This window comes from Stenotrophomonas sp. 86156_Sma (assembly GCF_056481625.1).
This window is the reverse complement of the sequence record NZ_CM151157.1, coordinates 1348531-1403600: the sequence shown is the minus strand read 5'-3', so window position 1 is coordinate 1403600 and position 55070 is coordinate 1348531. Positions and strand designations below refer to the sequence as shown.

The 55070-nt window shown below is 64.8% G+C and carries 59 protein-coding genes and 1 pseudogene (2 of these 60 only partly in view); 39 read left to right on the top strand and 21 right to left on the bottom strand.

The genetic code is table 11. The features are described 5' to 3' along the window. The 8 genes from ACZK33_RS06575 to ACZK33_RS06540 all read left to right on the top strand — a co-directional run. Window positions 1–684, top strand: partial view of a DUF2285 domain-containing protein gene (locus ACZK33_RS06575; RefSeq protein ID WP_003092318.1) — the 3' portion only. The gene continues 87 nt to the left of window position 1, outside the view; the window shows 684 of its 771 coding nt (coding positions 88–771); its start codon lies off the left edge, out of view; its stop codon occupies window positions 682–684. 111 nt (window positions 685–795) lie between these two features. Then, window positions 796–1080: a helix-turn-helix transcriptional regulator gene (locus ACZK33_RS06570; protein WP_001247107.1), complete on the top strand. Its 285-nt coding sequence runs from the start codon at window positions 796–798 to the stop codon at window positions 1078–1080. Window positions 1081–1094: 14 nt separating this feature from the next. Continuing rightward, window positions 1095–1952, top strand: coding sequence for a replication initiator protein A (locus tag ACZK33_RS06565; protein WP_003092315.1), 858 nt, complete (start codon window positions 1095–1097; stop codon window positions 1950–1952). A gap of 241 nt (window positions 1953–2193) precedes the next feature. After that, window positions 2194–2832 (top strand): ParA family partition ATPase, encoded by a 639-nt coding sequence (gene parA, locus ACZK33_RS06560; protein WP_003092312.1) that lies wholly within the window; start codon window positions 2194–2196, stop codon window positions 2830–2832. Further along, window positions 2829–3092, top strand: a complete 264-nt coding sequence (locus tag ACZK33_RS06555; protein WP_000147048.1) for a hypothetical protein — start codon at window positions 2829–2831, stop codon at window positions 3090–3092. Before parA ends, ACZK33_RS06555 begins: the two co-directional genes overlap by 4 nt. After that, window positions 3089–3646: a DUF2840 domain-containing protein gene (locus tag ACZK33_RS06550; RefSeq protein WP_023093372.1), complete on the top strand. Its 558-nt coding sequence runs from the start codon at window positions 3089–3091 to the stop codon at window positions 3644–3646. Before ACZK33_RS06555 ends, ACZK33_RS06550 begins: the two co-directional genes overlap by 4 nt. After that, window positions 3643–4230, top strand: coding sequence for a S26 family signal peptidase (locus ACZK33_RS06545; RefSeq protein ID WP_003092304.1), 588 nt, complete (start codon window positions 3643–3645; stop codon window positions 4228–4230). Before ACZK33_RS06550 ends, ACZK33_RS06545 begins: the two co-directional genes overlap by 4 nt. 448 nt (window positions 4231–4678) lie before the next feature. Then, window positions 4679–6682 carry a relaxase/mobilization nuclease domain-containing protein gene (locus tag ACZK33_RS06540; protein WP_000132148.1) on the top strand — a complete coding sequence of 668 codons (2004 nt, stop codon included), beginning with the start codon at window positions 4679–4681 and terminating at the stop codon, window positions 6680–6682. A 66-nt stretch (window positions 6683–6748) separates the two neighbouring features. Here ACZK33_RS06540 and ACZK33_RS06535 read toward each other — a convergent pair whose 3' ends face one another. From ACZK33_RS06535 to ACZK33_RS06495, 9 genes are all read right to left on the bottom strand, one after another. Then, window positions 6749–7348, bottom strand: a complete 600-nt coding sequence (locus ACZK33_RS06535; protein ID WP_003124411.1) for an ABC-type transport auxiliary lipoprotein family protein — start codon at window positions 7346–7348, stop codon at window positions 6749–6751. A gap of 92 nt (window positions 7349–7440) precedes the next feature. Further along, window positions 7441–8370, bottom strand: a complete 930-nt coding sequence (locus tag ACZK33_RS06530) for an MlaD family protein (RefSeq protein ID WP_000433686.1) — start codon at window positions 8368–8370, stop codon at window positions 7441–7443. 91 nt (window positions 8371–8461) lie between these two features. Further along, window positions 8462–9286 (bottom strand): ABC transporter ATP-binding protein, encoded by an 825-nt coding sequence (locus ACZK33_RS06525; protein ID WP_155936418.1) that lies wholly within the window; start codon window positions 9284–9286, stop codon window positions 8462–8464. Continuing rightward, the gene (locus ACZK33_RS06520; protein WP_000063629.1) at window positions 9280–10437 is read right to left on the bottom strand and encodes an MlaE family ABC transporter permease; all 1158 of its coding nucleotides are present in this window, start codon (window positions 10435–10437) and stop codon (window positions 9280–9282) included. The genes ACZK33_RS06525 and ACZK33_RS06520 overlap by 7 nt, the downstream gene beginning before the upstream one ends. Next, window positions 10434–11054 (bottom strand): DUF3313 family protein, encoded by a 621-nt coding sequence (locus tag ACZK33_RS06515; RefSeq protein WP_000837791.1) that lies wholly within the window; start codon window positions 11052–11054, stop codon window positions 10434–10436. The genes ACZK33_RS06520 and ACZK33_RS06515 overlap by 4 nt, the downstream gene beginning before the upstream one ends. Window positions 11055–11069: 15 nt before the next feature. Further along, complete coding sequence (locus ACZK33_RS06510) at window positions 11070–11417, bottom strand: DMT family transporter (RefSeq protein ID WP_038421338.1); 348 nt, start codon at window positions 11415–11417, stop codon at window positions 11070–11072. Between the two features lie 80 nt (window positions 11418–11497). Next, window positions 11498–14602: an efflux RND transporter permease subunit gene (locus ACZK33_RS06505; protein ID WP_478454276.1), complete on the bottom strand. Its 3105-nt coding sequence runs from the start codon at window positions 14600–14602 to the stop codon at window positions 11498–11500. Between the two features lie 24 nt (window positions 14603–14626). After that, entirely contained in the window at window positions 14627–15658 is a 1032-nt protein-coding gene (locus ACZK33_RS06500) for an efflux RND transporter periplasmic adaptor subunit (protein WP_225984323.1), read from the bottom strand. Between the two features lie 131 nt (window positions 15659–15789). After that, a complete protein-coding gene (locus ACZK33_RS06495; RefSeq protein WP_014603541.1) occupies window positions 15790–16278 on the bottom strand; it encodes a TetR/AcrR family transcriptional regulator in 489 nt (162 codons plus the stop codon). A gap of 254 nt (window positions 16279–16532) precedes the next feature. Between ACZK33_RS06495 and ACZK33_RS06490 the strand changes: the two genes are divergently transcribed. The 4 genes from ACZK33_RS06490 to ACZK33_RS06475 all read left to right on the top strand — a co-directional run bounded on the left by ACZK33_RS06490 (window position 16533) and on the right by ACZK33_RS06475 (window position 19607). Continuing rightward, the gene (locus ACZK33_RS06490) at window positions 16533–17936 is read left to right on the top strand and encodes an efflux transporter outer membrane subunit (protein ID WP_000078291.1); all 1404 of its coding nucleotides are present in this window, start codon (window positions 16533–16535) and stop codon (window positions 17934–17936) included. 93 nt (window positions 17937–18029) lie between these two features. After that, the gene (locus tag ACZK33_RS06485) at window positions 18030–18935 is read left to right on the top strand and encodes a LysR family transcriptional regulator (protein ID WP_000405670.1); all 906 of its coding nucleotides are present in this window, start codon (window positions 18030–18032) and stop codon (window positions 18933–18935) included. A 32-nt stretch (window positions 18936–18967) separates the two neighbouring features. After that, window positions 18968–19231, top strand: coding sequence for an EexN family lipoprotein (locus tag ACZK33_RS06480; protein WP_000717310.1), 264 nt, complete (start codon window positions 18968–18970; stop codon window positions 19229–19231). 58 nt (window positions 19232–19289) lie between these two features. After that, complete coding sequence (locus ACZK33_RS06475) at window positions 19290–19607, top strand: DMT family transporter (RefSeq protein WP_000539741.1); 318 nt, start codon at window positions 19290–19292, stop codon at window positions 19605–19607. Between the two features lie 228 nt (window positions 19608–19835). Here the strand turns inward: ACZK33_RS06475 and ACZK33_RS06470 are convergent. From ACZK33_RS06470 to ACZK33_RS06460, 3 genes and pseudogenes are all read right to left on the bottom strand, one after another. Next, window positions 19836–20015: pseudogene (locus tag ACZK33_RS06470) on the bottom strand (integrase core domain-containing protein); the annotation flags it as partial. A gap of 101 nt (window positions 20016–20116) precedes the next feature. After that, window positions 20117–20647 carry an SRPBCC family protein gene (locus ACZK33_RS06465; RefSeq protein ID WP_000043569.1) on the bottom strand — a complete coding sequence of 177 codons (531 nt, stop codon included), beginning with the start codon at window positions 20645–20647 and terminating at the stop codon, window positions 20117–20119. 281 nt (window positions 20648–20928) lie between these two features. Further along, complete coding sequence (locus ACZK33_RS06460; RefSeq protein WP_023093368.1) at window positions 20929–21834, bottom strand: LysR family transcriptional regulator; 906 nt, start codon at window positions 21832–21834, stop codon at window positions 20929–20931. Window positions 21835–22139: 305 nt separating this feature from the next. Here ACZK33_RS06460 and ACZK33_RS06455 point away from each other — a divergent pair, with 305 nt between their 5' ends. From ACZK33_RS06455 to ACZK33_RS06395, 13 genes are all read left to right on the top strand, one after another. Further along, window positions 22140–24137 (top strand): conjugal transfer protein TraG, encoded by a 1998-nt coding sequence (locus ACZK33_RS06455; RefSeq protein ID WP_001163195.1) that lies wholly within the window; start codon window positions 22140–22142, stop codon window positions 24135–24137. After that, window positions 24134–24610, top strand: coding sequence for a ribbon-helix-helix protein, CopG family (locus ACZK33_RS06450; protein WP_000085131.1), 477 nt, complete (start codon window positions 24134–24136; stop codon window positions 24608–24610). The genes ACZK33_RS06455 and ACZK33_RS06450 overlap by 4 nt, the downstream gene beginning before the upstream one ends. Window positions 24611–24678: 68 nt before the next feature. Continuing rightward, the gene (gene trbB / locus ACZK33_RS06445; RefSeq protein WP_001641478.1) at window positions 24679–25677 is read left to right on the top strand and encodes a P-type conjugative transfer ATPase TrbB; all 999 of its coding nucleotides are present in this window, start codon (window positions 24679–24681) and stop codon (window positions 25675–25677) included. Further along, a complete protein-coding gene (locus tag ACZK33_RS06440; RefSeq protein ID WP_000150010.1) occupies window positions 25674–26060 on the top strand; it encodes a TrbC/VirB2 family type IV secretion system protein in 387 nt (128 codons plus the stop codon). The genes trbB and ACZK33_RS06440 overlap by 4 nt, the downstream gene beginning before the upstream one ends. Further along, the gene (locus tag ACZK33_RS06435) at window positions 26057–26326 is read left to right on the top strand and encodes a VirB3 family type IV secretion system protein (protein WP_003092280.1); all 270 of its coding nucleotides are present in this window, start codon (window positions 26057–26059) and stop codon (window positions 26324–26326) included. The genes ACZK33_RS06440 and ACZK33_RS06435 overlap by 4 nt, the downstream gene beginning before the upstream one ends. Before the next feature lie 12 nt (window positions 26327–26338). Next, a complete protein-coding gene (trbE, locus tag ACZK33_RS06430) occupies window positions 26339–28789 on the top strand; it encodes a conjugal transfer protein TrbE (RefSeq protein ID WP_000933135.1) in 2451 nt (816 codons plus the stop codon). Then, window positions 28786–29529: a P-type conjugative transfer protein TrbJ gene (gene trbJ / locus ACZK33_RS06425; protein ID WP_003092277.1), complete on the top strand. Its 744-nt coding sequence runs from the start codon at window positions 28786–28788 to the stop codon at window positions 29527–29529. The genes trbE and trbJ overlap by 4 nt, the downstream gene beginning before the upstream one ends. Before the next feature lie 33 nt (window positions 29530–29562). After that, complete coding sequence (locus ACZK33_RS06420; RefSeq protein ID WP_425479879.1) at window positions 29563–29868, top strand: hypothetical protein; 306 nt, start codon at window positions 29563–29565, stop codon at window positions 29866–29868. Then, a complete protein-coding gene (gene trbL / locus ACZK33_RS06415) occupies window positions 29865–31232 on the top strand; it encodes a P-type conjugative transfer protein TrbL (protein WP_023093366.1) in 1368 nt (455 codons plus the stop codon). Before ACZK33_RS06420 ends, trbL begins: the two co-directional genes overlap by 4 nt. Before the next feature lie 18 nt (window positions 31233–31250). Continuing rightward, window positions 31251–31955: a conjugal transfer protein TrbF gene (gene trbF / locus ACZK33_RS06410; RefSeq protein ID WP_001211312.1), complete on the top strand. Its 705-nt coding sequence runs from the start codon at window positions 31251–31253 to the stop codon at window positions 31953–31955. Next, entirely contained in the window at window positions 31952–32944 is a 993-nt protein-coding gene (gene trbG, locus ACZK33_RS06405) for a P-type conjugative transfer protein TrbG (protein WP_000776560.1), read from the top strand. Before trbF ends, trbG begins: the two co-directional genes overlap by 4 nt. Window positions 32945–32946: 2 nt before the next feature. Further along, on the top strand, window positions 32947–34227 hold the full coding sequence (locus ACZK33_RS06400; RefSeq protein ID WP_003092274.1) for a TraB/TrbI/VirB10 family type IV secretion system protein: 1281 nt from the start codon (window positions 32947–32949) through the stop codon (window positions 34225–34227). Continuing rightward, entirely contained in the window at window positions 34224–34469 is a 246-nt protein-coding gene (locus ACZK33_RS06395) for a DUF2274 domain-containing protein (RefSeq protein ID WP_000108283.1), read from the top strand. The genes ACZK33_RS06400 and ACZK33_RS06395 overlap by 4 nt, the downstream gene beginning before the upstream one ends. Window positions 34470–34899: 430 nt before the next feature. Here the strand turns inward: ACZK33_RS06395 and cgtA are convergent, their stop codons facing one another. The 3 genes from cgtA to rplU all read right to left on the bottom strand — a co-directional run bounded on the left by cgtA (window position 34900) and on the right by rplU (window position 36720). Beyond that, complete coding sequence (gene cgtA, locus ACZK33_RS06390; protein ID WP_032127584.1) at window positions 34900–35952, bottom strand: Obg family GTPase CgtA; 1053 nt, start codon at window positions 35950–35952, stop codon at window positions 34900–34902. A gap of 177 nt (window positions 35953–36129) precedes the next feature. After that, window positions 36130–36393, bottom strand: coding sequence for a 50S ribosomal protein L27 (gene rpmA, locus ACZK33_RS06385; RefSeq protein ID WP_478454273.1), 264 nt, complete (start codon window positions 36391–36393; stop codon window positions 36130–36132). Between the two features lie 18 nt (window positions 36394–36411). Continuing rightward, window positions 36412–36720, bottom strand: coding sequence for a 50S ribosomal protein L21 (rplU, locus tag ACZK33_RS06380; RefSeq protein ID WP_005408557.1), 309 nt, complete (start codon window positions 36718–36720; stop codon window positions 36412–36414). A gap of 339 nt (window positions 36721–37059) precedes the next feature. On the opposite strand from rplU, the gene uvrA reads away from it, so the two are divergent. The 3 genes from uvrA (at window position 37060) to ACZK33_RS06365 (ending at window position 41293) form a co-directional block, all read left to right on the top strand. Further along, the gene (gene uvrA / locus ACZK33_RS06375; RefSeq protein WP_125895431.1) at window positions 37060–40062 is read left to right on the top strand and encodes an excinuclease ABC subunit UvrA; all 3003 of its coding nucleotides are present in this window, start codon (window positions 37060–37062) and stop codon (window positions 40060–40062) included. Then, on the top strand, window positions 40062–40469 hold the full coding sequence (locus ACZK33_RS06370) for an acyl-CoA thioesterase (RefSeq protein WP_025873855.1): 408 nt from the start codon (window positions 40062–40064) through the stop codon (window positions 40467–40469). The genes uvrA and ACZK33_RS06370 overlap by 1 nt, the downstream gene beginning before the upstream one ends. Window positions 40470–40567: 98 nt before the next feature. Continuing rightward, complete coding sequence (locus tag ACZK33_RS06365; protein ID WP_423175843.1) at window positions 40568–41293, top strand: enolase; 726 nt, start codon at window positions 40568–40570, stop codon at window positions 41291–41293. A 154-nt stretch (window positions 41294–41447) separates the two neighbouring features. Here the strand turns inward: ACZK33_RS06365 and ACZK33_RS06360 are convergent, their stop codons facing one another. Continuing rightward, on the bottom strand, window positions 41448–41894 hold the full coding sequence (locus ACZK33_RS06360; RefSeq protein ID WP_414578642.1) for a copper chaperone PCu(A)C: 447 nt from the start codon (window positions 41892–41894) through the stop codon (window positions 41448–41450). A 34-nt stretch (window positions 41895–41928) separates the two neighbouring features. Here ACZK33_RS06360 and ACZK33_RS06355 point away from each other — a divergent pair, with 34 nt between their 5' ends. From ACZK33_RS06355 to ACZK33_RS06340, 4 genes are all read left to right on the top strand, one after another. Further along, window positions 41929–42705, top strand: coding sequence for an enoyl-CoA hydratase/isomerase family protein (locus tag ACZK33_RS06355; protein ID WP_010483336.1), 777 nt, complete (start codon window positions 41929–41931; stop codon window positions 42703–42705). 127 nt (window positions 42706–42832) lie between these two features. Then, a complete protein-coding gene (tesB, locus tag ACZK33_RS06350) occupies window positions 42833–43753 on the top strand; it encodes an acyl-CoA thioesterase II (protein ID WP_004148214.1) in 921 nt (306 codons plus the stop codon). Between the two features lie 4 nt (window positions 43754–43757). Further along, entirely contained in the window at window positions 43758–44267 is a 510-nt protein-coding gene (locus tag ACZK33_RS06345) for a pathogenicity-like protein (protein ID WP_423175624.1), read from the top strand. Window positions 44268–44474: 207 nt separating this feature from the next. After that, entirely contained in the window at window positions 44475–45692 is a 1218-nt protein-coding gene (locus ACZK33_RS06340; protein ID WP_423175622.1) for an RNA polymerase sigma factor, read from the top strand. 51 nt (window positions 45693–45743) lie between these two features. Here the strand turns inward: ACZK33_RS06340 and ACZK33_RS06335 are convergent, their stop codons facing one another. Further along, a complete protein-coding gene (locus tag ACZK33_RS06335) occupies window positions 45744–46307 on the bottom strand; it encodes an EF-hand domain-containing protein (protein WP_049398907.1) in 564 nt (187 codons plus the stop codon). A gap of 156 nt (window positions 46308–46463) precedes the next feature. Between ACZK33_RS06335 and ACZK33_RS06330 the strand changes: the two genes are divergently transcribed. After that, the gene (locus tag ACZK33_RS06330; protein WP_423175620.1) at window positions 46464–47219 is read left to right on the top strand and encodes an arginyltransferase; all 756 of its coding nucleotides are present in this window, start codon (window positions 46464–46466) and stop codon (window positions 47217–47219) included. 38 nt (window positions 47220–47257) lie between these two features. After that, window positions 47258–48463 carry an endonuclease/exonuclease/phosphatase family protein gene (locus tag ACZK33_RS06325; protein WP_049398906.1) on the top strand — a complete coding sequence of 402 codons (1206 nt, stop codon included), beginning with the start codon at window positions 47258–47260 and terminating at the stop codon, window positions 48461–48463. 71 nt (window positions 48464–48534) lie between these two features. Here ACZK33_RS06325 and purT read toward each other — a convergent pair whose 3' ends face one another. Further along, entirely contained in the window at window positions 48535–49722 is a 1188-nt protein-coding gene (gene purT / locus ACZK33_RS06320; RefSeq protein ID WP_423175619.1) for a formate-dependent phosphoribosylglycinamide formyltransferase, read from the bottom strand. 137 nt (window positions 49723–49859) lie between these two features. Between purT and ACZK33_RS06315 the strand changes: the two genes are divergently transcribed. Genes ACZK33_RS06315 through ACZK33_RS06295 form a run of 5 tightly spaced genes read left to right on the top strand, consistent with a single transcriptional unit; the run spans window position 49860 to window position 52558 of the window. After that, window positions 49860–50741 carry an SPFH domain-containing protein gene (locus ACZK33_RS06315; RefSeq protein WP_100437534.1) on the top strand — a complete coding sequence of 294 codons (882 nt, stop codon included), beginning with the start codon at window positions 49860–49862 and terminating at the stop codon, window positions 50739–50741. A 45-nt stretch (window positions 50742–50786) separates the two neighbouring features. Further along, window positions 50787–50966 carry a type II toxin-antitoxin system antitoxin gene (locus ACZK33_RS06310; RefSeq protein WP_065178114.1) on the top strand — a complete coding sequence of 60 codons (180 nt, stop codon included), beginning with the start codon at window positions 50787–50789 and terminating at the stop codon, window positions 50964–50966. After that, window positions 50963–51142 carry a DUF4177 domain-containing protein gene (locus ACZK33_RS06305; RefSeq protein ID WP_032127598.1) on the top strand — a complete coding sequence of 60 codons (180 nt, stop codon included), beginning with the start codon at window positions 50963–50965 and terminating at the stop codon, window positions 51140–51142. Before ACZK33_RS06310 ends, ACZK33_RS06305 begins: the two co-directional genes overlap by 4 nt. A 3-nt stretch (window positions 51143–51145) precedes the next feature. Then, complete coding sequence (locus ACZK33_RS06300) at window positions 51146–51739, top strand: PH domain-containing protein (protein ID WP_107433610.1); 594 nt, start codon at window positions 51146–51148, stop codon at window positions 51737–51739. A gap of 9 nt (window positions 51740–51748) precedes the next feature. Then, window positions 51749–52558, top strand: a complete 810-nt coding sequence (locus ACZK33_RS06295; protein WP_423175617.1) for a M15 family metallopeptidase — start codon at window positions 51749–51751, stop codon at window positions 52556–52558. A gap of 512 nt (window positions 52559–53070) precedes the next feature. On the opposite strand, the gene ACZK33_RS06290 is transcribed toward ACZK33_RS06295, so the two are convergent. The 3 genes from ACZK33_RS06290 to ACZK33_RS06280 form a co-directional block, all read right to left on the bottom strand. Then, complete coding sequence (locus ACZK33_RS06290; protein WP_019659313.1) at window positions 53071–53442, bottom strand: DUF423 domain-containing protein; 372 nt, start codon at window positions 53440–53442, stop codon at window positions 53071–53073. 103 nt (window positions 53443–53545) lie between these two features. After that, window positions 53546–54619 (bottom strand): polyketide cyclase, encoded by a 1074-nt coding sequence (locus ACZK33_RS06285; RefSeq protein ID WP_032127602.1) that lies wholly within the window; start codon window positions 54617–54619, stop codon window positions 53546–53548. 234 nt (window positions 54620–54853) lie between these two features. Then, window positions 54854–55070 carry the 3' portion of a response regulator gene (locus tag ACZK33_RS06280; RefSeq protein WP_006424175.1) on the bottom strand. The gene runs 425 nt beyond the window's last position, so only the last 217 of its 642 coding nucleotides appear in the window; its start codon lies off the right edge, out of view; its stop codon occupies window positions 54854–54856.

Genomic DNA, 55070 nt, shown 5'->3' with positions numbered 1-55070 from the left:
TATTTGCGCAGGAATCCAAGCTACCGGCGCGACTGGCTACGCCGGCGTCGCAAGCCTGATGCGGCGCAGGCCTGGGGCCTGCGCCTGCTGGAAGATCCCGGCCTGGATGCGCGCGACGCACATCCTGCTTGGTTCCCCGATCACGATGCCGTGGTGCAGCTATACCCCGACGCCGACCCACCACCCGATGCGCATACCTTCGAGTTCTGGCGCATTCCTGGGCGCAAGCAACTGACCCACGACGGCAAGCGCCTGGTGCTCGTATCGCATTGGCCAGGCTGCTGCGTTCGGCTGGCACTCGCACCCGACCTGGAAGATGGTTCGGCCTATCTCTACGCCACACGCGCCTGCGCCACGCCCTGTGCGCGCTACCGCACGCTCGCTGCGAAGCTGGATGCGCTATCTGCCGCAACCGTGGCCACGCCTGTGGCAACAGCCCGCTCCCGCCCCACGCCCGCCGCGCTGCTGGAACTGCATACCTTGCAAGCGCTCGACGCGACCCTCGCGGGAGCCTCCTTGCGCGAGGTGGGCGAAGGTCTGTTCGGCGCGGATGCCGTCGCGGCCGACTGGCACAAAGACAGTGCATTGCGTGCCCGCGTACGGCGGCTGGTACGCCGCGGCGATGAGCTGATGCACGGCGGCTACCGCCGACTAGCGCAGCTTCCAATGTTCCCGTCGCATTAGGGGGGACGTTTCTCGACCCGTGCGAATCGTCCCTTAGCAAGAAGCCTTGCTTTCTTGAGAGTGCCTCTATCCGGCCGCGTGGTGTGGCCGGGCTTGATGGAGGTACATCCCATGCGACCTGCTCCCTCGCGGCCTGCCGCCGCTGCCGTCACTGCGACCTCGCAGCCTCAACGCTACCTGACAAACGACGAAGCCGCCGACTACCTGCGGCTGTCGCCGCGCACGCTGGAGAAGCAGCGGGTGATCGGCGGCGGCCCCAAGTTCCGCAAGTTCGGCCGCCGCGTCATGTACGCGGTGTCCGACCTCGATGCCTGGGCCGACCAGCGCAGCTACGAGGCCACGTCCGATCCCGAATACGCCGAGCGCCACGCGGGCGACTACCGTGATGGCCGCTGATCGTCGGCGCGTGGGTGGCCTTCGCCATGTCCAGCCCGCCAGGGCAAGCCTTGCCGCAGCGCGAACAGCTCGATCTGTTCCGCGCGCTGCCGGGCGACATGGCGCCACGCGATTCCCAGGACTTGATGGCCTTTCCGTTCTTCTCGCTTGCCAAGTCGCGGCGCACGGCGCCGATCGACTTCCGCAGCGGGAACGTCACCATTCGCGTGGAAGGCACGCAGGAGCACGGCATCGCAACGATATGGGATGCCGACGTGCTGATATGGGCCGCCTCGCAGATCGTGGAGGCGCGCGACGCGGGCCTGCGCCCGTCGCGCTGGATACGCGCCACGCCTTACGAGATTTTGCGCTTCATCGGGCGCGGCACGTCCCTCAACGACTACCAGCGCCTGAAGGCCGCCCTCGACCGGCTGCAATCGACCACGGTGGCCACGTCCATCCGCGAAACCACGGGAAGGCGCTTGCATCGCTTCTCGTGGATCAACGAGTGGAAGGAACTCGCCGACGCCAGCGGCACCCCGCTGGGCATCGAGCTGATCTTGCCGGACTGGTTCTATGCCGGCGTGCTCGACGCCGCCCTGGTGCTGACCATCGACCCGGCCTATTTCCGCTTGAAGGGCGGTATCGAACGCTGGCTGTACCGCCTGGTGCGCAAGCATGGCGGGCGGCAGGAGCACGGCTGGCAATTCGACTTCCGACACCTGTACCGCAAATCCGGCAGCGCGGCCCGCTTCTCGGACTTCGCCTACGACGTGCGCGCCCTGGTGGCGCGGCAGTCGTTGCCCGGCTACGTCCTCGGCATCGAGCGGATGCCGGACGACAACACCGAGCTGCTGACCTTCCGGCCCGTGCCGCACGCGGCACGGGGATAACTGCGGGAGAACCTGTGGACGGCCTCGTGCTATCAGGAGTACCGGGTATCGTGCTATCAGGAGTACGACCCTCGTGCTATCAGGAGTACGAAAACGCCGGAAAGCCAACAACGGCGCGGGTTTGCGTTCCCTCTAACTTACCTAACAAGAAATACATAACTTTTAGTAGAAGCGCGCCGTTTCGGTGGACAACCACGAAACGGCACGGCCAGGCCGGCTTTCCAGCTCGGAGGGCCGCGCCATGATCTTCGCGTTTCTCAACCAGAAAGGCGGCGTCGGCAAGACCACGCTCGCCACGCACATCGCCGGCGAACTGGCGATGCGCGGCCTGCATGTCATCCTGCTGGATGCCGACCCGCAGGGGTCATCGCTCGACTGGACGCAGCGGCGTAGCCAGCAGGGCCTGCCCCGTCTGTTCAGCGCCGTGGGCCTTGCCCGCGAAACGCTGCATCAGGAAGCGCCAGAACTCGCCAGGCGGGCCGATCACATCATCATCGACGGCCCGCCGCGCATCGCCGCCCTCGCGCGTTCCGCGCTGCTGGCGGCCGAGCGCGTGCTGATCCCCGTGCAGCCCAGCCCCTACGACGTATGGGCTTCTGCCGAGATGGTCGCACTGATCCGCGAAGCACAGGTGTTCCGGCCAGCGCTGCGCGCGGCCTTCGTCATCAACCGGCGCGTCAGCACCACCATCATCGGCAGGGAGGCACGGCAATCGCTGGCCGAACAGCCGCTGCCCGCGCTGCGCTCGGAGATCCACCAGCGCATCGTCTTTGCCGACAGCGTAGCCGCTGGCCGGCTCGCCCGCGAAACCGCGCCCGACAGCGCCGCTGCCCGCGAGATCGCCGCGCTCACCGACGAACTGCTGCGGTGGCCGACATGACTGGGAAGCCACCACCACGCAGCAAGCGCGTCGGCATCGGTGCGCGTCCCCCAGCGAATCCGCACGCCGAAGCGTGGATTCGCCAGGGCGACGCAGATGCCGTGCAGAAAGGCGACCTCTACACCGCTCGACTGACGCTCGACATCACGCCCGCCATGCGGGCGCGCATCAAGGTGTCGGCCTTCACGCGAGGCGTGACCGTAGCCGAACTGCTGCGCGACCTGCTGGAGCGGGAGTTTCCCCCGGAGGGCACGCCGTGAACGCATCCGCTTCGACCGCCCACACCCCCAAAGCAAGTGCGCCCACGGCTGCGCCGCCGCCGGCGCCTTCGACACTCGCCGGCCAGGCCGGCAACGTGCCGCTGACGCGCGTGGCGCTGGCCTACATCGAACCGCGCTTCAAGCTCTACCTGCGCTTCGGCGAACCGGCGCGCACGCTCCAGCTCGACCGCTGGCGGCGCTGCGCCGTGTTCCTGCCGAACGCGGTTCTGTGCCGCATCCGTTGGCAGGCCAACGACTACGGCACGATCCGCTGGCAGCTCATGGTGATGCAGACCGCCACGCCGCTGGACGCCGTGCAGCGCATCCCCGGCGTGCAGCCGGGCGCGCGTCTGCTGCTGCACGCCGAAGGCGATGCCAACGTGCGCGCCGTGCTGGAACGCATCGACGGCATCGAGGCGCTGGGCATCGCAGCCGCAGACACATCGCCCGCGTACTGGCGCACGCTCGCGAACCGGCTCGCAGCGCGCTCGGCGCTACCCACATACACCGCAGAACGGCACGCCGCCTGGCTGGCCGGGAGGGCATTGCCATGACCACGATTTCCACGACCGGCCCCGTGCCGCATCCTCGCTCGCGCCTGCGCGCTCGCCTCGTGCTGGCAGGCTTCGCCACCGTCGGCCTCGCTGCGCTGGCCTGGGCGGCGTTCGTGCAGCCCCTGCCGCGAATGGCCTACAACCCGTCCGACAGCGTGGCGGTCGGTTGGTATCGCATCGAACCGTTCGACCCGCGCACCGCCTCGCGGCCACGTCCGCTGTCCGTGGACAGCATCGTGCTGATGCCGCTGCCCGACAGGGCCGCCATGCTGGCTGCGCAGCGCGGCTACCTGCCGACCCGCGTTCCGCTGCTCAAACGTGTGGGCGCAGTCGCGCCACAACACGTTTGCATCGTCGCCGGCCAGGTTCGCATCGACGGCGTGCCGGTGGCCGCCGCCCTGCCTGCCGACCGGCTGGGCCGGCCGCTGCCATCCTTGCAGCTTTGCCGCCGTCTCCAACCGGGCGAACTGTTCCTGTTGAGCGCGACCAACCCGGCGTCGTTCGACAGCCGCTATTTCGGGCCGGTCAGCGCGTTCGCCGTGATCGGCGTTGCGCATCCGATCTGGCTGGAGACACGTCCATGATGGCCGCCGATTCGCTGCACTTTGCCGCGCCTCTCATCGTGCCATCGGGCATGTCGTTCTACTGTTCGTCGCCGTGTCGTCGCGCGTGCAGTGCGGGTGCATTCGCACCGCACTTCGCGCTGCCTTCGGCGCAGCCGCCCAACGTGCAGGCGTCTTGCCTCGAACGCGCCTGGCCTGCGGCCATTGGCGTGTTCGCCGGCGGGCTGGCTGCTCGTGCAGCAGCGCCGCCGGGCCGCCGATGCCCGGAGCGGGAGCGAGGGGCAAAGGCGGAAGGCAAGACAAAAGGGTTCGGCACTCTGCCGCCCGCAAAGCCAGTCTGCACGTGGGGGTGGCGCGGCACGGCGCGGCTTCGCCGCCGTGCCGCGTGGGGCGCGAGGCACGCGCCGATGCAGGCATGTCCGCGTGCTTCGCACGCTCGGACACGCCGGAGCTTGCAGGGAGCACAGCCATGACCGACCGCGGCGACCATGATTTCTGGGTGCGCCCTGGCGCGCCGAAGAACCGAGGCAAAGGCCAGGGCCAGAGCTTCGTTTCCAAGGTGCTCAAGCAGGCTGGCAAGGCCAGCGGCGGCAAGTCGGCGGTGCGCCGTCCTACCGCTGGCGGGAGCGGCCAGCACGCCGGCCAGCGGCCCGGCTCACGGCTTGGACGCGGCCATACGGCGGCGCGCTTCGCAGGCGCAAAGCTGACCCCTATGTCACGGCGCGTGACCATCAAGACGCTGCTGGTCAACCAGCGCAACGCCAGTCCGCAGTCGCTCGCCAAGCACCTGCGCTACATCGAGCGCGACGGTGCCGGCCGGAACGGCGAGCCGGGCCGTGCCTACGGGCCGCAGACCGACGAAGCCGACCTCGATGCCTTCAAGGAACGCTGCCAGGACGACCGACATCATTTCCGCTTCATCGTCTCACCTGAAGACAGTGCGGAGCTGGACGACCTGCGCACCTACACCCGGCACCTGATGAACCGGATGGAGGCCGACCTGGGGACGCGGCTGGATTGGGTGGCGGTCGATCACTGGAACACCGACAACCCGCACACGCACCTGATCGTGCGCGGACGCGACGATACCGGCAAAGACCTCATCATCGCGGGCGACTACATCGCCCACGGCTTCCGCCATCGCGCCGCCGAGCTGGCGACGGAATGGCTGGGGCCGCGCACCGAACTGGAGATCCAGCAGACCTTGCAGCGCGAGGTGGAGCAAGAGCGGTGGACGAGCCTCGACCGCACGTTGCAGCGCGAGGCCGGCGAGGATGGCCGGGTGCAGATCGAACGCTTCAACGAACCCCGGCTGCAACGCCAGCGCCTGCTGCTGATCGGCCGCCTGCAACACTTGCAGCGCCTGGGCCTGGCCGACGAGGTGCAGCCCGGCACCTGGGCCGTCCATGCGGACGCGGAGAAGACCTTGCGTGCCCTGGGCGAGCGTGGCGACATCATCCGAACGATGCAGCGGGCCATGAGCGGCAAGCCTCGCGAGCTGGCGGTGTTCGAGCCGGGCGACGACGGCCGCACTATCGTCGGTCGCGTGGCTGCTAAGGGTCTGGCCGACGAGCTGCACGACCGCGGCTATCTGGTCATCGACGGGTTGGACGGCAAAGCCCACTACGTCGCGTTGGACGCCCGCGACGAGCTGGCGAACTATCCCATCGGCGCGGTGGTGGAGGTACGCGGTTCCGCCGAGGTGCGGGCGGCCGACAAGAACATCGCCACGCTGGCGAGCAATGGCCTGTACCGCACCGATCACCACCTGGCGATCGAGCAAGGCCGAGCCAAGCCCGGCCGCGACCCGCAAGAGGCTGTGGCGGCCCATATCCGCCGGCTGGAAGCCCTACGGCGGGCCGGCATCGTGGAGCGCGTGGCCGAGGGGTTATGGAAGGTGCCGGACGACTTGGCCGAGCGTGGCCGCCAGTACGACGCGCAGCGGCTGGGCGGCGTGGCGGTCGAACTGAAATCGCATCTGCCGATTGAACGGCAGGCCCGCGTCATCGGCGCGACCTGGCTGGATCAGCAGTTGATCGGCGGCGGCAAGGGACTGGGCGACCTGGGCTTTGGCGGCGATGCTAGGCAAGCCTTGCAGCAGCGCGCCGACTTCCTCGAAGAACAGGGGCTGGCCCAGCGGCGCGGGCAGCGGCTGATTCTCTCCCGGAATCTGCTGGAAACGCTGCGCAATCGGGAGCTGGCGCAGGCCGCCCAGCACATTGCCGCCGATAGCGGATTGGAGCATCGGCACGTCACAGACGGGCAGCGCGTAGCCGGCATCTACCGGCGCTCGGTCATGCTCGCCAGCGGTCGCTATGCGCTGCTCGATGACGGCATGGGATTCAGTCTGGTGCCTTGGCGGCCGATAATCGAGCCACGACTGGGGCAGCAGATCGCCGCGACTGTACGCGGCGGCGGTGTGTCATGGGAGGTTGGACGGCAAAGAGGTCCTGGGATTGGATCGGGGCCGTAGGCTGTCGTACCGAGTTAAGGTGTCGAGCAGCGTTTTGGCCCTAGCTTCTGTGCTCCGTTAAGACGACTAGTCTGTGCTTATCGACGACGCTGTGGGTGCATGGTTGCTTGCCAATTCCGGTGCAACTCGCAAACGCGCTGCCCCGACCTGAACTGCCCATTCAACGATCTGCCCGGCCAATATATCCGTGGCGACACCGAACGCGCTCACCACATCGGCCTCTCGCTTGCTGCCTGTGGCTTGGATTGCTTCGAAGCGTCTACTGGCAATAGCAGTCCGTTTGGCCGGATCGACCAGTTGCACATCGAGCCGAACCGCGGCGATCGCTTCAGTGCCGCGGTATTCGAGCTGGAACGCCCGCAGCGTACTGCGCAACTCCATATCGGCGCTCATTGGGGTGCTATCGGTAATCACGGAAGTCGACCGCCCATCGCGCATGAAGGCTTCGACGATTCGGTCACGCAGCAGCACCGGTGCGGGGTCGGCCCAACGCACTCCTTGCCAAGCCGACAAGCGACCATCGGGCTGCGCAATGAACAGCCGCTCCGAATCCAGGACGCGACTACTCTCAGGGGCGTAGACGCGCAGCGCCCCGGGTCCCGGAACGGCGCGCGGCGTACTCTCCGCCTGGGCGATGTGATAGTCGGGCAATTTGTAGGTGACCATTGGAGCTGCTTTGGGAAGCACACTGCACGCGGACAAGCCGAGTACTAGCGTCATAGTCACGGCAGCGACGGGAATCATCCTGGCGGAAGTGTTCACGGCTTGGTTTCCTCAATGTTCTCTCCACCGAGCAGGTATTGCGCCGGATTGCGATCCAGTCGGCGCAGCACGGTGTTTAGATTGGCCAGCGCCTGCTGGAGTTCGTGCATGGCAGGACCTGTGGCGGCCAAGCCCTGGTTCAGCGATTCCTGATTGTTTTGCAGTAGCGTCTCAACCCTGAAAGCGGCGCGTTCGAGGGATGCCGTTGCATCACGCGTGTTCACCATGATTTGCTTACCATCGTTATTTAGTAGCAGGTTGGCATCGCGAAGAGTGCTATTTGCTTGGCGCACGGCAGCTGTCGATTCTCTGCTTGCTTCGGTCAGATTGCTGATTAACGTCGCGATCTCGGCCCTCTGGTCAGCGACCGCGCCCGTGGTCTGTTCAAGATTCACCAGACTGCGGTGCACAAGAGCCAAATTCTCCTTCGACAGTAACTCCTGCGTGCGCAGCAAGATGCCGTTGAGTGTCGTCATGCTGTTCCCCTCACCGGAGACCAGGGATGCCATCGCCGAACGTGGTGCGAGGATCAACGGTTCCTCGTCCTCTCTCCGATCCAGCAATGGCACGTTTGGCCCACCGTCGCTCAACTCGATCACCGCGTTGCCGGTAATTCCCGTGATGACCAATTCAGCGCGGGTATCCTGCCGGACCGGGATGGTGGCATTGATGCGTACGCGCGCTATCGCCCGCCTTGGGTCTCGCGGTGAAAGAGAAAGTGCAACGACTTCGCCAATCGTGATTCCGCTGTACTGAACCTGGCTGCCGGGCGTAAGCCCGGTCACTGGCTCATCGAACATAATCCGGTAATACTGGTAATCGTGGTCGGAACGTGTGTCGCTGAGCCAAAGCGCGAAGCCAATACCAATCGCACCGAGCAGCACGACGAACAGACCAATGAATACATGATGGGCACGTGGTTCCATGATCAGACCACCTCGTTCTCAGAGTTTAAATATTGCGTGCGCCCAGCCCAATGCGTGCGCGACGGAAGAATGATGCAGATGCGGAGGGGTTTCATGGCTGCGTCTCTTGGCTGGAAGCACCAGTGGCCTGTGCGGCCGCACGGCCACGGGGGCCGTGAAAGTATTCCTGTATCCACGGGTGCTTGAAGCGCTCGACTGCCTCGATGCCGTCGTTGATGAGTACCTTCTGGTTCGCCAGGACCGCGACACGGTCGCATATGGTGTACAGCGTATCGAGGTCGTGGGTTACCAGAAACACCGTGAGGCCCAGTGCATTGCGCAGGGTCAGAATCAATTGGTCGAAAGATGCAGCCCCGATTGGATCCAGTCCTGCGGTGGGTTCGTCAAGAAACAGGATGTTCGCATCAAGCGCCAAGGCTCTCGCCAGTGCTGCTCGTTTCACCATGCCTCCGGACAACGAGGCCGGATACTTGTCTCCCGCTCCGGCAGGCAACCCCACCAAGCCCAGCTTGCTTCTTGCCAAACGCTCGGCAAGAGGCCGCGCCAGACCGACATGCTCGATCAAAGGAAGAGCGACGTTCTCCAAGACGGTCAGCGATGAATACAACGCGCCCTTCTGGAACAGAATGCCGAACCTTCGCTCCATACGCGCGCGCGCAAGCCATTGGGCTCGCAGTAGGTCGCGCCCCCCGATACGGACCACGCCCGAATGCGGCTTCTGCAGCCCGACGACGCTACGCAAGAGCACGGATTTCCCGGTGCCTGACCCTCCCACCACGCCAAGGATTTCCCCGCGCCGCACGTCCAGGTCTAGGTCCTGATGGACCTGCTGGGTTCCAAACCTGTTGTCCAGGCCGCGCACTTCAATAGCGTGTCGCACACCGTTGTCGGTGTCTTGCTTCACCGCGCTCACCAGCCCATCTCCATGAAGAACAGTGCAGCGATGGCGTCTATCAGGATCACCATGAAGATTGATTGCACGACACTAGACGTCGTGTGGTCGCCTACCGACTCAGCGCTACCGGCGACCTTGAACCCTTCATGGCAGCCGATAGCGGCGATCATCACCGCGAAGAGCGGGGACTTGCTCATTCCGACAAGAAAATGGCGCACCTCGATTTTTTCCTGCACGATGGCAAGGAACTGTGCGGGAGGAATTTCCAAGCTCAGTGCGCATACGGTGGCGCCGCCCGCAATGCCAGCCAAGATGCCTACTAAGGTGAGCAGTGGCAAGGACACAAGAAGCGCCAGCACGCGTGGCAGCACCAGTAACTCGATGGGGTCGAGCGCGTTGGAGCGAAGCGCATCGATCTCTTCATTTGCCTTCATCGAACCGATTTGGGCGGTGTACGCGCTTGCGGTACGGCCTGCAATCAATATGGCCGGGAGCAGCACTCCGAACTCGCGCATGAACGAGAAGGCGACCAGATGCACCGAGAAGATGCTCGCACCGAAGTTGGCCAGCACCGTTGCTCCCAGGAACGCCACCACCATTCCTACCATGAAGCTCAGTAGCGCCACGATGGGAATGGCGTCCACCGCTGATCGCTGGATTTGAGCGATCACCGAGGTCGCGCGCCAGCGACGCGGGTGACGAACGGTACGGCTCCATGTTTCGATGATCTGGCCCACGAACCCGGCCAGACCAAGACACGCACGACAGCCCTGTTCCAAGGTCAGGCCTATGCGTCCCAGACCGCGGAGCAGAGGATTCCCGCTCACCGCTGCTTTCTCCGTCTTCTGCTGATCGGTAGCAGCGGCGGCCAGCGCTCTCATTAGGGCGAGGCGATCCGAGGACAGATTTGGAGCTGCCTCCGGCCGGTCGAGTATCGAGTCTGGCCCGAGAATTTCCACCAGCAGAGCCGCGCCGGCGGTGTCCAGTCTCTGGACTTGCGTCCAGTCGAGTAAGGGAGTGGCGTACCCCTCGGCATGACTGATGCGGGCGGCGGACACGGATTTTGCCAGACTGGCGTAGTGCTCTATCGTCCAGTCGCCACCCGCCAGCCATTTGTGATCACCGCCGACCATGGCATCCTGCCGGAGCCAAGCCTGTGAAGCGTTGCTCATGGCTGCGTGTCCCGCCAAGCGCTGTCGATGCGCTCGATGCAGTTCGTGATCGCCGCTTTGGCATGACCCAGCAATGTGTACGAACCGGCGAACTCTTTAATGACGTTGCCGCGCTCGAAGCAACTGGCGGCAGCAACCCGGCGTCCCGTCCTTAAATCGACTGCTTCGAACTCTAGGCTGGCACCACCCGTCGTCACGGGTCCAACCAGCAGGGTCGTCATTGCATTGACTGCCCGATTCGGTGTCTGCAGTTCGGTGACCGCTACACGCACCCGAACCTGTCCCGCGCCACCTGGGGGGGCGGGACTTTTGCCTTCCTGGCGTTTCAGTTCGCTCGTCACATGGTCTAGCACTTCGCGCTGCTGCGCGTCATCGAGCCCATCGATGCGACCCGAGGCGGTCTTGATCTGCGCTTCTTCCACCACGACAGCGGCATAACGCTTGGGCTCGAATCCCGCTGCGCGGTACATCAGTACGTTCTCGTATCGTGTCGGCGATAACTTCTCGTAGTCGCCGAGAAATCCGGAGCGCGTCATGCTGTTGGTCGCGCATCCAGAGAGCGCGCCTGCTACGCAAAAAAAGATGCCGCCGCGGATCAATGCAGTTTTGCTCTTCATAATGGGTCTCCTTGATCAAACGAAACTAAGACAGGCAATGCCTGCTGCGATGAGGGCGGTGCCAGACCAGCGCGTTACCGATGCGACATCGCCTAGTAGGAGGGCGCCGACGCCCAAGTTTCCAAGTAGCCCGATTCCTGCCCAGGCTGCAGAGGCCGCGCTGATCGGAATCCGCTTGAGCGCGAACCACAAAAGTGCGCCGCTGGCCGCCATGCACGTCACTGCCACACAGAGGCCGACCCAGCGCATCGGACCGCCCGCCGTGATGGCCCGCAGGCCCAGTGGATAGCCCGCTCCTAGAACCCCTGCGGCAATGACAATCGACCAGGATTTCCAGATCAGCGGATGGGTGCTGAATCGCATAAGCCTAGCGAGACATACGCATGAAGCGTGGGTGCATACGAATTCTGAGAATGCGCAGCACGCGGCGGCTCGCAAGAGACTCATGAGCGATCTCCATGCGCGGTGGCGACACTCAGGTTCCACGGCCCAATTCGCTTGATTCCAAACAGGACTTCGTAAAGCAGCGGAATCAAGCCCAACGTCACCAGCGTTCCGAGTGCCAGCCCACCGATCATCGCGATCGCCATCCCTTTCCATAATGGTCCGGAGAAGAGCATGAGTGGCACCAGTCCCGAAATGCAGGTGACCTTGGTCATCACGATTGGACGAAGCCGTTGTATCGCGGCCCCAACCAAGGCTTCATGGCGTGGCAGGCCTTCCGCTAGCCCCTGGTCGATGCGTTCCAGCAAGAGCACGGCGTTGTTGACAATGATCCCGAACAGGGCCAGTACGCCGAAGGTCGCCATGAAGCTGAAAGGTGTGCCGGTCAGCTTCAGAGCCAATACCACGCCGATAAGCGTGAAAGGGATCGTCGCGAGGATCACACCGAGCTTGCGGAAAGAATTGAACTGCCATACGAACAGCATCAGCATCGCCAGAAATGCGAGGGGCATGTAGGTCGACAGCGCGGCGTTCGATTCGGCGGCTTCCTCGATCTCGCCGCCAAGTTCAACCGAGTAGCCCGCGGGCAGGTCCAGGGCAGCGACGCTAGGCGCCAGGCGGTTGATGATCTCCTGGGCGGTGTAAGAGGTGTTCTGTCCTTGCACGGTGATCGTGCGGATGAGATTGCGCCGTTGGATGACCGAGGGCTCGCTCGCGAGCGATACGTCTGCGACCTGAGCCAGCGTCACCGCTGGACCGCCGTTGGTGGGATAGATGAGCGTCGCGCCTACGTCTGCCGTGCTGCGACGCTCGCTTACGATACTGCGCAGGACGATCGGGACGGAGGTGTCACCGTCGCGAATAACCGAGATCGATCTGCCGCTGTAGCGGACATCCAGCCCGCCAGCGATGTCTTCAGTCGTCACGCCCGCCCGACGCGCGCGGTCCTGGTCGACCCGTACGTCGATGCGGCCAACGCGCGTATCCCAATCGTTCTTGACGTTGATGGTGCCGGGCAGCTTGCGCAGCGCTGCTTCGATTTTGGACGCGGCCCCCAACAATACCTCCTCATCCGGACCGCTGACGCGATAAATGGCAGTCCCTGACTCGGTCGCACCGAGCGAGAAACGCTTGGGCTCGGCGCGCACGTCGCCATGTGCTTGCGCAAAGTAGCTGCGGGTGCGGGCGAGGACGGCGTCGATGTCGCTCTTCGGCTTCAATGTGACAACGAAGTACGCGATGTTCGATGCCGGCAGTGGTGGATTCAGGCTAAGGATGAAGCGCAGGCCACCATCGGCGACGTAGCCGATGTGATCGGAGACTTCTGGATTGATGTTCGTGTCGCCCAGCCAACCACTGATCTGCTTCACGCGGGCGAGCGTTTCGCGCGAGTCGGTACCGGGGGCGAGCTGCACCGGAATCTGGAACTGAAGCCGGTCGGACTTGGGCATGAAATCGTACGGCAGGGTGGTGAAGCCATACAGCGCAATGGCAAGCGCCGCGATCATCGACGCTACATAGACCGCCTTATGGTGGAGCACCCACTCCAGTACGCGCCGGTAGCCACGGTAGAAGCGGGTGTCATAGGCGTCGCCCTGCTCCTGCTTGTGATGGGGTTTGGCGAAGTGGTAGCACAATAGGGGCGTGACAGTCAGGCACAGCAGCCACGAAGCGAACAACGTCAGTGCCAGCACGACCACGAGATTGTGCAGATACTCGCTCGTGGCGTTCTGGCCAAAAAAGAACGGCGAGAACACGATCACGATCACGAGCGAGGACGTGAGCAGCGGAATGGCGAGCGTGCGGCCCGCCTCGAGGCAGGCATGCTTACGATCTTCGCCACCGGCCAGGCGGCGTTCGATGTCTTCGGCAATCACAATGCCGTTGTCCACCAACAAGCCGAGCGCAATGATGATGGCGCCCATCGAGACGTTCTGAAGCTCGATGTTCATCGCGCGCATGACGATGAGTGCACTGAGGATCGTCAACGGCACGATCATGCCCACGATGATCCCGGTGCGCCAACCGAGAAATAGCACGACGACACCGAGGACGACGATGATCGTCTCCATCATGACGTGGTTCATTTTGCCCATCTCGTGCTTGACGACATCGGCCTGGAAAGTGACGTATGACAGATCGAAACCCGCCGGCAGCAGCTTCTCCTGGTCTGCAACCCGTGCTTTGAGCGCTTTTCCGAACTGCTCCACGTTCTGACCGGAGGCCATCGAAACCGCCATGACGACAGCGGGCTGGCCTTTGTAGATGGCAGCAGATTCCGGCGGATCGGCTGGCCGCACACTCACCTGCGCCAGTTCACCCAATGCGATCGTCGGCACGGGCGCCGTACTACTTTGCGGTCGTGGCAGCGCGATCGGCATTGCTCGCAGGGAGGGAGCGTCACGCACTTCGCCACTGACCGCCAAGGTTGCATTGATGCCGCCGACAACAATTTGTCCACCCGAAGCGACGACGTTCTGTTTGACGAGTTGGTCGATCACCCCCTGTGGTGTCAGCTCCAATCGCGCGAGCCTAGGCCGATCGAATTCGAGATAGACGCGCTCTTCCTGCAGGCCGTAGAAAGTGATGCGCTCAATACCAGGCACGGTGTACAGGCGGTCGCGCATCTGCTTGAGCGCGACGCGCATCTCGCTCATGGAGTAACCTGGTGCAGTGACCGCAATCGAGGCAACCGCGACGCGGCCGAAGTCTTCGTCGACGAAAGGCCCCATCGTGCTCTGTGGTAAGGCATCCTTCGAATCGGCGACCTTGGCCCGGACGCGCTGCCAGATCGGTGCCAAGTCGGTGTAGCGGTCCCAGATCGTGACCTGGATCATGGCGCTGCCTGCGCGCACGGTGCTCGTCACGCGCTTGACCTCTGCCAGTTCGCGCAAGCGCTCCTCGATCGGCCGGGCAATGAGTTGCTCAACGCGTTCGGCGGGCAGCCCCGGGTTCAACGCCGTGACCATCGCATCGCGGACCGTGACAGTCGGCTCCTCCTGAGAAGGAAAATTCAGGAAGGTCGCGATGCCGGCGACGAAAATGATGAGCGCTACAAAGTAGGTAAGTCGACTGGCGCGCAGCGCCATCTCGGTGATCTTCATGATGAAGTAACCTGGTGGATCGCGTTAGCGCTTGGTCAATTGAGTGGTGGCTTCCAGTGGTGTCACTGGCTGTCCATCGGTGAGCCATCCTCCTCCGGCGGCAACCACCGTCTCGCCGGGCTTGAGTCCAGCGAGGACGCGCGCGCTGTCTCCTTCCTGTACCGGCGTGAAGCGCACCGCGCGACGGTGCACCTTCTTATCTTCAGGGGTGTAGACGAAGACGGAAGCCTCGCCCGGCTTCGTGCCGAGCACCAGCGAGGCATAAGGTATGGATACAGTCTCGGGCCGAGAGGTCTTGGAGGTTGCCGCAGGTGCGTCGAGCACGACCTGTACGGGAATACCTGGCCGAAGTGCGCGCGCTTGCGCGTTATCTTCAGGCACTAGCACCACGGGTAGGAGCGAGCCATTTTCGGCGCGCAGACCGACACGACGTACCACCGCTCGGATTGGTTGTTCGGCTCCGCTCCAGCTCAGTTCTGCGCGTTGGCCGACATCTATGTGAGGTGCCTGTGTAGTAGACGCGTTCGCGATGATCTCAGTGCCACTGCGCACGCCGTCGACCTGAAATACCGGCGCACCAGCAGCAATGTCGGTGAACGCCAAAGCCAGCTTTTCCGCCACGACACCATCGAAAGGAGCGACGATCATCGTGCCACGTTGTGCTCGTTCGGCCAGGCCAAGCGCCGCCTTGGCAGTGCGCGCTTGACCCTCTGCGACCGCTAGCTGCGCCTTCGCGCTCTCGAACGCAGCAGGGGAGATGACTTCGCTTTCGAGCAACCGGCGCTGTTGATCTGTCTGTACACGTCGATCCATCAGGCCGGCTTCGGCGGCCGCCAGGGATGCTTGCGCTTGTGTCACGCGAAGCCGGTCAGGTTGCGCATCAAGTTCTGCCAGGACTTGGCCGCGGGAGAACCGTTCACCCACGTCGACGTTCAACTTGGCGATCCGTCCTCCTGTTTCAAATCCTAGGATGCTGCGCTCGGTTGCTCGCGCCGAGCCAGTCAATTCGATGCGAGAGCTATGCGGGAGATCCGACTGCGCGGCGGCGAGCTTCACTGCGCGCGGAGGCTCGGATACGGTGGATTGCGAGTTTCCGCACCCTGAGAGCAGAGTCGAAATGGATAGTGTGCAAGCAACCGCCAAGGAGCGCGGTGCGCACGCGGTCATGACACCGCTACGGACGCGACTCATGTGCGTCCTTTTGCCGGGACAAGTTCGAGATGGCCCGAGGCGAGATCCTGGAGCGCCCGAAAGAAATGCCGCCGCTCTGCGGGTGCGAGTATTGGCAAACCCAGAAGATCGGCGAACAGGGCGCCATCCAATGCCAGCATGATGAGTGCCGCGGTCTCGGTGCCACGCGGGGATCGACGCACGCGTTCGTACTGCACGCGGTACCACTCGCGCAGTGGGTCGAGAAGTGTTGGATCTTCCGCAGCTGCCGCGAGCAGCGCTGCGCCCATCTTCTGCATCTCGTCGTCGGGCATCGCTTCCACCTGGCTCGACAGCCAGGGGTCCGGATCTCCGGCAAACCTGCGCTCGTGATTGGCTTGTACCGCGTCGAACGCCCGGATCATCTCGTCGATCAGTGTCACGAACAAATCGCGTTTGGTCTTGAAGTGATAGAGAAACGCCCCTTTGCTCAACCCGGCCCGCACAACGACGGCGTCCAGTGTCAAGCGACTGGCACCTTCCTCCAGCACCAGTTCGCGGGCGGCCTGCAGGATGCGGTCGCGAGTTCGCTGGGCTCCTTGCTGGAGGCCGGGCTGCGCATCGGCGCTGCTATGGGCAGTGGACGGGGGGGGGCAACTTTGTTTTCGCGCGGGGCGGCATGGTCGTGCTCCAAAAAAGCTTGAGTCATATACAGTCCAGACGGTATAGTAGAAGCCATACAACAGTCCGTCAAGACTTTTTCGGAGCGCAAGGAGCTGCCATGTCTCAAATTCTTGAACGCTATCGCCTCATTGCCATGATTTCTCCGCTACTGCTTCTTGCGGCCTGCAGCCATGCCCCGCACTCTGCCGATCCACCTCGCCTGGATGTACCGGCCCATTTCTCAAATGAAGAGGGAGGTGAAGGCATCTTGGACAAATCGTCCCGCCGTACTCTTCCCGTCGATTGGTGGACGGCCTACGGCGATCCGCACCTCAATGCCTTGGTCCGGGCGGCGCTGGAGCGCAATACCGAACTGACGATTGCGCGAGCGCGCGTGGACGAGGCATCGGCCGCCACGCGGCGAGCACGGGCCTCCCTGCTCCCCTCGTTGTCCGCGGGCACGCAGGCAACTCGAGGACGCGACTATTCAGAGAACGTTGCAATCGGCAATGATGGCCGCGCCACGTTGTCCGCATCGTGGGAGGCAGACCTGTCGGGACGGCTTTCGCAGGCAGCAGAAGGTGCGCGCCTGGATGCGGTGGCAGCCGAACAAGCGTGGGTTGCCACGCGGTGGCAGGTCGCGTTTGAAACAGTGTCGGCGGCTGTGCAGCAGCGCCAAGCCAGTGAGCTCGAAGCGCTAGCCGCGGCGCGGCTGGCATCCGCAGAACGACTCGTCTTGCTGATGCAACGGAAGTTCGAGGCCGGACAAGCTACCGGCTTCGACATCGAGCGTACCCGCGCCGGCGTCGTCGCACTGCGCGTGGAGCAAGAGCAACTGCGGCGTGCGCGCGGCGAGGCGACGCATGCACTCGATGTACTAGTGGGACAAACGCCCGGAGCGCCTGCAGCTTCCCCAACTCTTGCGTCGCTCGCCGTCCCGGACTGGACACCGACACGCATACCTGCGGACCTGCTGAGTGAGCGGCCCGACGTGCGCGCCGCCGAAGCGAAGTTCGCCGCCGAAACCGCGCGCTGGAACGCAGCCGAAGGCGAACGCTTCCCCAGGCTGGTGTTGGACCTGAGCGGCGGACGGCAGCGCGTAGAGAGTGTGGGAACCCGCATCACTGGAAACATTTTTTCACTTGGGGCCGGGGTGTCGTTGCCGATCTTCGATGGTGGCGCGATCCGTGCCGGCATCGAGACCGGAGAGGCGCGCAGCCGAGCTGCCCGTGCGGAGTTCGAGCGCACTTTGTTGAGTGCTTTGCAGGACGTAGAGAACGCATATCTCGGTTGGCATACGCAGCACGCAGCACTGGAGCATCAGGCCGAGGGTGTCGCAGTCGCGGAGCGTCAGCTCGATCGCAGCCGACGTCTGTTCGAGGCGGGACAAGTGGACGCCACGGTGGTGGCCGAGGCTGAGGCCGGGGTGCTGTCAGCGCAGGCTTCGCTGATCCGCACGCGGGCCGAGACAGCCATGCAATGGGGCGTCCTGGCAAAAGCATTATCCGGCTCTCCTGTTTGATCGCAGAAACATGCTGGAGCAGCTTGCGAAGGCTAGCTAAATAGCGTGACGCAAGGCGAAGGTGGTGAGGCCTGAGTGATGAGGAATGCGAACATGGAAATTCGACACCTGCGCTACTTTCTGGCGGTGGCAGAGGAGCTGCACTTTGCCCGAGCCGCAGAGCGCCTCCACATAGAGACATCGCCGCTGTCGCGCGCCATCAAGGAACTTGAGGAAGAGTTGGGCGTAGCGCTATTTGCGAGAACCACTCGGAGCACCCGCTTGACTCGTGCGGGCAGGCTCTTCTTTGAGAGCGTGCCGCGTGTCTTCGCAGCTTTGCAGCAGGCGCGCGACAGTGTGAACGCCGCAGCCAATGGCTTTCATTGCCAGCTCCGTATTGCATTGTCTGATGGAATCACGCCATCGCGCCTGCCTGCGTTGTTGGCGCTCTGCCGGCAGGAAGAGCCGGAAGTGGAAGTTCGCTTCTTCGAGGTGCCTTTGGCACAGCAAATCAAGGGATTGTGTGGCGAACTGTACGATCTCGGCTTCGCTCAATCGGATGAAGTCGGCGAAGGCATCATCGCCGTGCCGGTGTGGAGTGACCCTCTGATGGTAGCTGTGCCCGCACGGCACCCCTTGCTATCCCACAAACAGATTCCCCTAGAAGAGCTGTTGCGGTATCCGCTGGTGCTCTGCGACGCGGTGGCGTGTGAGGGCCATGCTCGGCAAGTTGAACGGGTGCTACGTCGCGTGGACATAGAGCCACTGATTGCCGAACGCGTGACTTCCAGCGATCTAATGATGGTCCTGGTTTCGGCGGGACTTGCACTAGGCCTCACAGGAGGCGCGCATATCACAGCCAGCAGGGAACAGGGGGTGGTCGCACGGCCGCTGACTGGACGTTCGCCAATGCTCACGACCTATCTACTACGGCCGGCCAGCGAGCCGTCAGAAATGCTGACTCGCTTCATGGAACGCGTTCATTCGATCAAATCTCCAGATGCCAAAGGTCGGCGGTAAACCATCACACAATCTCCCAAAGAAAATTAACCATGAAGAAGATTGCTCTCATATTGCTTTCCTCGACATTGGCAGCCTGCAGCCCATCTGGGAAACCAGATAAAGCCAACCTTCCGACAGTCGATGAATTAGCGCTCAATCCTGAGCGTCTGAAAGAGTTGCGCAAGCAATGCAAGTTGGATCGACCAATGCTGGGCGACCAACTATGTAACCGGGTTGCCGAGGCTACGCGAAAGCGCTTTTACGAAGATGGCGATGTGCCCCACACCACGCCTAAAGAGCCGCCGAAGTTCTAAGCTGGTGGTCATGCCGGAGTATGTATGCCGGATATGAAAAATTTGAAGGAGAATCGCAATGGGTTGGATCTATCTTGTTTTGGCTGGATTGTTTGAAATCGGATGGCCGGTCGGGCTGAAAATGGCGCAAGAGCCAACATCGCGTTGGAGTGGGGTCGCAGTAGCCGTCTCTTTCATGACAATTAGCGGCGCCTTCCTATGGCTTGCTCAGCGTCAGATACCGATTGGGACTGCTTATGCGGTGTGGACGGGTATCGGAGCGGCGGGAACTTTCTTAGTCGGAATTCATTTCTATGGCGACCCAACCTCCCTGATGCGATACCTTGGCGTGGCGTTGATCATCCTGGGCGTTATCACGCTCAAGTTATCGAGTTGATCGCTAGCTCCATTGGTAGCGTAGTCGCTAGGCGACCCAGCTCCCAGAGTGGATCGGGCGCTGGGAACTCGTACGGTCACCTCCTCTCTCTAGTCGCTATGTGACGAGCTTGCCGGCGCCTCGGGAGAGTTCGAGCCAGTGCGCGTAAGGCGGTGGGAGCACCCATTCCGGGTGGCTCCACCTTCAGTGCCTGCGCCAAGGTGACCTGAGTACGAACTTTGTAGCCAGTCAGGCAGTGAGTTCGGAGGGGATGCTATCGGATTGGATCCAGTTGCGCCGGATCGTCGCCGGCGGTTTGTAAGCATGCGCGCTATGCGGCCGCTGCTCGTTGTAGAACTGTCGCCAACGTTCGATCAGCACCTTCGCTTCGGTCCGACTGCGGAACCATTCGCGGTTGAGCAGTTCGTCGCCCATCGTTGCCTGCGAAGTCAGGACCAGCAGAATCCTGAGGGGAGTTCTCATCATGGTTTTCTCCGTTCAGACGCTTGGGATCAAGCGGCCGGAGACCACTACGCCTGCTTGGCTTTGCGCGCTGCCTCGACCAAGCTGTCGAGCCAGTCCTGATGGCCGTTGATCATCGGGTTGGGTTTGGCGTTGTGCAGCTCCTCGGCCGGTTTGCCCTTCTGAGTTTCCTGCGTGAGGATGCGCACGCGCCTGCCGTCCAGGTTCTCAACCAGCCAGGCGTGATGCACATCCAGGCGCGTATCTGTGCCTTCCTCGCCGGACCAGCCGTGCCAGGCCACGCGGCCGGGTTGCCCATCCGCAGGTGGCACGTATTCGTTGCACTGCCCCTCTACCGGGAAGCCGAAGGTCTCGAAGTAAAACCGATCGCCGTCGGCCAGTACCGGGCCTTTGCCGTCATGAAAGCACACGTTAGCCGAGTTGGCGTAGTAGCTTGGCCACAGCGATGGTGTGACGAGTAGAGGCCATACGTCGGCCGCGCTCAAGCCGGCGGCGATGATCTCATTGGAGGCGAAATTCTCAGTAAAGCCCGGCGTGTAGCCTTCGGGCCAGAGGATGGCGTTCTGTTGCTTGCTCATATCGAAGCTCCTTCACAAAATGTCGATGACGCAACAGGGGTGGCTGCGTCATTCAAGTGGTCATGGAGCAAATCATGAGCCTCCATCTGCAATAAGTGAAATCCTAAGTTTCTATTTTTGATATCATAAAATATGATATCAAGGCCTAGGTTCTGCCATCCACCGACTAGGCTATCTCGCAGCGGCGCTACGAAAGGGCGCGTCTCCAATTGAGCCGACTGATTGCTTATTTGTAGTGCGAGGTAGAGTTGTGCTGAGCATGACGATAGGAGCGATCTTGCCTACTTGTTGTTAGCACAGGAAGTGAACAGCAGTGCTCGTATCCAGCGATGTGCTGGATCGTGATGGGTGCGTTCGTGCCAAGCAGCCGTCTTGGTGAACCCCGGTATCTTCACCGGCGGCAGGGAGATAGCCAGCTTGTCCATACCGGCGACCAAGCGGCTCGGCAAGATCGCAACCATGTCACTGGCACGCAGGATGTCTGGCAAGATCAGAAAGCTCTTGACCGACAGTGTGACGCTGCGTCGTTTGCCCAACTGTTCTAGCGCATCGTCGGTGACGCCGCGGAAACCTCCACCATCGTAGGAAACAAGCGCATGGTCGAGAGCACAGAACTGTTTAACGGTCAGCTTGCGCCCCATAGCCGCAGGATGGTCTTCCCGCAGGACACACACATAGTGTTCCTTGAACAGCTCTCGGGCATGCAGATTTGGCGGAGTGATCTCTGGCGTCAGGAGGGCTAAATCGATCTGACCGCGCTCAAGCTGGTTCTGTAGCTGCCCGCTCTCGACTGGCACTAATGAGACTCGTACACGCGGTGCGTGCCGTTTAAGTGCCGATAGAAATGGGACAGCAACGGCACGCAGCGCATAGTCCGTCGCGGCGATGGAGAAGGTCAGTTGTGCGGTGGCCGGATTGAAGGAAGGTGGCTGGAGCAGCGCGTCGATTTCGGCGAGCACCTGCTTGACAGGCATCCCTAGATCCAGCGCCCGCTGCGTTGGAACGATACCCCGCTGCGAGCGCGCGAAAAGCGGGTCACCGAAGCTCTCGCGCAACCGCGTCAGCATGCCACTCAAGGCCGGCTGGGTTAGTCCCAGACGGGCCGCCGCCCGTGTCACATTGCGTTCGTCTAACAATGCGTCCAGCGCCTTGAGCAAGTTGAGATCCATACTCTTGATATTTTTCATTTTTATTCCAATCTTAAATATCATCGTTTTTCATGATATCTAAATATTGCCTATGAGTGGAAGCAAGGCCCATTGACGGCTTTTTTTGGGTAACTTGCTTGGAACTCTGTATGCGCCGCAGTGCGCTTTCGCTTGCGGCGCTTTTCTTTGACTCGCCACCGCGCTCATTCTTTCTTTTCCCTCGACCATTGTGCTGCGAACGGTCTTTGACCGGCACTAGCCCAGAACCGATCCTGACGCCTGCGACACCCCCTGTGCAACGCTTTCAATGAGACACCAGCGCAGGAGAAATCGGAGGACAGGTCATGCAAGGGACGAACGTTCTGTTCGGCCAGATCGCTGTGGTAATCGGCATCGTGATCGCCGGCGTCTGGGGCGCCACACAATGGACAGCAGCGACCCTTGGCTATCAAGTACGCCTCGGATCGCCCTGGTTCGATCTTCTAGGTGTACCGGTTTATCACCCGTGGCGCTTGTTCGAATGGTGGTTCTTCTTTGATGCCTACGCGCCGCACGTCTTCGACACAGGCGGTGCGATTGCGGGTGGTAGCGGTTTGTTCGCTTTACTCGTCGCCATCGCCATGTCGGTATGGCGTTCTCGGCAGTCGCGGCTGGTTACGACTTATGGTTCGGCACGCTGGGCCGATGCCGTCGACATCCGCAAAGCTGGACTGACCCTCCCGGCGGGCGTCTTCCTCGGCCAACACGACGACCAATACCTCCGACATGAGGGGCCGGAACATGTCCTGAGCTTCGCACCCACGCGCTCGGGCAAGGGCGTGGGCTTGGTGGTGCCTACGTTGCTTTCGTGGCCGGCGTCCGCCGTCATTCACGACATTAAGGGAGAGAACTGGAAGATCACGGCGGGCTGGCGTTCGCGCTTTTCGCACTGCCTGCTTTTCAACCCCACCGATAGGCAGTCGGCCGCCTACAACCCGCTGCTTGAAGTCCGGCGCGGCGCACATGAAGTGCGCGACGTGCAGAACATCGCCGACATTCTGGTTGACCCTGAAGGTGCGTTAGAGAAGCGCAATCATTGGGAGAAGACCAGCCACGCGCTACTGGTCGGTGCAATCTTGCATGTTCTGTACGCAGGCGAGGACAAGACGCTGCGCGGCGTCGCCAACTTCCTCAGCGACCCGGCGTGTCCGTTCGAGCTGACGCTGCACCGGATGATGACGACGAAGCACCTGGGCGATGCGCCTCACCCGGTTGTCGCATCCGCTGCCCGCGAAGTGCTCAACAAGTCGGACAACGAGCGATCGGGCGTGCTCTCCACCGCCATGTCGTTTCTCGGCCTGTACCGCGACCCGACCGTGGCCGAAGTCACATCGCGCTGCGATTGGCGCATCGCCGACCTGATTTCCGCCGAGCACCCGGTATCGCTCTATCTGGTGGTGCCGCCCTCCGACATAAGCCGCACCAAGCCGCTGATCCGGCTCATCTTGAACCAGATCGGGCGGCGGCTGACCGAATCGCTCGACGGCAGCGATGGCATCGCGCGCCGGCACAAGCTGCTGCTGATGCTGGACGAGTTTCCGGCGCTGGGTCGCCTCGATTTTTTCGAGTCCGCGCTTGCCTTCATGGCCGGCTACGGCATCCGCAGCTTTCTCATCGCTCAAAGCCTGAACCAGATCGACAAGGCGTATGGGCAGAACCATTCCATCCTCGACAACTGCCATGTCCGGGTGACTTTCGCCACCAACGACGAAAGGACGGCGAAAAGGATTTCCGAAACCCTCGGCACCGCCACCGAGCTTCGCGCGCAGCGCAACTACGCGGGCCACCGCCTCGCTCCGTGGCTGGGGCACCTGATGGTGTCGCGTCAGGAAACTGCACGTCCGCTGCTGACGCCCGGCGAGGTGATGCAGCTTCCACCTGAGGACGCCGTAGTCATGGTGTCCAGCGTTGCCCCGATCCGCGCGAAGAAGCTGCGTTACTACGTCGACGCCAATTTCAAGGATCGCGTCCTGCCACCGCCCGTGCTCGCAGTCGGGAGGTACGCCGACGCGCCGCCAGCCCGCCCCGACGACTGGAGCGGCTTGGCGATCCCGGCCGTACCTACGGCGCCGACCTCGGTATCCGCCGATGGTCCGGGCGGCACCGATGACGGCGGCCCGCGCCGCCAGCTCGAACTCTCCGAAACCGTCGCCTACGAGCCCGAGTTGGACGCGTGTGCGAACGACCTGGAGCTGCTCGATGACGACGACCTGGCGCTCCCGCTTCCCGGCCAGCTCGACCCGGCCATGCAGCGCACGGCCCGGCTGGCTTCTCTCGACCCCAACGACGGAATCGACCTATGAGCCAATACCGCCTCAATCTTTTCATCCAGCCCGAGCACGCCAAGCGCCTGGATGAACTTGCCGCCAAGAAAGGCGTGTCCAAGTCCTCCATCGTCGCAGCGGCCTTGGCGTCCTGGCTGTCACCCGATGCGGGCGACCAGCGTGAGGCCGCCATTGCCAAGCGGCTGGATCGACTGTCGCGGCAGACCGAACGCATGGAGCGCGACCAGAACATCCAGATCGAAACGCTGGCGCTGTTCATCCGCTATTTCTTGACCATCAGCACGCCGGTGCCAGAAGCCCACAAGGACGCGGCCCGCGCCCAGGGCAAAGCGCGCTTCGAGCAGTTCGTCGAGCAGTTGGGTCGCCACCTGCTGCGTGGCCGCAGTCTGGTGCGCGACGTGGTGGAGGAACTGCACCCCGATCCGATGCGGATGGATGACGCAGCAGCGATGGCGTCCGCCGATGAGCGAGCTGCAGAGCGTGCGTCATGAGTGCCGTTCCGCAGATTCCGCCTGAATCTCGCTCATCCGCCGCGGCGTCCCAGGATCGCCGCATCCAGATGCTGCGCACGGCGATGGGGCCGCTGATCGCCGCTGCGCTCGAAGATCCGGATGTTGTGGAAATCATGCTCAACCCCGATCGCACCCTGTGGGTGGATCGGCTGTCGTCGGGTCGCTCGCCGCTGGGCGTGGAGATGCCCGAGGCCGATGGTGAACGCATCATCCGCCTGGTCGCCGCGCATGTCGGCGCGGAGGTGCATCGCGGCCAGCCGCTCTTGACCGCCGAGTTGCCGGAAACCGGCGAGCGTTTCGAGGGCATCCTGCCTCCGGCCGCCCCGGGGCCAGCCTTCGCGCTACGCAAGCGGGCCGTGAGCATCATCGGCCTGGATCGCTACGTGGCCGACGGCATCCTGACCGCCGGGCAGGCCGAGTTCCTGCGCCGCGCCGTGCGCGAGCGGCAGAACATCCTGATCGCCGGCGGCACCAGCACCGGCAAGACCACGCTGGCGAACGCGCTGCTGGCCGAGATCGCCGCCACAGGCGACCGCGTGCTGGTGCTCGAAGACACCATCGAGCTGCAATGCGCGGCCCGCGACCATGTGCCGCTGCGCACCCGCGCCGGCGTCGTCACAATGACCGAGCTGGTGCGGGCCACGATGCGCCTGCGGCCTGACCGCGTGATCGTCGGCGAAGTGCGTGGCGGCGAAGCCCTGGACTTGGTGAAGGTCTGGGGCACCGGCCACCCCGGCGGCATTGCCACCATCCATGCCGGCTCCGCCTTGGGCGCACTGCTGCGTCTGGAGCAACTGATCCTCGAAGTGGCAGTGAATCCGCCCCGCGCCCTGATCGCCGAGGCGGTCAACGTGGTGATTCACATCGCAGGCCGTGGCCGCAAACGTCACGTCGAAACCATCTCCCGTGTCGTCGGCTTCGACGGTGCGGGCTATCGCCTGACAGATGCGCTGGAAACGCCGTTTCCCGAGCTGCCGCCGGTTCCTCTTGCAGCCGCTGCCGCTGCGCCTTCCTCGACCCCTGACCAACCTGGAGAACTGCCATGACGCACGTTGATGCTTTCCGTCTTTCCGTAAATCCTATTTCTCGCCTGTCCAGCATGGCGCGGCTGCGCCACCTGGCCCGTCCCGCAGGGCAAGGGCTGCTGCTGGCCGCGCTGATGCTGTTGCTGGCGGGCACGGCGCAGGCCGCCGGTTCCTCGATGCCGTGGGAAGGGCCGCTGACCTCCATCCTCGAATCCATCCAAGGGCCAGTCGCCCGGATCGTGGCGGTGATCATCATCATCTCGACGGGGCTTGCGCTGGCGTTCGGTGATACCAGCGGCGGCTTTCGCAAGCTGATCCAGATCGTGTTCGGCCTGTCCATCGCGTTCGCCGCGTCCTCGTTCTTCCTGTCGTTCTTCAGCTTCTCCGGAGGGGCCGTCGTATGAGTAAGGCCACCGATCTTCCGGGCTTTGAAGTGCCGCTGCATCGCTCGCTGACCGAGCCGATCCTGCTGGGCGGTGCGCCGCGCACCGTGGCGATTGCCAACGGCACGCTAGCCGCCGCCGTCGGGCTGGGCCTGCAACTGTGGATTCCCGGCGTGGTGCTCTGGATCGTCGGCCACTCGCTGGCCGTATGGGGTGCGCGCGTCGATCCGCAGTTCATGCAGGTCTTCGCGCGGCATATCAAACACCGCCCGCTTCTGGACGTGTGAGGGGAGGACGCCATGCTGAACCTTGCCGAATATCGTCAGCGCCCGGCCTTGCTTGCCGACTGGCTGCCCTGGGCCGGGCTGGTCGCGCCGGGCGTTGTGCTGAACAAAGATGGTTCGTTTCAACGCACGTTCCAGTTTCGCGGCCCCGACTTGGACAGTGCGACACAGGGCGAGCTGATTGCCACGTCGGCGCGGCAGAACAACGCGCTTCGCCGTACCGGGTCTGGCTGGGCCTTCTATATCGAGGCCGAGCGGATGCGGGCATCGAGCTATCCGCAATCCTCCTTTCCCGAACCACTGTCCTGGCTGGTGGATGAGGAGCGACGCGCGGCGTTCGAGGAGTCGGATGGCCATTTCGAGAGCGTCTATCACTTCACGTTGCAACACCTACCGCCGCAAGAGTCTCGCGCCCGTGCGGCTGGGATGCTGTACGAGAACCGGCCCACTGAGGGTGTGGACTGGCGTGGTCGGCTTGATTCCTTCGTGGCAGAGACCGATCGCGTGTTCGACCTGCTCGATGGTGTGATGCCGGAGATTGCCTGGCTGGACGATAGCCAGACGCTGACCTACCTGCATGCCACAGTCTCCACGCGGCGCTATCGCGTCGGCGTGCCCGACGTGCCGTTCCATATCGACGCACTGCTGGCCGATGCCGCGCTGGTCGGCGGCCTGGCGCCCATGCTGGGCGATCAGCACCTGCGCGTGGTGTCGGTACGAGGCTTCCCGACCTCGACCTGGCCGGGGATCTTGGACGACCTCAACCGCCTGGGCTTTGCGTATCGCTGGAGTACGCGCTTCCTGTGCCTGGACAAAGCCGAGGCGGAACGGGAATTGGGGCGCTTGCGGCGCCAATGGTTCGCCAAGCGCAAGAACGTCATCGCGCTGCTGCGCGAAACGATCTTTCAGCAGGAAAGCCCGCTGGTCGATACCGATGCCAGCAACAAGGCCGCCGACGCCGATGCCGCCTTGCAGGAGCTGGGCAGCGATCAAGTCGCCTTCGGCTACCTCACCGCCACGGTGACGGTGCTCGACGCCGACCCGGCCGTGGCCGACGAGAAGCTGCGCATGGTGGAGCGCGTCATCCAGGGCCGGGGTTTCGTGACCATCCCCGAAACCCTCAACGCAGTCGATGCCTGGCTGTCGTCCGTCCCCGGCAACGCATACGCGAACGTGCGTCAGCCCATCGTTTCGACGCTGAACCTGGCGCACATGATGCCGATGTCAGCGGTATGGGCTGGGCCGGAGAAGAACGAACACCTCGATGGCCCGCCGCTGATCGTCACCCGCACCGATGGCGCGACGCCGTTCCGGCTGGTGACGCACATCGGCGACGTGGGGCACACCCTTGTCGCCGGGCCGACCGGCATGGGCAAGTCGGTGCTGCTCGCCATATTGGCCATGCAGTTCCGGCGCTACTTCGGCTCGCGGATCTTCGCCTTCGACATGGGGCGCTCGATGCGCGCCACCATCCTCGGCCTTGGCGGTGAGCACTACGACCTCGGTGCCGATGGCGGCATCGCCTTCCAGCCACTCGCGCGAATAGCCCACGAGGGCTACCGCACCTGGGCCGCCGAATGGGTGGAGGGCCGGCTGCTGCACGAAGGCGTGACGGTCGGCCCGGACGAGAAGGCTGCCATTTGGTCGGCGCTGCGAAGCCTTGCCGGTGCGCCAGTGGAGCAGCGCACCATGACCGGCTTGTCGGTGTTATTGCAGTCCAACGCGCTGCGCCAAGCGCTCGCGCCCTATGTGTTGGGCGGCGCCCACGGCAAGCTGCTGGACGCTGACCACGACCGGCTGGGCATGGCCGACGTGCAGGGCTTTGAGATGGAAGAACTGATGCACAGCCCCGCCGCCGTGCAAGCAGTGCTGCGCTACCTGTTCGCCCGCTTCGACGAACGTTTTGACGGCGCGCCCACGCTGCTGATCCTCGATGAAGCGTGGCTGTTCCTCGATGAGCCGTCCTTCGCGGCCCGCATCCGGCAATGGCTCAAGACGCTCAGAAAAAAGAACGTCAGCGTCATCTTTGCCACGCAGTCGCTGGCCGACATCAAGGACTCGACCATCGCGCCAGCCATCATCGAAAGCTGCGCGAGCAGGATCTTCTTACCTAACCCGCAGGCCACCGAGCCGCAGATTCGCACGATCTACGAAGGCTTCGGCTTGAACAGCCGCCAGATTGAGATCGTGGCGACCGCACAGCCCAAGCGCGATTACTACTACCAGTCGCGCCTCGGCAATCGCCTGTTCGACCTCGACCTGGGGCCTGTCGCGCTCGCATTCGCGGGCGCATCCACCCCTCAAGACCAACGCGATATTGACCGCGTGCTGACGCAGGCCGGCGCTCCCGGCTTCGCCGGCGCGTGGCTGCGCCATCGCGGCCTCGGCTGGGCCGCCGACCTGCTGCCGTCCGCTCCGGCGGCAGCTTCCTTTCTCGCTTCTCAACCGCTGGAGGTTTCACCATGAAGACCAAGCCCCGTTTGCTCTCTGTCTCACTCGCTGCCGTGCTGTCGGTATCGCTGCTGGCCGTGCAGCCCGCATCCGCGCTGACGGTGTTCGACCCGTCCAACTTCGTGCAGAACACGCTGACCGCCGTGCGCACGCTGGAACAGATCAACAACCAGATCAACCAGCTTCAGAACGAGGCGCAGATGTTGATGAACCAGGCCAGGAACCTGGCAAATCTCGACTTCAACATCGTCAACCGCCTGCGCTCGACGCTCGCCACCACCGAGCGCCTGATCGCCGAGGCGCGCGGCTTGGCCTACGACGTGCAGAGCATGGATGCCACGTTCGCCCGCCTGTACCCGGAACAGTACGCCGCCACCATCAGCGGCGACCGCATGGCACAGGACGCCCGCGAACGCTGGCAGAACACCTTGAACGGCTTGCACACCGCGATGCGGATGCAGGCGCAGGTGTCGCAGAACCTCGCCCAAGACGAAAGCGCGCTGGCCGATCTCGTGAGCCAGAGCCAGTCGGCCACCGGCGCGCTGCAAGCGATGCAGGCGACGAACCAGCTCCTGGCTTTGCAGGCCAAGCAGTCGATCCAGGCGCAGCAGCTCCAGATCACGCAAGACCGGGCCGCTTCACTGGAACTGGCGCGGCAAGCGGCGGCTATGGAGCGCGCCCGCGAAGTGCGGCGGCGCTTTCTGGGCACCGGCACGCCGTACACGCCGCAGTCCGTCAACTTCTATAACAACTGACCGGAGGCGGCCATGCGATGCGCTTCCGTCCTGATGGCCGTGCTGCTGACCGCGTGCGGCCAGCAGCCGGCCGAGAACCTGGCCGACGCCCTGGCCGCAGATCCGGTGCGGCTCAAGGCGTTGCGCGGGCAATGCGCGGCCGACCGGCAGGCCGTGGGCGAGGATGCCTGCCGCGCCGCCGCTGAAGCCTTCCGGCGGCGCTTCTTCGCCGGCCATACCGGGCCGGATGAATACAACTCGCTGGCTGAACTCCCGCCGATTCCGCCGAGCTTCGATACGCCCGCAGATGAATTGCCAGAGGGCGCCGTTCCGCTCACTCCGCCCGAGGATTCGCCATGAACGACGTGACCATCATCGACCGTTTCCTCGATACGTTCTCGCGCTACATCGACTCGGGCTTCGGCTTATTGCAGGGCGAAGTGGCATTTCTCACCGCCACGCTCATCGTCATCGACATGACGATCGCTGGCCTGTATTGGGCCATGAGCCACGCCACCGGCCAGGGCGACGACGTGATCGCCAAGCTGCTGCGCAAGGTGCTCTGTGTCGGCGCGTTCGCCTACATCATCGGCAACTTCAACTGGCTGGCGAGCATCGTGTTCCGCTCGTTCGCCGGCTTGGGAATTACCGCTACCGGCTCGGCCATCACGATGGAGAACTTCCTTCAGCCGGGCCGGCTGGCGAAGACCGGCATCGACGCAGCCGCGCCGATTCTGGAACAGATCGGGGACATGGCTGGGTTCCCCGAGGTGTTCGTGAACATCGACCCTATCGTGGTTCTGTTCATCGCCTGGCTGGTGGTGATCCTCTGCTTCTTCGTGCTGGCCGTACAGCTTTTCATCACGCTGATCGAGTTCAAACTGACTACGCTCGCCGGCTTCGTCTTGATCCCGTTTGCACTCTGGAACAAGACCTCGTTCCTCGCGGAAAAGGTGCTAGGCAACGTGGTGTCGTCAGGCATCAAGGTCTTGGTGCTGGCCGTCATCGTCGGCATCGGTTCAGGCCTGTTCGCCGAGTTCCAGGTGCATCCCGACGAACCATCCATCGACCACGCGCTGGTCGTGATGCTGGCCTCGCTCGCGCTGCTGGCGCTGGGCATTTTCGGCCCCGGTATCGCCACCGGCCTGGTGTCCGGTGCGCCACAGCTTGGTGCGGGCGCGATGGCTGGTGCTGCGGTCGGGGCTGTCGGCACCGGCGTTGCCATCGGCGCCGCCGTAACGGGCGTGGGCGGCGCCGTCATGGCCGGGGCACGAATGGCCCCGGCGGCCGCAAAGCTGGCCGGTGCCGGTGCGCGTGCCGCGACTTCGGCGGCCGGCAGTGCCCGATCGGCGTTCCAGGCCGGTTCCGCTGCGGCCGGCGGCGGTGCCAAGGGCGCGGCGGCTGGCCTCGGCAATGTCGCCAAGACTGGCGCACAAGCCGCAGGCCGCAGCGTCACCTCTGGTGCTTCCGCTGTTGGGCAGAAGGTGGCCGACTCCTTCCGCGCTGGCTGGAACGGCACAGAAGCCGGCAGCGACGGTGCTGGCCCCGGCCAGACCGCAGACGGCACCGCAGGCTCGCAGAAGCAACAGCAACCGGCCTGGGCCAAGCGGATGCACCGCCGCCAGCAGGCTACCCATGCCGCGACCACTGCCGCCCACACGCTGCGCGGCGGCGACGGCGGCGGCTCCGGGCAAGGCCCGAGCCTGCGGGATTCCGATACCTAACCTTCAAGGAGAACACCCATGCGATTCAAACGACCGCAGGTGCGCTACGCCGATACGCCGCAGCCTGCCACCCCGTATCAAGCCGCCGCCCAGGTGTGGGACGACCGTATCGGCTCCGCCCGCGTGCAGGCGAAGAATTGGCGCCTGATGGCCTTCGGCTGCCTAGTGCTCGCGCTGTTGATGGCCGGCGGCCTGGTGTGGCGCTCGGCGCAGTCCATCGTGACGCCCTATGTCATCGAGGTCGATCAAGCCGGGCAGGTGCGCGCCGTGGGAGAGGCCGCCACGCCGTACCGGCCCGGCGACGCGCAGATCGCGCACCACCTGGCGCGCTTCGTGACGCTGGTTCGCTCGCTGTCCATCGACCCCATCGTGGTGCGGCAGAACTGGCTCGATGCCTACGACTACACCACCGACAAGGGCGCGGCGGTGCTCAACGACTACGCCCGCACCAATGACCCATTCGCCCGCATCGGCAAGGAATCGGTAACGGTGCAAATCACCAGCGTGGTTCGCGCGAGCGACACGTCTTTCAACGTGCGCTGGACAGAGCAGCGCTATGTCAACGGTGCGCCCGCCGGCACCGAACGCTGGAACGCCGTGCTTTCGACCGTCCTGCAAACCCCGCGTACTGAACAGCGCCTGCTCAAGAACCCATTGGGTATCTACGTCAACGGCCTGTCATGGAGCCGCGAACTGGATTCTTCCGAAGGAGCCAAACCATGAAACTTCGTTTCCGCCTTTACGTTGTTCCTTTGACGCTGCTGGCCCTCGCGGGCTGCGCCTCGCAGGGGAAGCCGCCGCCATCCATCTCGCTCGACGAGACGGTGCTGGCCCAGCCGTTGCCCGAACCGCCCAAGCCCGTCGAAGTCGTCGCCGTCCCTGAACCGCTGGCGCTGCCGGCGCAGTTGAAGCCCCTGCCGGAACTCGATGAGGCCCCCGTTGCGCCGGAGCCGGCCGACGAAAAGGTGCGCGTTTCCCGTGCCAATGCAGAAGCGCGTATCGCGCCTACCCGTGAGGGCTACGTCAACGCGATTCAGGTGTGGCCGTTCACCGATGGCGCGCTTTATCAGGTCTATGCGTCGCCGGGGCGCGTGACGGTGGTTTCGCTTCAACCGGGCGAGGAACTGGTAACGGTCGCCGCCGGCGATACCGTGCGCTGGATCGTGGGCGACACGTCCAGCGGCGGCGGGGCCGATCTGCGCGTCAATGTGCTGGTCAAGCCTATCCGCTCCGGTCTGAAAACCAATCTCGTCATCACCACCAGTCGGCGCACCTACCTGCTGGAGCTGACCTCGACCGAGAGGGCATGGATGGCGTCGGTGTCCTGGGACTATCCGAAAGACCGAATGCTCGCGTTGCAGCGCCAGGCGCAGGCAGCGCAGGCAACAACGCCTGTCGATACGGGCCTGTCGCTGGACAAGATCCGCTTCCGCTACGCGGTATCGGGCAGCAACCCGCCGTGGAAGCCTCTGCGCGCCTTCGATGATGGAGAGAAGGTCTATATCCAGTTCCCGCCGGGCATCGCCCAGGGCGAGCTGCCGCCGCTGTTTGTCATCGGCGCGCAGGGCGACGGGCAACTGGTGAACTACCGTTTTCGCTCGCCGTACTACGTCGTGGATCGCCTGTTCGGCGCGGCCGAACTGCGGCTGGGCGGCGATGGCGGCGACGTGGTGCGGATCGAGCGCACCGATGGTGTTGCACGGAGGAACTGACCATGAGCCAGGATGACACTCCCGACCTTGCCGCGCCGCAGGCGGACAAGGTGGCGCCGGAGGCAGTGGCGCTGCGCGCCCAGCCGCGTCCAGTCACACGCCTGAACCGGCGCTCGCTGGCCATCCTTGCCGGCGTCCTAGCGGTCGCCGTGCTCGGCGCGCTGATGTGGTCGCTGCAACCTCATCGACGCAGCACAGGCGAGCAGACCGAGCTTTACAACGTCGATCGCGTGTCAAAGTCGGAAGGACTGGATGCGCTGCCGACGGACTATTCCAAGCTGCCGCCGGCGTTGCTGCCTGCCGTTCCCGAACTAGGGCCACCGCTGCCGGGCGATCTTGGCCCGGCTATCGTGAAGTCGCAGCAACCGGCGACGGCTGCCTACGCGGCCCCCGGTCACGACCCGAACGATGCCCTGCGAAAAGAAGCCGAGGCGGCCGCGGCCTCGTCCGTGTTCTTCCGCTCGGGTGGGCAGAATGCGGCGCCGGTAGCGCAGACACAGGTGGCCGCTGCGCCGGGCTTCGCCGCCAATGCGGCGTTTGACCCGCTGGCGGCCGGGCCGGCCTCCACGGCGGCCCAACCTGCTGACCCGACAGCGGTGCAAAACCGGCAAGACCAGAAAGAGGCTTTCATGAAAGCTGGCCCCACTGAAACCCGTAATTCCGGCAATCTGACTCTGCCAATTTCGCCGTATCAGGTTATGGCCGGAACAGTGGTCGCAGGTGCCTTGGTGACGGGCATCAAGTCGGACTTGCCCGGCGACGTGATCGCCACGGTGACGGAGCCGGTCTATGACACAGCCACCGGGCGCTTCCTGCTGATTCCGCAGGGTTCGCGCATCCTGGGCAAATACAACAGCCAGGTCAGCTACGGGCAGAGCCGCGTTCAAGTCGTCTGGAACCGGATCATCCTGCCGGACACGTCTTCGCTCACGCTCGACAACCTGGCCGGCACCGACCCAGCCGGCTATGCCGGGCTGGAGGACGATGTGGACTACCACTGGGGCCGCATCTTTGCCGGTGCGGCACTCACCACGCTGCTGGGCGTCGGTGCCGAGCTGGCCGCGCCGGAGAACCGGCAGGATGGTGATCGCGTCATCATCGCTGGGCGCGACAGCGCGCAGGACAGCATCAATCAGGTCGGCCAGGAGATGACCCGGCGCAACCTCAACATCCAGCCGACCTTAACGCAACGGCCGGGCCTGCCGGTTCGCATCATCGTCAACCGGGATCTGGTGCTGCGGCCGTACCAGCCGCTGTTCTTCAACCGGGGGACTTCACGATGAGCACGACCAAGAAGCTGCGGCTCGGCCCGCTGCCGAAGACCGAGAGCACCAAGCTGACTTTCGTTTGCCCGACCAGCTTGAAAGTCGACCTCGACCGCTACGCCGCGCTACACGCGCAGGCGTATGGCGAGGCCGTTGATGCGGCGACGCTGATCCCGCATATGCTGGAAGCGTTCATGGCGGGGGATCGAGGATTCAGGAAGGGCACGGCGACCCGCAGCACACCACCGAAGCCGCCATGATTGCACCGCATGCTATTCAACGGCATCCATCGAACGCGCAGCCCAGGCTGCGCGTTCTTCATTCTGGATGCCGCCGAGCCTGTTGGGCTATGATGATGCGACAGGCCCGCCGTTCCTCGGCAATCCAGCACTACACAGTGCGATGCGGCTTTCTCTCCCAACGCTCCTATGTCGCTCCTAGCCGACAACGCCGCTCTTCTTCTAAGCGGCCCCGAAAGGAGCTAACCTACTGTCCCATATACGGTTTCAAGTCCTTCTTGATTTGCGCGAAAGAATTGACACCGGCACTTTTTTGTTGCCTGCGATCCACGCGATCCGGTAGTGCCGGCCGCTGGCCGGCAACCCATCGACGTTGCCGGCCAGCGGCCGGCACTACCACAACAAAAAAACCCGGCCGAAGCCGGGTTTTTCGCATGGAACCACAACAGCATTACTGCGCGTTGCGGGCTTCCAGCTCGTCTTCCTTCTGGCGATCGAAGAAGGCCATGATCCGGCTCATGATCGGGAAAGTACCTTCGCGGCCCAGCGCGGAGACCAGGAACCACGGCTCCTTCCAGCCCAGCTCGGCAACGATCTGTTCGGCCGCAGCCTTCGCTTCGTCTTCGAACATCAGGTCGGCCTTGTTCAGCACCAGCCAGCGCGGCTTCTGCAGCAGCTCCGGATCATGCTTTTCCAGTTCGCGCTCGATCGCGCGCACCTGCTCGACCGGGGAAATGCCTTCCACCCCGCCTTCCATCGGCGAGATGTCCACCAGGTGCAGCAGCAGGCGGGTGCGTTGCAGGTGGCGCAGGAACTGCGCACCCAGGCCGGCACCGTCGGCAGCGCCTTCGATCAGGCCGGGAATGTCGGCAATCACGAAGCTGCGGTAGTTCTCCACCTTCACCACACCCAGGTTCGGGTACAGCGTGGTGAACGGGTAATCGGCCACCTTCGGCGTCGCCGCCGAAACGGCACGGATCAGGGTGCTCTTGCCGGCATTGGGGAAGCCCAGCAGGCCGACGTCAGCCAGCAGCTTCAGCTCCAGCTTCAGCGTGCGCTCTTCGCCCGGCTCGCCCGGCAGCGCCTGGCGCGGCGAGCGGTTGGTCGAGCTCTTGAAGTGCATGTTGCCGAGACCACCACGACCGCCCTGCGCCACCAGCAGGCGATCACCATGCTGGGTCAGGTCGCCGATGATTTCATCGGTGGCGACGTTGATCACCACGGTGCCGACCGGCACGGTGATGGTCAGGTCTTCGCCGCCCTTGCCATAGGCCTGGCGGCCCATGCCGTTCTCGCCACGCTGCGCCTTGAAGATGCGGTCATGGCGGAAGTCGACCAGGGTGTTCAGGTTTTCGTCGGCGCGGATGTACACGCTGCCGCCCGCACCGCCGTCGCCGCCGTCCGGGCCGCCGAGCGGAATGAACTTCTCGCGACGGAAGCCAATGCAGCCGTTGCCGCCGTTGCCGGCGAACACTTCGATTTCTGCTTCGTCTACCAGTTTCATTGTTTCGATGCCTGCGATGGGCGCGGCCTGCCTGCCGTCGCCTTGAATGTTATGCCAGCCACTGGCCGGCACCCCGGCCTGGCCGGTCTTGCTTTCACTCTAACGAAAAGCCCCGCCGAAGCGGGGCTCTTCATGCAGCACCCCCATGCCGAGGCACGGGTGCCGGCGATGCCTGGATCAGGCGCCGGCCGAGACGATGCTGACGGTGCGGCGCTTCTTGGCGCCCTTGACCGAGAACTCCACCTTGCCGTCCACGAGGGCGAACAGGGTGTGGTCACGGCCCAGGCCAACGCCCGAACCCGGGTGGAACTGGGTGCCGCGCTGACGCACGATGATGTTGCCGGCTTCGATGGCCTGGCCGCCGAAGATCTTGACGCCCAGGTACTTCGGGTTGGAGTCGCGACCGTTGCGCGAGGAGCCTACGCCCTTTTTATGTGCCATGACTGCTTCTCCTGATGCTTAGCCGGCGATGCCGGTGATCTCGATTTCGGTGTAGTACTGACGGTGACCCTGACGCTTCATGTGGTGCTTGCGGCGACGGAACTTGATGATCCGGACCTTGTCAGCACGACCCTGGGACAGGACCTTGGCGGTGACGGCAGCGCCCTTCAGCGCATCGCCCAGCTTCACGCCGTCGCTGTCACCCAGCATCAGGATGTTGTCAAACTTGATCTCGCTGCCGACTTCGACTTCGAGCTTTTCAATGCGGAGCTTTTCGCCCTGCGCCACGCGGTATTGCTTACCGCCGGTGACCAGTACTGCGTACATGACCAGGCCTTCCTCTGTAGTTATTGTGGTCTGAGCTGCCGCCATCGAGGGCGGACAGGAGCGGAATTGTACGCAGATCAGCGGGCGCGGGTCAAGTCAACCCCTGAACGGCCTGGAGACCGGGCCCTGTAGAGCCGGGCCATGCTCGGCTGAACGGTTCGAGGTCCCGGCAGCCGAGCATGGCTCGGCTCTACACAAAGCTGTCCGCCGGTCTCATCAGGTGAGACATCGGGCTGGCATTGTCGCCCATTGCCCCCATCTGGTCACCTCGGTAGGCTGACCGATTGCCGTTCCCTGCTGGCCCGGCACCCAGCCAACGCCCCCACAACCGGATCCCCCATGGCGATGGATTTCATCCGCATCCGCGGCGCGCGGACGCACAATCTGAAGAACCTCGACCTCGACCTGCCCCGCGACAAGCTGATCGTGATCACCGGCCTGTCCGGTTCGGGCAAGTCCTCGCTGGCGTTCGACACCATCTATGCAGAAGGCCAGCGCCGCTACGTCGAGTCGCTGTCGGCCTATGCGCGCCAGTTCCTGAGCGTGATGGAAAAGCCGGACCTGGACCACATCGAAGGCCTGTCCCCGGCCATCTCGATCGAGCAGAAGTCGACCTCGCACAACCCGCGCTCGACGGTCGGCACCATCACCGAGATCTACGACTACCTGCGCCTGCTGTACGCCCGCGTCGGCACACCGCGCTGCCCGGACCACGGCTACCCGCTGGAAGCGCAGACGGTCAGCCAGATGGTCGACCAGGTGCTGACGCTGGACCCGGAACAGCGCTACATGCTGCTGGCGCCGGTTATCCGCGACCGCAAGGGCGAACACGCACAGGTGTTCGACCAGCTGCGTGCGCAGGGCTTCGTGCGTGTGCGCGTGGACGGCGAGCTGTATGAAATCGATGCGGTGCCGCCGCTGGCGCTGCGCCAGAAGCACACCATCGAGGCGGTGATCGACCGCTTCCGCCCGCGCGAGGACATCAAGCAGCGCCTGGCCGAGAGCTTCGAGACCGCACTGAAGCTGGGCGATGGCATGGCCTCGGTGCAGAGCCTGGACACCGCCGACGCCACGCCGGCGCTGTTCTCCTCCAAGTACTCCTGCCCGGTGTGCGACTACTCGCTGCCGGAACTGGAGCCGCGCCTGTTCTCGTTCAACGCACCGATGGGCGCCTGCCCCGGCTGCGATGGCCTGGGCATCGCCGAGTTCTTCGACCCTTCGCGCGTGGTGGTGCATCCGGAGCTGTCGCTGGCCGCCGGTGCGGTGCGCGGCTGGGACCGCCGCAACGCCTACTATTTCCAGCTGATCGCCTCGCTGGCCAAGCACTACAAGTTCGACGTGGATGCCGCGTGGAATTCGCTGCCGGCCAAGGTGCAGCAGGCCGTGCTGTACGGCAGCGGCGACGAGACGATCACCTTCACCTACTTCACCGAAGCTGGCGGCCGCACCCAGCGCAAGCACCGCTTCGAGGGCATCATTCCCAACCTCGAACGCCGCTACAAGGAAACCGAGTCGCCTGCGGTGCGCGAGGAGCTGTCCAAGTACATCAGCGAACAGCCGTGCCCGGAATGCAATGGCGCGCGCCTGAACAAGGCAGCACGCAACGTGTTCGTGGCCGATCGCCCGCTGCCGGAGCTGGTGGTGCTGCCGATCGACGAGGCACTGAAGTTCTTCAGTGAACTGAGCCTGCCGGGCTGGCGTGGCGAGATCGCCGCGAAGATCGTCAAGGAGATCGGCGAACGCCTCGGCTTCCTGGTCGATGTCGGCCTGGATTACCTGACCCTGGAGCGCAAGGCCGACACCCTGTCTGGTGGCGAGGCACAGCGCATCCGCCTGGCCAGCCAGATCGGCGCCGGCCTGGTCGGTGTGATGTACGTGCTCGACGAGCCGTCGATCGGCCTGCACCAGCGCGACAACGAACGCCTGCTCGGTACCCTCACCCGCCTGCGTGACCTGGGCAATACGGTGATCGTGGTCGAACATGACGAGGATGCGATCCGGCTGGCCGACTACGTGCTGGACATCGGCCCGGGTGCGGGCGTGCACGGCGGCGAGATCGTCGGCCAGGGCACCCTGCAGGACATCCTGGAGGCACCGCGCTCGCTGACCGGCCAGTACCTGTCGGGCAAGCGCGCGATCGAGATTCCGGCGCGCCGGCACACGCCGAACCCGAAGATGACCCTGCACCTGCGCGGGGCGACCGGCAACAACCTGAAGGGCGTGGACCTGGCGATTCCGTCGGGCCTGCTGACCTGCGTGACCGGTGTATCCGGCTCGGGCAAGTCGACCCTGATCAACGACACCCTGTTCTCGCTGGCCGCCAACGAGATCAACGGTGCCTCGCACCCGATCGCTCCGTACAAGGAGATCGATGGCCTGGACCTGTTCGACAAGGTGGTGGACATCGACCAGTCGCCGATCGGCCGCACCCCGCGTTCGAACCCGGCTACCTACACCGGCCTGTTCACGCCGCTGCGCGAACTGTTCGCACAGGTGCCCGAAGCGCGTGCGCGCGGCTATTCGCCGGGCCGTTTCAGCTTCAACGTGCGCGGCGGCCGCTGCGAAGCCTGCCAGGGTGACGGTCTGATCAAGGTTGAGATGCACTTCCTGCCGGACGTGTACGTGCCCTGCGACGTCTGCCATGGCAAGCGCTACAACCGCGAGACGCTGGAGATCCTGTACAAGGGCTTCAACATCAACGACGTGCTGGAAATGACCGTCGAGGATGCACTGAAGCTGTTCGAGCCGGTGCCGTCGATTGCGCGCAAGCTGGAAACACTGGTCGACGTCGGCCTGAGCTACATCAAGCTGGGCCAGAGCGCGACCACGCTGTCCGGTGGTGAAGCGCAGCGCGTGAAGCTGTCCAAGGAACTGTCGCGCCGCGATACCGGCCGCACCCTGTACATCCTCGACGAGCCGACCACCGGCCTGCACTTCCACGACATCGAAGCGCTGCTGGGTGTGCTGCACAAGCTGCGCGACGAAGGCAACACGGTGGTGGTGATCGAGCACAACCTGGACGTGATCAAGACCGCCGACTGGATCGTTGATCTGGGTCCGGAAGGCGGCCATCGCGGTGGCACCATCCTGGTCACCGGCACGCCGGAAGACGTGGCGGCCTGCCCGCAGTCGTACACCGGCCAGTTCCTTGCGCGCATGCTGCCGTCCACCCACGCGCGCCCGGAGCAGCCGGCCGCCGTGGCGAACAAGCCCGACGCCCGCCCGCCGCGCAAGGTGAAGCCTGAAAAGGCCGAGAAGCCGGCGAAGAAGGCCGTGGCTGCCAAGAGCACCGGCAAGACCAGCAAGACCGCCACTGCCAGCAAGAAGAAAAAGGACGCCTGATGAGCAGCGAACACAAGATCCTGGCCCGCATCCCGATCAGCGTGCGCTGGCGTGACATGGACAGCATGGGCCATGTGAACAACGCCAAGTACATTTCCTACCTGGAAGAAGCGCGCGTGCGCTGGATGCTGGGCGTGGAGGGTGTGTCGATGACCGACCGCATCGCACCCGTGGTGGCCGCGACCAACGTCAACTACCGGCTGCCGATCGTGTGGCCCAACGACATCCTGGTCGAACTTTTCGTCGAGCGCCTGGGCAACAGCAGCGTGACCATCGGCCACCGCATCGTCGACCAGCAGGACGAATCGAAGCTGTATTCGGATGGCAACGTGGTGGTGGTGTGGATGGATACCCAGACCGGCAAGAGCGCGCCGCTGCCGGACGCGATCCGCAGCGCGTCGACCTGACGCGCCTGTGGTAGTGCCGGCCGCTGGCCGGCAACCTCCAGATGTATCGCGGATGCCGGCCAGCGGCCGGCACTACCGATCCAATTCAAAGGACTGACATGATCCACCAGACTGAGCTGCGCGACCTGCTGCCCGGCATGGTCGCCTTCCCCACCGGTGTCTTCCCCGCCGACCAGGCCTGGCTCGGCCAGCACCTGCTGCCGCTGCTGAAGATCGACCTCGGCGTGCTGCGCCCGGAACTGGCCGGCCAGGTGGCAACGATGCTGTGCCCGATCGAGCCGTATGACGGCTGCATCGGCGAGACCACAGAAGAACACCACAACGATTTCACCGGCACCAACTGGATCGCCTTCGAACTGACCGCCGGCAACGAGATGCGCTTCCTCGGCAACGAAGGCTATTTCATCGGCGACGCGGTGCAGGACAAGGATGCGCAGGAGCACATCGCGCAGATGCGCGACAGCTACGCCAAGGCACGCGACTATCACGCCGCCCATGGCCGCCTCGCCTGCTATTCGCGCTACGGCAAGGGTGAAGCCAGCGAGCGCGATTACCTGGATACGCTGGGCGGACAGATTTCCTGCGGCAACTGGATCGAGACGGCTGACATCCCGAACGCGTTCACCCTGGAATTCACCGACGCCGCCAACGACCGGCATGCACCGGACGATGCGGAGCTGGCAATCATCCGCCGCGATGGCAACGCGTTCTTCGCGGTGGCCGAAGTGGCCGGCTACAACTGGTGCGCCACCGGTGCCGATGCGATCGTGATGCTGTACGAGCCGGAAAGCCGCACGGTGCTGTTCTCGTTCGACTGGTCGTAAGCCCCCTGGTAGTGCCGGCCGCTGGCCGGCTTTCACCACGCTGCCGGCCAGCGGCCGGCACTACCGGATATTCCGGTCGCGCCGAGCGTCCTCGACGCTACGACGGCCATCCCAACTCCTTGCTTCAGCAGCAGCGTGCCGTTTCCCCGCGCGCTTACGGCGCGGCCTTGCGCACCACCAACGTCGCGCTCGCTTCGCCACCGCCTTCCAGCTGCAGCCGCAACGGCAGCGCCTGCCCTTCCTTCAAGGCGCCCTTGCCCTGCATCAGCATCAGGTGCAGGCCACCGGGCTTGAGCTCGGCACGTGCGCCCGGCGCCAGCGGCAGACGCTCGATCGCGCGCATCCGGCTGACCCCATCGACGATCGTGGTCTCGTGCAGCGACACATCGCCGAAGCCACTGCTGGTCGCGCCGGTGATCGCCACCGCCTTGCTGCAGCCGTTGTGGATCACGCCGTAGCCGGCGGTCATCGGCATCGCCGGATTCGGTGGCAGCCGCGCCCAGCCCTGCTCCACCGTGACGCAGTCCGGTTCCGCCGCCGAGACCGATGCTGCGGCCGCACACAGAACCAACAGTACGCCAACGAATGGTTTGGTTATCATCGCCCAGGTTCCTTCTTCGCAACGAGACCGCAGCATGACGACGCTCATCGAGGTGATCAACCATGGCCCCATCCGCGAGCTGCGCCTGGCGCGGCCGCCGGTCAACGCACTGGACACCGAACTGTGCCGGCAGTTGATCCATGCCATCGAGCTGGCCATGGCCGAAGACGCGCACGGCATCGTGCTGTCGGGCAGCGAGCGCATCTTCACCGGTGGCATGGACGTGCCGCACCTGCTCTCGCATGGCGATGACAAGCACAAGTTGTTGGACACCTGGAACGCCTTCTTTGGCGCCGTGCGCACGCTGGCCGAGAGCCGTATCCCGGTGGTCGCGGCGATCACCGGCCACGCACCGGCGGGTGGCTGCGTGCTGGCCCTTTGCTGCGACTACCGGGTGATGGCGCGCAGCGCCGATCCGTCGCGGCCGTATGCCATCGGCCTGAACGAAGTGCAGGTGGGCCTGATCGCACCGGAGGGCATCCAGCGCCTGCTGCGCCGTGCGGTGGGAGTGCACCGCGCCGGCGTCCTGCTGACCACCGGTTCGCTGGTGCCGGCCGAACAGGCGCTGCAGATCGGCCTGGTCGACGAACTGGCCGAAGGCGACCTGGTGGTGGCACGTGCCGTGGCCTGGCTGCAGAACCTGCTCAAGCAGCCGCGCCAGCCGATGCTGCTGACCCGTGCGATTGCCCGCGCGGACCTGCACGTTGCGCTGCAGCCGGACCTGATCCAGCTCGACCGCTTCGTCGAGGCCTGGTTCGCCCCGGATGCGCAGAATGCCCTGCAGGCGCTGGTCGCCCGGCTGGGCAAGTAACCGGTAGTGCCGGCCGCTGGCCGGCAACCGCAGGTGCCCCAGGAGGATCATGAGGTTGCCGGCCAGCGGCCGGCACTACCAATGATGGACTGGCCTGCAACGGTATAATCGGGGCCTCTTCATTGCTGTGGCCGCCCCCTTGAACGACACGCCCGAACCCGTCGTCTCCGAGCTGATCGACCTGCTCACGCTGGAGCGGCTGGAGGACAACCTGTTCCGCGGGCAGAGCCGCGACATCGGTACCAAGTACGTGTTCGGCGGGCAGGTGCTGGGCCAGGCGCTGGCCGCGGCACAGGCCACGGTCGACAATGGCCGCCACGTGCACTCGCTGCACGCCTACTTCCTGCGCGCCGGCAACATCGACCATCCGATCGTCTACGACGTGGACCGTACCCGCGACGGCGGCAGCTTCTCGGTGCGCCGGGTTACCGCGATCCAGCACGGCAAGGTGATCTTCTTCTGCGCGGCCTCGTTCCAGCAGGCCGAAACGGGTGCCGAGCACCAGCACAAGATGCCCGAAGTGCCGCAGCCGGAAGACATCGAACCGAACCGCCCGCTGCCGGCCGAAGTGCTGGAGCGGCTGCCGATCAAGGTGCAGCGCTGGCTGTCGCGCGGCGGCCCGTTCGAGTTCCGCCACGTCTACCCGCGTGACGAACTGAACCCGCCCAAGCGCCCGCCGTACCACCAGGTGTGGCTGCGCCTGAGCGAGCCGGTCGGCGATGCCCCGGAGCTGCACCAGGCGCTGCTGGCCTACGCCTCCGACTTCCACCTGCTGGGCACGGCGACGTTCCCGCACGGCATCAGCTACTACCACCCGCACGTGCAGATGGCCTCGCTCGACCACGCCATCTGGTTCCACCGCCCATTCCGCGCCGATGACTGGCTGTTGTACTCGCTGGACAGCCCCAGCGCGCAGGATTCGCGCGGCCTGGCCCGCGGCCAGTTCTTCACCCGCAATGGCGTGCTGGTGGCCAGCACCGCGCAGGAAGGCCTGATCCGCGTCGTTCCCGACCAGGCAGCAGCGGCCGCCGTGCCGGCCAAGGATTGATCCGATGCGCCAGATCTTCAGCAGCCAGCGCGTGGAAACCGTCGAAGGCGTCGCCGAGCTCCTGCGCGAGCATGGCATCGACGTCAAGGTGACCAACGGGCGCTCGTACAAGACCCGTCGCCGCGGCCAGTTCAGCTATACCGACCTGGGCAACGCCAACGCCTACCCAGCGGTGTGGATCGTACGCGCCGACGACCAGCCGCGCGCGCGTGAAATCCTGCGCGAGGCGCGCCTGCTCGACACCACCCGCCGCGACCATCCGACCGCCGAATTCGCCTTCCGCGACGCGCCGGAACAGGGCAGCAGTGGCCGCAGCTGGGCCTGGCGCATCCGCATCGCCCTGCTGGTGGTGATCGCCGGCGTGGCGCTGGTGATCGGCCTGCGCCATCGCGGCGCCCCGGCGCCGGTCGCACCGGCCCCTGCCCCGCAGGCCCAGCCGCAGCAGGCGCAACCGGCCCCGCAGGCCGCACCGGAAGAGGAAGAAGTCCGGGTCCGCATCCAGCCCTCGAAGTGACGCACGGGTAGTGCCGGCCGCTGGCCGGCAGCCGAAAAAGGGGACGGAGGGGATTAAGTCGTTTGAGGCACAAACGACTTAATCCCCTCCGTCCCCTTTTTTGTCATGAGGTTGCCGGCCAGCGGCCGGCACTACCGTGCAGAAGGCCGGTCACATTCGGCGCGCGGCTCCGTCTTGGGACACAATCCCAGCAGGAGAGCCGCCGCCATGACGACGTTCGCCGCATCGATCGACCAGACCCTGGAACGCGAACTGCCCGCCGCCGCCAGCGGTTGCCAGCATGCCTACGGCCGCATCGTGCTGGCCTGCCAGAACACGGTCACCGCCATCGCCCTGGCCATCACCCGCGACCGCCAGGCCAGCGAGGACATCGCCCAGGAGGCCTTCGTGAAGGGCTGGCAGCAGCTGCACCAGCTGCGCAGCTCGACCAGCTTCCTGCCCTGGCTGCGGCAGATCACCCGCAACCTGGCCCGCGACTGGCTGCGTGCACAACGTGGCCGGCCGCTGACCGGCGAAGCGGCCGAGGTGGCGATGGGCATGGCGGCCGACCCGGCCCCGGGCGCGGCCGACCGCCTGCAACGGGTGGAAGAAGAGATCGCCGCCGAGGACATCATTTCCGCGTTGCCGGCCGACAGCCGCGAAGTCCTGCTGCTGTACTACCGCGAAGGCCAGCGTTCGCAGCAGGTGGCCGACCTGCTGGGGCTCAGTGACGCAGCCGTGCGCAAGCGCCTGTCGCGTGCCCGCGCCCTGGTGCGCGACGGCCTGCTGCAGCGCTTCGGCGAATTCGCGCGCAGCAGCGCCCCGAGCGCGGCATTCGCCACTGCCGTGGTGTCGATGGTGCTGGTGGCCGCGCCCGGCACGGCCAGTGCTGCGGTGCTGCTCGGCACCGGTGTCGGCATCGGCGGCAGCAAGCTTGGCCTCGGCGGTGCCAGCGTTGCGGGCGGCACTGCGATGGGCTCGCTGACTGCCACGCTGGGCCAGCTGCACGTGCTGCCGGCCGAAAGCTGGGGGGCGGTGATCGGCGGTGTGGTCGGTGGAGCGATCGGCAGCTATCTGGGCGGACGCTTCCTGATGTCGTACACCGAAACGGCATCCGAGCGCGCCGACGTGCGCCGCTTCCTCTACCTCAACATCATCACCGGCATGTTCTGGTGCCTGGCGATCCTGCTGGCTGTGATGCTGCAGGCGCCGGTCTGGACGCAGCTGACGGTGCTGGCGGTAGGCCTGGGCGTGGTCAACTACCAGTGCCTGGTGCCGCTGCAGCGGGTGATGGCACCGATGATCGCGCGCGATTCGGCCCGCCGCGGACGCACCGGCATCAACTGGAAGTTCGAATCGATGTACGGCCGCACCGGCATCATCGCGATGAACCTGATGGTCATCGCGCTGGTGGTGTACTCACTGATGCGCAGCGGCCGCCTGTAACGGACAACGCCGGCAGTGCGCCGGCGTTGTCGTCATTCACTGCGTTGAACCTCAGCGCTGCGGCTTCGGCGCCGCGCCATCGCGCGGACCGCCGTGGCGCGGGCCACCGTGCATCGGGCCCTTGGCCGCGTCGAACTCGGCCTTGCTCAGCTGGCCATCCTTGTTGGTGTCGGCGGCGGCGAACCAGGCATCACGACGCTGCTTCATGCGCAGCTCGCGATCGGCCTTGTCCAGGTAACCGTCCTTGTTGAGGTCGAGCTCGTCGAAGCGCGCGGCCAGGCGCGGATCGGCCTTGGCTTCCTCGCGGCTGATGCGGCCGTCCTTGTTGACGTCCAGCTTGGCCCAGCGCTCACCGCCGTGGCCACCACGGCGACCGTGCTGCCAGCGCGGCAGCTCATCGCGCGAGAGCTTGCCGTCCTTGTTCTTGTCCAGCTCGTCGAACTTCGCGGCCAGGCGCGGGTTGGCAGCGGCTTCGCTGCGGTCGATGACGCCGTCGCCGTTGGTGTCCAGCTTGGCCGGGCGCTGCGCCGGCGCAGTCGGGGCATCGGCGGCCAGCGCGATACCGGTGGCGGAAGTGCCGAGCAGCAGGGCCAGCAGCAGGGGGGTACGGATCATGAGGTCACTCCTGGGGATGGGGATTGCGTCGGGGTGATCACTTCACCCTCGGGGGACAACAACGCCCGGGCGCGACATCGGTTGACGCCGCTGCCGGTTCCATTCATCCGGCGGACAGTCGCCGCCACTGCGACAGCCTGGGGCTATGCTGTGCCCATGGCGATACACGGCGACAGAGACGACGAACTGCGGCTTTTCCAGACCGGCGAGCACCCCTGCGGGTACTGGTCGGACCGGGTGGCGCGCGACCTGGTGCTGGACCCGCACGATCGCCGCCTTGGCGGCCTGTACCCGCTGGCGCTGAGCTGGGGCTTCCGCCGCAGCGGCGATCTGGTCTACCGGCCGCATTGCGCGCACTGCCAGGCCTGCGTGGCGGTGCGCATTCCGGTGGCGCGCTTCGCCCCGGACCGCAGCCAGCGCCGTTGTGCCGCCCGCAATGAAGACCTGGAGGTGCGGATCACCGCCGCCACCGCCCGCGACGACCTGTTCGCGCTGTACCACCGCTACCTCACCCACCGCCACGCCAATGGCGGCATGGATGACCACGGCCCGCACGAGTTCGAGCAGTTCCTGATCGGCAGCTGGTCGCACACCCGCTTCATGGAGATGCGCCTGCCCGGCCACGACGGCCAGCCCAGCCAGTTGCTGGGTGTGGCGGTGACCGACGTCACCGAGCACGGCCTGTCAGCGGTCTACACCTTCTTCGACCCGGAGCACGCCGCGCGCGGGCTGGGCACCTTCGCGATCCTGCAGCAGATCGAATGGGCCCGCCGCGAGGGCCTGCCGCACGTCTACCTGGGCTACTGGATCCGCGGCCACCAGAAGATGGACTACAAGCGCCGCTTCCATCCGCTGGAGGCCTACGACGGCCGCCGCTGGCACGATTTCGACGACGAACTGGACGGACGCTGACAAACCACTGACACCGGGCCGGGTGCACAATACGGCGCATGAACCTCCGACCCCAGACCCTCGCCCTGGCCCTGCTCTGCGGCGCCACCGCCCCCGCCTTCGCCACGTCCCCTGCGATGACCGAAAAGCCGTCCGCTGCGCTGCGCCTGGCCACCTACAACACCTCGCTGTACTCCGATGAGACCGGTGGCCTGATCAAGGAGCTGGAAGGCGACAGCGAGCACGCGCGCAAGATCGCCGCGGTGCTGCAGCAGGCACGCCCGGACCTGGTGCTGCTGAACGAATTCGATTTCGACGACGCCCACCGCGCCGCCGACCTGTTCCAGAAGCGCTACCTGGAAGTGGCCCAGCCCGGCGGCGGCAAGCCGCTGCACTTCGCCTACCGCTACCTGGCCCCGGTCAACACTGGCGTGCCCAGCGGCCTGGACCTGGACAACAACGGCGTGGTCGGCGGCGAAGGCCGCAGCCGCGGCAACGACGCGTGGGGCTACGGCCTGCACCCGGGCCAGTACGGCATGCTGGTGCTGTCGCGCTACCCGATCGATGAAGCCAAGGTGCGCAGCTTCCAGCTGCTGAAGTGGAGCGCGATGCCGGGCGCGATCCGTCCGGTCGACCCGCGCACCGGCAAGAGCTTCTACAACGACCATGTGTGGTCGCAGCTGCGGCTGTCGTCGAAGTCACATTGGGACGTGCCGGTGAAGACCCCGGCCGGCGTGGTCCACGCTCTGGTCTCGCACCCGACCCCGCCAGTGTTCGATGGCCCGGAAAAGCGCAACGCCGCGCGCAACCACGACGAACTGCGCCTGTGGCAGGAATACCTGTCCAAGGGTGACAAGCCGTGGCTGTGCGACGACAAGGGCCAGTGCGGTGGCCTGGCGCAGGACGCGCGCTTCGTGATCCTTGGCGACCTCAACAACGACCCGGTCGATGGTGATGGCCGCCATGAGGCGATCGTCGAACTGATCGAGAACGCCCGCGTGTTGCGCTACCCCACCCCGCGCAGCGTTGGTGGCGAGCAGACCAGCCTGGCCTATGCGGCCAAGGGCATCGAGCGCAAGGGCGCACCGTTCCATGCCACCGGCGATTTCGGCCCGAAGTCCGGCACCATGCGCCTGGACTACGTGCTGCCCTCCACCGGTTTCGAGTACATCGGCAGCGGCGTGTTCTGGCCGGCCAATGAAAGCCCGGAAGCGAAGATCGCCGATGGCAGCGACCATCACCTGGTGTGGGTGGATGTGAAATAACAGAAAGGGGACGGAGGGGATTAAGTCGTTTGTGCCACAAACGACTTAATCCCCTCCGTCCCCTTTTTGCTTTACGGGCGCAGTTCGACGCCGATGGCGTCGGCGGCATCACGCGCGATGGCGCGCGCTTCGTCGAGGGTTTCCGCGCGCGCCAAGGTCACGCCCACGCGGCGATGGCCGTGCACGCTCGGCTTGCCGAACAGGCGCACGGCGGTGTCCGGCACCTGCAGGGCGGCGGCGACGTTGTTGAAGTACGGCACGCCCTCGCCATGCGCCAGCAGCGCGCACGAGGCCGACGGCCCGCTCTGGCGGATCACCGGGATCGGCAGGCCAAGGATGGCGCGCGCGTGCAGCGCGAACTCGCTCAGTTCCTGCGAAACAAGCGTCACCAGGCCGGTGTCGTGCGGGCGCGGCGACACTTCGCTGAACCACACCTCGTCGCCCTTCACGAACAGCTCAACACCGAACAGGCCCCAGCCACCGAGGTCATCGGTGATCGCACGCGAGATCTCTTCGGCACGCGCCAGTGCCGCGCTCGACATCGGCTGCGGCTGCCAGCTCTCGCGGTAGTCGCCGTCCTTCTGCAGATGGCCGATCGGCGCGCAGAACGAGGTGCCGCCGGCATGGCGCACGGTCAACAGGGTGATCTCGTAGTCGAAATCGATGAAACCTTCGACGATGCAGCGGCCGGCACCGGCACGGCCACCGGTCTGCGCATAGTCCCAGGCGGGTGCGATGTCCGCCTCGCTGCGCAGGGTGCTTTGGCCCTTGCCCGAGGACGACATCACCGGCTTGACCACGCACGGCAGGCCGATGGCGGCCACGGCGGCGCGGTACTCGGCTTCGGTATCGACGAAGCGGTACGGCGAGGTCGGCAGGCCCAGGGTCTCGGCGGCCAGGCGGCGGATGCCTTCGCGGTCCATGGTCAGGCGCGCGGCGCGCGCGGTCGGGATCACCCGCAGGCCCTGCTCCTGTTCCAGCTGGACCAGGGTTTCGGTGTGAATGGCCTCGATCTCCGGCACCACCAGGTGCGGCTGCTCCTGGGCGATCAGGGCACGCAGGGCCATCGCATCGAGCATGTCGATCACGTGCGAGCGGTGCGCGACCTGCATGGCCGGGGCATCGGCATAGCGGTCGGCGGCGATCACTTCCACGCCCAGCCGCTGTAGCTCGATGGCCACCTCCTTGCCGAGTTCGCCCGAACCCAGCAGCAGCACGCGGGTGGCGGAGGGGGACAACGGAGTTCCAAGCTTGGCCATGGCGGTTCCAGCAGCGATGTGAAGGCGGGTGGGCATTCTAGCTGGCCGACTGTCCCGGCCACGGCATCCGACGAACGGTATTCGATAAGTGATATCACTTTGATATCTTCATTCCGAACCCTCAAGGACGTACTGCCATGAAAGAGAAGTCGCTGTCTTCCCTCAACGGCCTCGGCACGCTGGCCGGCGCCCTGCTTGTCGCCCTCGCCGGCGGCGCCCTGTTCGTACTGGGGGTAGCAGCCAAGGCCAGCACCGGCTCGCCCAACCTGCTGCTGATGCTGGCAGGCATCCTGATGGCGGCGCTGGCGATCTTCGCCCTGGCCGGCCTGTACACGGTCCAGCCCAACCAGGCGGCGGTGCTGAGCCTGTTCGGCAAATACGTGGGCACCGTGAAGGACAACGGCCTGCGCTGGAACAACCCCTTCTATGCCAAGCGCCGGGTCAGCCAGCGCGTGCGCAACTTCGAGAGCGGCAAGCTGAAGGTCAACGAGCTGGATGGCAGCCCGATCGAGATCGCGGCGGTGATCGTCTGGCAGGTGGTCGATGCCTCCGAGGCGGTCTACAACGTGGACGACTACGAGAGCTTCGTGCACATCCAGTCCGAATCGGCGCTGCGCGCGATGGCCACCAGCTACCCCTACGACCAGCATGAGGATGGTCAGCTGGCCCTGCGCAGTCATGCCAGCGAGATTTCCCAGCACCTGAAGAACGAACTGGCCGAGCGCCTGGCCGACGCCGGCGTGCAGGTGATCGATGCACGCATCAGCCACCTCGCCTACGCCGCTGAAATCGCCCAGGCGATGCTGCAGCGGCAGCAGGCCAACGCGGTGATCGCCGCACGCACGCGCATCGTTGCCGGTGCGGTCGGCATGGTCGAGATGGCCCTGGCCGAACTGCAGAAGAACGGCGTGGTGCAGCTGGACGAGGAACGCAAGGCGCACATGGTCAGCAACCTGCTGACCGTGCTGTGCTCGGACCGCGGCACCCAGCCGATCGTCAATGCAGGCTCGCTGTACTGAGCCACCCTCGCAACGGGGCGCCCCACCGCCCCGCCAGGAGCCCCCATGAGTGAGAAGAAAGCCTATCCGCTGCGCATCAATGCCGAGGTCCTGGCCGCGGCGCAGCGCTGGGCTGATGACGAACTGCGCAGCCTCAACGCGCAGATCGAGTACGTGCTGCGCGACGCCCTGCGCAAGGCAGGACGCCTGCCCAAACCCACGCCATCGTCGGAGGACAAGGAATGAGCAAGCGCTGGAGCTACCAGACCATCGAGGTCAAGACCTCCATGATGGGCGTACTCAAGGCCGAGGATGTCCAGGCTGAGCTGAGCCGGCAGGGCCAGCTGGGCTGGGAGCTGGTCAACATCATCATCCCGGCGCCGATGCGCCCGGCGATGCTGGTGTTCAAGAAGGAGGCCTGAACCATGGGCGGCAGTGACCCGAAACCCTTTGACGTGGCCGAGAGTTCGCCGCTGCGCGTGCTGTGGATCGTGCTGCCGCTGCTGGCTGCCTTCGTGGCCTGCCTGTATGCGCAGCTGTACAAGGCACCGGCGAACGCACCCTGGATCGAAGTAACGCTGTCGCCGCCCTGGTTCCGGATGGGCGGCAGTGCGGCATGGAGCCTGATCGTCATCGCTGTACTCGCTGTCGGGCTGGGGGCCGCATTCTTCCGCCGCCGGGTGGAACTGGCCGGCGATGTGCTGGACGTGCGCTCGACGATGTATCGGCGGCGGGTGCCGGTGGCGCAGTTGCGGCTGGACCAGGCCGAGGTGGTCGACCTGCAGCGTGACCGCCGCTATGGCATCCGTGTCAAAACCAATGGCTATTCAATGCCTGGCTTCTACTCGGGCCACTTCCGCCTGCAGGGAGGCGGCAAGGGCTTCGCCCTGGTTACCGACCGTGCGCGTGTCCTCGCCCTGCCGGTCAGTGATGGCAGCACGCTGCTGCTCAGCGTGGACCGGCCGCAGGCGCTGCTCGATGCACTGCGCAAGGTGGCCGCGTCGGCACCACGGCAGTAAGCTGAGGCGATGCAACGACGCCTGCCCCTGCTGATCAACACCGAGGCCATCGAGCTGTGGCCCGCCCACCTGTTGCGCGCACGCAGCAACCTGGATGCACGCCTGCTGTCGCAGGCGCAGTGGGTGCTGCGGCGCAAGCGTGATGGCCGCTATCTGGCGGCGGTACTGCCGCACGGCGTGCATTCGATGGTGCCGCGCCTGCCGCGCGAGCCCGGGGTCGAGGATGCACTGGCGCTGCTGGACACCGCGGTTGCACGGCCCTTCGGCGCCGGACTGGAAGATCAGTGGCTGCCGCTGGCCGGGTTGCAGCAGCGCCTGCAGCAGCTTGGCCTGGACCCGCAGCGCTACGCCGACGATAGCGGCCTGCCGCTGGAACCCGAACCCTGCCTGCTGCATTTTGCCGGCCGCGATCGCTTCGCCCGCCCGCTGTGGCTGCGCCGTGGCGCCGCGCAGGGCTGGCGACGGATGCGACTGCATGCGGCACAGGATGGCATTGCGCTGGACGCCATCTCCGGCTTCCGCAGCCATGCCTACCAGTTGGGCATCTTCGAACGAAAACTGGCGCGCGGCCTGAGCGTGGCGGAGATCCTGAAGGTCAATGCCGCACCGGGTTTCAGTGAACACCACAGCGGCCATGCGCTGGACATCGGTACACCGGGCGACGCCCCGGCTGAAGAATCGTTCGAAGCCACCGACGCGTTTGCGTGGCTGCAGGCGAATGCCGGTGGGCATGGCTTCCAGCTGAGCTACCCGCGCGACAACCCGCATGGGATCGTCTACGAACCTTGGCACTGGTGCTGGAGACCGGCCAACGGCTGAGCCCCTCGTGGCGAAAGCCTGAAGCAGTCAATGCATGGCCGCGGGCGGGATGAACTTGCGGGGGCCGCCGTGAATCCGTCCGTGGAGGCTTGGGCGCCGCATCCATGCGGCTTACACCCCCGCAAGCCCACCCCGCCCGCGTCCTGGAATTATTCCGCGTGCGTCCGCCACGGAATGGAACAAGAGAGCAAAGACAAAAGCGGGTCGCTTCGCTCGAAGCCCCTGTAACGGATCAGCGCGCGGCTGTTGGGTCCGCCTTCAAGCGAGCCGAGCACCGCAGGTCCGACGAGGGCGAAGAGGTGCGTGCGATTCTGTAGAGCCGAGCCATGCTCGGCTGCTCTCCGCACCGTCCCTCGACGGGCCGAGGAGCACAGGGGACCGGTGCGCAGCACCGGCTCGCGGCCGGCGGCGCGTTTCTTTTGGTTACTTTTCTTTTCGCGCGAAAAGAAAAGTAACGCCCATGAACCATCACGATCGCATCAGCATGGATCGAAGCGACAACGTCGACTCAGTCACCGCCTCAACGCATTGATCGCCAGCAGCACCCATCCGGCCATCATGCTGGTGCCACCGATCGGTGCCATCCGCGTCGGCCACTGCCACAACGCACCGCCCACCAGGCTGCCGGAAAACAGCAGCACGCCCAGCAGCAGCACGTACAACGCCAGGTGCGCGATCGCGCCCTGCGCGCGCGGCCCGAGCGCCACCAGTACCGCGCCATGCGCGAACGCATAGAGCGCCGCCATGTTCAGATGCTGCTGCGCCAGCGGGTCGGCCACACCGTGCGAGGCATAGGCCGACAGGCCGATAGAGGCGGCGGCCAGCAGCGCCCCCAGGCAGGCCAGCAGTGATGGCTTACGTGCGCGACGTTCGAGATTGAACATGTGGGCTCCTTGCGCAGCGCCCTTGCCGGGCGCCAGATGAAAAAAAACGCGCCGCAATGAGCGGCGCGTTTTCGTGTCCAACACTACATGGGTCAGCCGAGGCTTACTTGACGGCCCAGTAGATGTCGTAGGTCGCTTCCGGGGTGAACGACTTGTCCAGACCGTCCTTCCAGGTTTCGTACGGGCGATCGACCACTTCCGAACCGTTGGTCACAGCCCAGGCACGCAGGCCGTTGCGGGCCACGTCCAGACCCGCCATGTGGCCGGTGTAGGCGGCATGCGCCGAACGGTGCGGGGCCACGTGCACGTACTTGACCGGAGCGCCGCCGTCGATCTTGACGGTCAGCTCTTCAGCGGTGGCACCTTCAGCACCCTTCTTCTTCACCGGCTGGGCGATGTCGAAGGCGTACTTCTCCTGACCGAAATCGGTGGTGATGATGCGGAACGGACCGGCGGCTTCAAGGCCGTTGGCCTCCATCACGCGCTTGATCCACTCCTGGTTGTCCTTGATGGACTTGGTGATCGTGTCCTGACCGCGGTCCACGTTACCGGCGTTGACGACCAGCAGGTCTTCAGCCGGCACATTGACGATGGCCAGATCGGTCAGCGGGGCTTCCGGGGTGCGGTAGTCCACGTTCGGGACGCTGGCCAGCATGTTGGCCATACGCGACAGACCCATCTTGATGTCGTCGCCGATCTGGCGGCTGACATACAGGCCGGCATAACGGCCGAACAGGTCGAAGCCGTACTTCACCGAGTAGTCCTGGGTGATCTTGACGTTGCGGCCACCCTTGCCGGTCGGCTCCAGCGTGAAGGTGGTGATCTTGTCGTGACCCTTGGTGGCGTCATCGATGGCGATCGCAACACGCTTGTTCTCTTCGGCTTCGGTGATCTTCCAGGAACCGGTGCCCAGGTCCTTGGAGGTGAAGTCGAGGGTGGCACCGACGCCGGAGGCCGGGCCGGACAGCTTCAGTTCAACGGCGGGATCGCGCAGTACCAGCGGGTTCCAGTCCTTGAAGCGGCGCAGGCTGCTGACCGTGTCGTACACGATCGTCATCTTGCGGTTGGTCTCGATGCTTTCGGTGATGTGACGCTCGCCCGGCAGACATACGCCAATGATGACGAACAGGCCAGCCACGATCCCCAAGGCGATCAGGAACTCGATAATACGGGTCATTCAGAGAGTCTCCGGGGCCGATCCCACGGCCGGGTTGATTGAAGCGAAGCGCCAATCCTAGCAGGCTTCGCGGGCATTGTTTATCGGGATTGGCGCACCGGTTTCCCTGCCGGCTGCGTATTTGTATGGACAAAGAATTCGAAGGGTACCGCATACCGATACCCGTGAAGTAGAGGGCAACCCCACCCGAGGGCCATGACTGGACCTCAAGTCATTGTCCTGAAAAGGTTTTCCTCAGACCAGCTGGAGTTCGAACGCCTTCAGTACGGCGCGCGTACGGTCGCGCACGCCCAGCTTGGACAGGATGTTGGACACATGGTTCTTGATGGTGCCTTCGGCCACACCCAGCGAGTTGGCGATCTCCTTGTTGGAGAAGCCACTGGCCATCAGGCGCAGGATCTCGGTTTCGCGGTCGGTCAACGGGTCCGGGCGGTCCAGGCTGACGAACTCG

What these genes read in the sequence shown, in the direction of transcription:
- ACZK33_RS06570 (WP_001247107.1), top strand. Translation starts at nt 796, where the DNA reads ATGCGACCTGCTCCCTCGCGGCCTGCCGCCGCTGCCGTCACTGCGACC.
- parA (WP_003092312.1), top strand. Translation starts at nt 2,194, where the DNA reads ATGATCTTCGCGTTTCTCAACCAGAAAGGCGGCGTCGGCAAGACCACG.
- ACZK33_RS06555 (WP_000147048.1), top strand. Translation starts at nt 2,829, where the DNA reads ATGACTGGGAAGCCACCACCACGCAGCAAGCGCGTCGGCATCGGTGCG.
- ACZK33_RS06545 (WP_003092304.1), top strand. Translation starts at nt 3,643, where the DNA reads ATGACCACGATTTCCACGACCGGCCCCGTGCCGCATCCTCGCTCGCGC.
- ACZK33_RS06540 (WP_000132148.1), top strand. Translation starts at nt 4,679, where the DNA reads ATGACCGACCGCGGCGACCATGATTTCTGGGTGCGCCCTGGCGCGCCG.
- ACZK33_RS06535 (WP_003124411.1), bottom strand. Translation starts at nt 7,348, where the DNA reads ATGGTCACCTACAAATTGCCCGACTATCACATCGCCCAGGCGGAGAGT.
- ACZK33_RS06530 (WP_000433686.1), bottom strand. Translation starts at nt 8,370, where the DNA reads ATGGAACCACGTGCCCATCATGTATTCATTGGTCTGTTCGTCGTGCTG.
- ACZK33_RS06520 (WP_000063629.1), bottom strand. Translation starts at nt 10,437, where the DNA reads ATGAGCAACGCTTCACAGGCTTGGCTCCGGCAGGATGCCATGGTCGGC.
- ACZK33_RS06515 (WP_000837791.1), bottom strand. Translation starts at nt 11,054, where the DNA reads ATGAAGAGCAAAACTGCATTGATCCGCGGCGGCATCTTTTTTTGCGTA.
- ACZK33_RS06510 (WP_038421338.1), bottom strand. Translation starts at nt 11,417, where the DNA reads ATGCGATTCAGCACCCATCCGCTGATCTGGAAATCCTGGTCGATTGTC.
- ACZK33_RS06505 (WP_478454276.1), bottom strand. Translation starts at nt 14,602, where the DNA reads ATGAAGATCACCGAGATGGCGCTGCGCGCCAGTCGACTTACCTACTTT.
- ACZK33_RS06490 (WP_000078291.1), top strand. Translation starts at nt 16,533, where the DNA reads ATGTCTCAAATTCTTGAACGCTATCGCCTCATTGCCATGATTTCTCCG.
- ACZK33_RS06485 (WP_000405670.1), top strand. Translation starts at nt 18,030, where the DNA reads ATGGAAATTCGACACCTGCGCTACTTTCTGGCGGTGGCAGAGGAGCTG.
- ACZK33_RS06480 (WP_000717310.1), top strand. Translation starts at nt 18,968, where the DNA reads ATGAAGAAGATTGCTCTCATATTGCTTTCCTCGACATTGGCAGCCTGC.
- ACZK33_RS06475 (WP_000539741.1), top strand. Translation starts at nt 19,290, where the DNA reads ATGGGTTGGATCTATCTTGTTTTGGCTGGATTGTTTGAAATCGGATGG.
- ACZK33_RS06465 (WP_000043569.1), bottom strand. Translation starts at nt 20,647, where the DNA reads ATGAGCAAGCAACAGAACGCCATCCTCTGGCCCGAAGGCTACACGCCG.
- ACZK33_RS06460 (WP_023093368.1), bottom strand. Translation starts at nt 21,834, where the DNA reads ATGAAAAATATCAAGAGTATGGATCTCAACTTGCTCAAGGCGCTGGAC.
- ACZK33_RS06455 (WP_001163195.1), top strand. Translation starts at nt 22,140, where the DNA reads ATGCAAGGGACGAACGTTCTGTTCGGCCAGATCGCTGTGGTAATCGGC.
- ACZK33_RS06450 (WP_000085131.1), top strand. Translation starts at nt 24,134, where the DNA reads ATGAGCCAATACCGCCTCAATCTTTTCATCCAGCCCGAGCACGCCAAG.
- trbB (WP_001641478.1), top strand. Translation starts at nt 24,679, where the DNA reads ATGCTGCGCACGGCGATGGGGCCGCTGATCGCCGCTGCGCTCGAAGAT.
- ACZK33_RS06440 (WP_000150010.1), top strand. Translation starts at nt 25,674, where the DNA reads ATGACGCACGTTGATGCTTTCCGTCTTTCCGTAAATCCTATTTCTCGC.
- ACZK33_RS06435 (WP_003092280.1), top strand. Translation starts at nt 26,057, where the DNA reads ATGAGTAAGGCCACCGATCTTCCGGGCTTTGAAGTGCCGCTGCATCGC.
- trbE (WP_000933135.1), top strand. Translation starts at nt 26,339, where the DNA reads ATGCTGAACCTTGCCGAATATCGTCAGCGCCCGGCCTTGCTTGCCGAC.
- trbJ (WP_003092277.1), top strand. Translation starts at nt 28,786, where the DNA reads ATGAAGACCAAGCCCCGTTTGCTCTCTGTCTCACTCGCTGCCGTGCTG.
- ACZK33_RS06420 (WP_425479879.1), top strand. Translation starts at nt 29,563, where the DNA reads ATGGCCGTGCTGCTGACCGCGTGCGGCCAGCAGCCGGCCGAGAACCTG.
- trbL (WP_023093366.1), top strand. Translation starts at nt 29,865, where the DNA reads ATGAACGACGTGACCATCATCGACCGTTTCCTCGATACGTTCTCGCGC.
- trbF (WP_001211312.1), top strand. Translation starts at nt 31,251, where the DNA reads ATGCGATTCAAACGACCGCAGGTGCGCTACGCCGATACGCCGCAGCCT.
- trbG (WP_000776560.1), top strand. Translation starts at nt 31,952, where the DNA reads ATGAAACTTCGTTTCCGCCTTTACGTTGTTCCTTTGACGCTGCTGGCC.
- ACZK33_RS06400 (WP_003092274.1), top strand. Translation starts at nt 32,947, where the DNA reads ATGAGCCAGGATGACACTCCCGACCTTGCCGCGCCGCAGGCGGACAAG.
- ACZK33_RS06395 (WP_000108283.1), top strand. Translation starts at nt 34,224, where the DNA reads ATGAGCACGACCAAGAAGCTGCGGCTCGGCCCGCTGCCGAAGACCGAG.
- cgtA (WP_032127584.1), bottom strand. Translation starts at nt 35,952, where the DNA reads ATGAAACTGGTAGACGAAGCAGAAATCGAAGTGTTCGCCGGCAACGGC.
- rpmA (WP_478454273.1), bottom strand. Translation starts at nt 36,393, where the DNA reads ATGGCACATAAAAAGGGCGTAGGCTCCTCGCGCAACGGTCGCGACTCC.
- rplU (WP_005408557.1), bottom strand. Translation starts at nt 36,720, where the DNA reads ATGTACGCAGTACTGGTCACCGGCGGTAAGCAATACCGCGTGGCGCAG.
- uvrA (WP_125895431.1), top strand. Translation starts at nt 37,060, where the DNA reads ATGGCGATGGATTTCATCCGCATCCGCGGCGCGCGGACGCACAATCTG.
- ACZK33_RS06370 (WP_025873855.1), top strand. Translation starts at nt 40,062, where the DNA reads ATGAGCAGCGAACACAAGATCCTGGCCCGCATCCCGATCAGCGTGCGC.
- ACZK33_RS06365 (WP_423175843.1), top strand. Translation starts at nt 40,568, where the DNA reads ATGATCCACCAGACTGAGCTGCGCGACCTGCTGCCCGGCATGGTCGCC.
- ACZK33_RS06360 (WP_414578642.1), bottom strand. Translation starts at nt 41,894, where the DNA reads ATGATAACCAAACCATTCGTTGGCGTACTGTTGGTTCTGTGTGCGGCC.
- ACZK33_RS06355 (WP_010483336.1), top strand. Translation starts at nt 41,929, where the DNA reads ATGACGACGCTCATCGAGGTGATCAACCATGGCCCCATCCGCGAGCTG.
- ACZK33_RS06345 (WP_423175624.1), top strand. Translation starts at nt 43,758, where the DNA reads ATGCGCCAGATCTTCAGCAGCCAGCGCGTGGAAACCGTCGAAGGCGTC.
- ACZK33_RS06340 (WP_423175622.1), top strand. Translation starts at nt 44,475, where the DNA reads ATGACGACGTTCGCCGCATCGATCGACCAGACCCTGGAACGCGAACTG.
- ACZK33_RS06335 (WP_049398907.1), bottom strand. Translation starts at nt 46,307, where the DNA reads ATGATCCGTACCCCCCTGCTGCTGGCCCTGCTGCTCGGCACTTCCGCC.
- ACZK33_RS06330 (WP_423175620.1), top strand. Translation starts at nt 46,464, where the DNA reads ATGGCGATACACGGCGACAGAGACGACGAACTGCGGCTTTTCCAGACC.
- ACZK33_RS06325 (WP_049398906.1), top strand. Translation starts at nt 47,258, where the DNA reads ATGAACCTCCGACCCCAGACCCTCGCCCTGGCCCTGCTCTGCGGCGCC.
- purT (WP_423175619.1), bottom strand. Translation starts at nt 49,722, where the DNA reads ATGGCCAAGCTTGGAACTCCGTTGTCCCCCTCCGCCACCCGCGTGCTG.
- ACZK33_RS06315 (WP_100437534.1), top strand. Translation starts at nt 49,860, where the DNA reads ATGAAAGAGAAGTCGCTGTCTTCCCTCAACGGCCTCGGCACGCTGGCC.
- ACZK33_RS06310 (WP_065178114.1), top strand. Translation starts at nt 50,787, where the DNA reads ATGAGTGAGAAGAAAGCCTATCCGCTGCGCATCAATGCCGAGGTCCTG.
- ACZK33_RS06305 (WP_032127598.1), top strand. Translation starts at nt 50,963, where the DNA reads ATGAGCAAGCGCTGGAGCTACCAGACCATCGAGGTCAAGACCTCCATG.
- ACZK33_RS06300 (WP_107433610.1), top strand. Translation starts at nt 51,146, where the DNA reads ATGGGCGGCAGTGACCCGAAACCCTTTGACGTGGCCGAGAGTTCGCCG.
- ACZK33_RS06295 (WP_423175617.1), top strand. Translation starts at nt 51,749, where the DNA reads ATGCAACGACGCCTGCCCCTGCTGATCAACACCGAGGCCATCGAGCTG.
- ACZK33_RS06290 (WP_019659313.1), bottom strand. Translation starts at nt 53,442, where the DNA reads ATGTTCAATCTCGAACGTCGCGCACGTAAGCCATCACTGCTGGCCTGC.
- ACZK33_RS06285 (WP_032127602.1), bottom strand. Translation starts at nt 54,619, where the DNA reads ATGACCCGTATTATCGAGTTCCTGATCGCCTTGGGGATCGTGGCTGGC.